The following is a 57671-nucleotide window of genomic DNA, read 5'->3' on the forward strand; positions in this document are numbered from 1 at the left end:
CGCACTCCTGGAGGGTCACGTCGGGCAGGGCGCGGGCCCGTTCGGCGAAGAAGCGCGCGATGGGTTCGGCGCCTTCGACCGGGTGGAGTGCGGCCGGGACGAGCCCGCCGCCGTCACCGGTCGCCGTGGCGTCGGGCGCCAGCAGGCCGATCAGGCCCTCGATGTCCTTGGCCTGCCAAGCCTGCCGGAACGCCCGGACGAGGCCCGCGCGCTCGGCCGCCGGAGTCGCGGGCGGCCGGGCCGCGCGGACGCGGCGTCTGGCCGAGGAGGCCAACTGGCGGCAGGCCGCCGGGGTGCGGCCGACGACGTCGGCCACCTCGGCGAAGGAGTAGCGGAACACGTCGTGCAGGACGAACGCGACCCGCTCGGCCGGGGTCATCGACTCGAGCACGACGAGGAAGGCCATGGTGACCGACTCGTCGAGGGTGACGCGGTCGGCGGGGTCGGCCGGTTCGGCCGCGGTGTCGTCCCACCGTCCGCCCACCCACTCCGTGCGGCCGGGCAGCGGCTCCGGGATCCACTCACCCACGTACCGCTCCCGCCTGGCCCGCGCCGAGCCCAGCAGGTCGAGGCAGATACGGCCCGCGACGGTCGTCAGCCAGCCGCCGGGGGACTCGATGCCGTCCCGCTGCCGCGGAGACATGGCGTACCAGCGGGCGTACGTCTCCTGCACGACGTCCTCGGCCTCGGCCAGCGAGCCGAGCAGCCGGTACGCGAGATTGATCAGCTGCCGCCGCTCGCGGGTGATCGCGCTCAGGCCGTCTTCCGGCCCGGACGGTGTGCTCATGGTGCGGATGACTCCCTCGGTCGCGATGGCCCCCACTCCTCCGACGAGACAGCGTCCCGGAATGTCAGGCCGCCGCACCTCGCCTCACATTCCGCAGGGCTGCGTCGTCGTACTGCTGAGACCGCCACCAGGCCCCGCACCCTCCAGGAGAACACCACCATGACCACCACGACCACACTCGGCGAACTGACCGGCGACTACGTCCTGGACACCGCCCGCACGCGCATCGGCTTCACCGCGCGGGCCCTGGGGATCACCAGGGTCCGCGGGCGGTTCGAGGCGTTCGAGGGCGGCGCGCGGCTGGGCGGCGCCGACCCGTCGAAGTCCACCGCCCGGCTCACGATCCGCGCCCGGAGCGTCCAGACCCGCAACCGCAGGCGCGACGACCACCCTGCGCGGCGGCGACTTCCTGGACGCGGGGACCCACCCCGTCCTCACCTTCACCTCGACCCGGGTCGAGCAGGCCGGCGAGACCGGCTTCCGGGTCACCGGCGGTCTGACCGTCCGCGGCGTGACCAGGCCGGTCACCGTGGACCTCCGGCTGACCGACGCCGGGAACGACCCGCACGGCGCCTTCGGGGTCGGCTTCACGGGCCGGGCGGCCATCGACCGCGGCCACTGGGGCGTCAGCGGCGGCCGGGGCATGGTCGGCCGGAAGGTGACGCTGGAGTTCGACATCAGGGCGATACGGCAGACCTGACCGCCGGCCGTAGGGTCATCGGTGGAGACCCGTGTGGGAACAGTGGAAGGAGCCCGCCGTGACGGACGGCCAGCGCATCCCGGTGATCATCGACTGCGACACAGGCGTCGACGACGCCCTCGCCCTGCTGTTCGCGGTACGGCACCCGGCGCTCGACGTGCGGGCGATCACCTGCGTGGCCGGGAACACGGACGTCGACGGTGTCGTCCGCAACACCCTGACCGTGCTGGAGCAGGCCGGTGCCGGTGACATCCCGGTGGCCCGGGGAGCCGAGCGCCCCCTGATCGAGCCCGTGCGCACGGCGCGGCACGTGCACGGACAGGACGGGATGGGGGACCTGGGGCTGCCCGCGCCGACCCGTGTGCCCGTCGACGTGGACGCGGTGACGCTGCTGCGCCGCGAGATCCTCGCCTCGCCGCGGCCGGTCACCCTCATCCCGACCGCGCCGCTGACGAACATCGCGCTGCTCCTGCGCACGCACCCCGAGGTGGTGCGCAACATCGAGCGGATCGTGTTCATGGGCGGTGCGGTGGCGACCGGGAACGCCACACCGGTCGCGGAGTTCAACGTGTGGCACGACCCGGAGGCGGCCGCGATCCTGCTCACGGCCGGGGTGCCGATCACCATGTACGGCCTGGACGTGTTCAAGCAGGTCCTGGTCCCGGCGGCCGATGTCCAACGCCTGCGCGCGGCCACGGACCCCGTCCTCCGTTTGGCCGGTGAACTCCTCGCCCACCGCGACCCGGCCACCTCCGGGGACCCCACCCCGACGGGCGGTCTCGGCGACGCGGGCGCTGTGTGCGCGGTGATCGACCCGGGCGGTCTGACCCTCGAGCGCCTGCCGGTCGAGGTCGCCCTGGCTCCCGGGCCCGCCCGCGGCCAGACGCTCGTCGACCGCCGCCCGCGGCCCGGCGAGTCCGAGATCCACGAGGGAACCCGCGCTCAGCCCCTGGTGGACGTGGCGCTGGGCGTCGACGCGGAGCGGTACGTGAAGCTGTGGCTGACGGTGGTGGAAGGGGCCTGAGGAGGCCCGGCCGACCGAAGGGCCCGGGGCTGCGGCGCCCCGGGCCCTTCATGTCGTCAGGAACGCGCCGCGCGCTTCCTGCGGGTGGTGATCACGAGGGCCGCGCCGCCCGCCAGGAGCACTCCCGCGCCGATGGCGAGGGGACCCGTGCTGCTGCTGGCGCCGGTCTCCGCGAGGTCGCCGCCACCGCCGTTCGGCTTGGGAGCCGGGGCCGTGGTCGACTCGGAGGCGCTCGGGGTGGGCGTGTCGGTGTCCTTCGACGGCGGGGCCGACGGCTCGCCGGGCTCCGAAGGAGTGGCCGGCGGCGTGGTCTCCTCGGCCGGCTCCGACGGGGTGGCCGGGGGCGTCGAGCTCGCCGGAGGCTCCGCGGGCGGCGGCGTCTGCGTGCAGTCCTTCGTGCCGCCGTTCCACGCCGCGATCAGCTTGTCCTTGATGACCGGGCGGTCCGGGCCCACGGGCAGCTCGCCGTGCTCGAAGCCGTCCTTCGCGTCGAGCTGGCCGTCGAACTTCACCGCGCCCCGGTACAGGTCGATCTGCCCGAAGCAGCCCTGGTCGGGGATGGCGATGTCGAGCGACTCGGTGCCGCCCGGCTTGACCGTCACCGTGTCGAAGTCGACGAACACCTGCTCGCCGGAGGTCGCGAAGGTCGCGCCGTGGGCGAGGTAGGACGCGAGGGAGGCCGTGCAGGTCGACGCGTCACCGGCGGTGCGGACCTTGATGTGGACCTTGCCGTCCTCGGTCGGCTTCAGGTTCTGGTCGTCGACCTTGACCGAGTCGTAGAAGTTCGTGCCGTCGAGCGAGAACTGGCAGCGGTCGGTCCCGGTCTCCGTGCCCGCGCCCGTCCCGGGCTTGTAGCTGCCGCCGGACGACCAGCCGTCACCACCGGGCGTACCGGTGGCGAAGGCGGTGGTGGCGGAGGCGGCGCAGAGGGCGAGGGCCGCGGCGCCCGTCCCCAGCAGGCGGCGCGCGGTGACACGTCTCGCTATGGACATGCGGATCCCATTTCTTGGCTGTGCCGGAACCCGGGTGGCGGCATGCGGGCAGCGCGCGGCGCGCGGCTGCCGGGGCCGCACCGGAGGGTGAGTGGTCGGAGGACACTGGGCTCATTGGTCACATGCGCCTCAGTGCGCCCCATCGTGGCCGCGCCGCAGCACGCTGTCAACCTGCGGCGATACAAAGGAAGTTACCGCTTCATCACGCTTCCGTCACAGCAGGAATGGATGCCTCCGACCAACACGATGGTTCCTTTTTCCGGCATTCTGGACAGATTTAATGCTGTCGCCCGTATGCCCTGCCAAGGAGACCGCGTGACCGATCGCTCCACCCTCGACCTGTCGTCCAAAGACCCCGACTGGTGGCGTCAGGCCGTCGTCTACCAGATCTATCCCCGCAGCTTCGCCGACGCCGACGGTGACGGACTCGGCGACCTGCGCGGCATCACCCGCCGCCTCGGTCATCTCGCCGCCCTGGGCGTGGACGCCCTGTGGCTGAGCCCGTTCTACCCGTCCGAGCTGGCCGACGGCGGCTACGACGTCGCCGACCCCCGGGACGTCGACCCGCGGCTGGGCACCCTCGAGGACTTCGACGCGCTGGTCGCCGAGGCCCACCGGCTGGGCCTGAAGGTCATCGTCGACATCGTGCCCAACCACTCCTCGCACCAGCACGTGTGGTTCCAGGAGGCCCTGCACTCCGGTCCGGGGTCGGCGGCCCGCGACCGGTACGTCTTCCGCGACGGCCGCGGCGAGCACGGCGAACTCCCGCCCACCGACTGGCAGTCCGTCTTCGGCGGCAGCGCCTGGAAGCGAGTGCCCGACGGCCAGTGGTACCTGCACCTGTTCGCCCCCGAACAGCCCGACCTCAACTGGGAGAACCAGGAGGTCCGCGCCGACTACCGCACCACCCTGCGCTTCTGGTCCGACCGCGGGGTCGACGGCTTCCGGGTCGACGTCGCCCACGCCCTCGTCAAGGACCTGAGCGAACCGCTGCGCGACCTCGGCCGGCCCGAGCTGAGCCGTGAGGAGGCGCTCACCGCGCTGCCGCCCGGCACGCACCCCTTCTACGACCGCGACGACGTGCACGAGATCTACCGCGACTGGCGCAAGATCCTCGACGCCTACCGCCCGCCGCGCATGGCCGTCGCCGAGGCATGGGTGCCGGGGGCCCGCCGCGCGTTGTACGCCCGCCCGGACGAGCTCGGCCAGGCCTTCAACTTCGAGTATCTTCAGGCGAGTTGGGAAGCGGATGAGCTGAGGCAGGTCATCGCCGACTCGCTCGCCACCGCCCGGGCCGCCGGAGCCTCGGCCACCTGGGTGCTGTCCAACCACGACGTGATCCGCCACGCCTCCCGCCTCATGCTGCCGCCCGGCACCGACCTCAACGCCTGGCTGCTCTCCGGCGGCCACGCCCCGGCCGTCGACGAGGGGGCCGGGCTGCGCCGGGCCCGGGCGGCCACGCTGCTGATGCTGGCGCTGCCCGGCTCCGCCTACGTCTACCAGGGCGAGGAACTCGGCCTGCCCGAGGTCGCCGACCTGCCCACCGAGGTGCTCCAGGACCCCATCTGGGAGCAGACGGGCCACGTCCGCAAGGGCCGCGACGGCTGCCGGGTGCCGCTGCCGTGGACCACGACCGGACCGTCGTACGGCTTCGGGCCGGGCGGCGCCTGGCTGCCGCAGCCGCCCGGTTTCGCCGCCCGTGCCGTCGAGGCCCAGGACGGCGTCGAGGGTTCCACCCTGGAGCTGTACCGCACGGCCCTCCGGCTGCGCCGCAAACTCCTCGACGGCGAGGACCTGACCTGGGCGGCGGACGCCCCGGACGGTGTCCTGCAGTTCGACCGCTGCGTGGGCTGGCGCTGCGTCACGAACCTGTCCGCGTCGGCGGTCCCGCTGCCGGCCGGTGAGGTCCTGCTGAGCAGCACCCCCCTGGAGGACGGCCGGCTCGGGCCGGACACAACGGTGTGGCTCGGGCGCTAGCCCGAAACCGAACCCGGGTCCGCCCCGCCGGCACCGGGGCGGGCGGGCCCGGCGTCCGCCACCCGCACGGCCCAGCGGCACGCGCCGCCCGCGGGGCACCCGCGAGAATCACCGGCGGAGCGCCGTCGGCGTCCGCACAGGGAGCCCCGCCCGCGAACAGGTCCTGGAAGACAGCAGCCGTGGCCGGTCCCGTCGTCGCCGGGGTGCTCGCGCTCCCTTCTACGCCCGCGACGGCCCGGAGCGGCGACCTGTGGGGTGCCGCGACCATCGCACCCGGCCGGAGGGCGGCGTCGAGGTCACCGGCGTCCGGGCGGCGACCCCGGGAGCCACGCTGACCCTGGCCGCGCCCCGCGGCACCCGGGTGACGGGCACCCCGCTCGACACTTCCGGCTACCGCGGCTCGGTCGCCGCCGACGGCCGCACCAGGACGTACACCGTCACCGGCGACGCGGCCGGGCAGCCCTGGCCGGACCGTACGTTCCCCTTCGTGCTGTCCCTCCCCGCGGACGCCGTGCCCGGCACGCGGCTGCGCGAGTGCGTCCTGCGGATCACCGACGCGCGGGGAGTTCCGCGGACCGCCGGCCGGCGCGCCGTGACCGTGGGCCCGGCCGGGCCGACGCTGACCCGCCCGCTGTCCGGCGTACCGCTGACCGCCGTACCGGAGATCTCCGGAACGGCGCATCCGGGTGGCCAGGTCATCGTCCGCGACAAGGACGAGCGCGAGGCCTGTGCGGCCACCGCCGCCCCCGACGGTTCCCGGGCGTGCACACCGGGCCCGGCGGCCCTGCCGCAGGGCGCCAACCGCCTCCAGGCGATCGCCACCCTGAACGGGGTGAGCGCGATGAGCGAGCGGATCGACATCTCGGTGGCGGAGGCGGGCGCCGGTCAGTAGCGCACCGGTCAGTAGCGCACCGCCCGGGCGACCTCCGCGCGGACCTCGCCGGACAGGTCGTGGGTGGTGCGGGCGGTGGCCGCGGCGGAATCGCCGGGCTGCACGTTGTTCACGTTCACGAGGACCGTGTCCCGCAACCGGCCCTCGCCGTCGGTGAAGTTGATCTGCACGGCGAAGGAGCGGGCCGTGTCGTCGCTGTTGGTGACCGTTACCTCGGCCCGGGCCCGGCCGTCGGTGCCGACGGCGGGCGTGGCGACCTTCACGTCGCGCTTGACGTCGGTGCCGTCCTGGATGTCGTCGAGCCGGCGTCCGGCCTCCGCCGTCGCCGACTCCACCGCCTCGGAGGCCTGCGAGGCGATCGACCCGACGGCCGACTCCGCCTCGCGGGCGGTCTCCGCGGGGCTGTCGCCGCCACAGCCGGCGAGCACCGCGGCGAGGGCGACTGCCAGGGCCGTCCCTCCCGTCGCCCCGCGGGTCCGGTGGCGGGCAGCCATCTCGCCTCCTTGGGGAGCCGTGGCGGTGCCGGGAGGCCCTGGGCCTCCCGGCACCGCGGCGTCACGTACGTCCGAGGCCGCCGCCGCCGAAGGATCCGCTGGATCCGGGCGACCAGCGGCGCGGTTTCTGGTCCTTGCCGGTCCTGGTGCTCGCGCGGTGCAGCTCGTGGGGCAGGATCCGCTTGCCGTCACGGGCCACGACGGGCACGTCGTCGGGCTCCCGCATCTCCCGCATCTCGCGGACCGGCCCGGTGTCGGGCAGGTGCGGCTGCTCCTCGGGGCCGGGGTGGTGCGTGTCCTTGTCCATGACCTGCATCCCGACCCGCACGCCCCAGATCAGCGCGCAGGCGATGATCGCCCCGCCGATGAAGGCGATGGTCACGGCGACCGCGTGATCGGACGAGGCCGCCAGCAGTTCGTACGTTGCCGTTCTCATAGTCCGATTATCGCCGACGGTATGCGATAAAGCGCCTGGAATGTCCGATGGTGGCGGCCGGGCCGCGAGGGCGGCGCGGGCGCGGATGTCGCCAGCGGTCGCGTCGGCGCGCCCGCGCCCCGCGCCGCCCGAGAAGGCCGGGGTGCGCTCCTCGTCACAGGCCCGGGCCCGTCCCCGTTCGGGCCGTCCCGGGAGGCGGGGCGGGCTTGAGGGTGGCAGATTGCGGCCAGAGGAAGGCCGGACCGGGCCGTCGCGTCCCCGCGTGTGCCGCTCGGGAGCCCGGACCGGCCTTCCCGCTGCCGTGCCCCGCCGGTGACCGGGCCCTGGCGCGACGGCCTCGCGCAGGGTTGCGCACCCTCTCCTCGTCCGGCGCGGGACCGATGCCGCCCTCCGTGCGGCCGCGCCGGATCGTGTCCGGGAAGGGCCGGCCGGCGCCCGTCTTCCCGTCCCGGCCGGACCGGTCAACGAGCTGCGGCGTCTCTCAGGGGTCCTTGCACTGTGCCCGCCCGGGTCGCGCGGCCTGGCACCGCGCCTCGCCGCGTTGCCGAAGCGCCCAGGTAGCTACGCCACCAGGGCCCTCCGGCGCCTTGCGATGCACGGCACCGGACCACGCGACCTGATCGGACGCTCATAGTGCAAGGGCCCCTAACACCAGCGTGAGGCCGTCGCCGCCTCGCCGAGCCGGGCGAGCTCGGCCGCCGCCCCCCTCGAACGTCCCCAGGACATCGGGCCGCCGGCCGCGAGCGGATCCGGTCGCTCGCGCGAAGTCACCGCCCAGAGAAGCTGATTGACGGAACGCCATCGGCCGACGGCTGGATTCCGATCATCCCCCGGAAGGATGTGAGGGCCGTCCACTTCCCATGACGATGATCCCGACCCGTTCGGAGATCGAACTCGAACAGCAGGGAAGGGACGAGCTGTTGCGTATCGCCGGGCTCCTCGGAACCGTCCTGGGCACCACGTTGCTGGCGACCACCGCCGTACTGACCGCGCCAGCGCACGCCGGCACCGACGCCTCCCGGGGCTCCGCGTCTCCGGCCGGACCCGCGCTGCGCGCCTCGCTGGACGCCGTCCACGAGGCCGGGATGTACGGCGTGTTCTCGTCCGTGCGGGACGGCGGCGAACGGTGGACCGGGGCCTCCGGCGTAGCCGACGTGGACACCGGCCGCCCGGTCACGCCCGGCATGCGGCAGCGGGTGGGCAGCATCAGCAAGACCTTCACCGCCGTGGGCCTGCTCCAGCAGGTGGAGCGCGGCCGGATCCGGCTCGACGCTCCCGTCGGCGACTACCTTCCGGACTTGATACCCGGGGAGCGCGGCCGGCGGATCACCGTCCGGATGCTCCTCAACCACACCAGCGGGATCGGCGACTACGTCGCGGGCGCCTTCCCCTCCCTCACCCAGGGCTCGACGGCCAGCCTCGACGAAGAGCGCTTCCGCTCCATCCGCCCGCGGGAACTGGTGCGGCTCGGCCTCGCGGCCCCCGCGACCGGCCGCCCCGGTGCGGTGCCGGGCTCGTACTCCAACACCAACTACGTCATCGCCGGGCTGCTCCTGGAGAAGGTCACCGGCCAACAGGCCTACACTTACCTCACCCGCAACGTCATCGACCGGGCCGGGCTGCGCCACACGTACCTGCCGCGCTCCCCGTACATCAAGGGCCCGCACCCGCGGATGTACGAGTCGTTCTACGGCCTGATCGACCCGCCCCGCGACTACAGCGTCTACGACATGTCGTGGGCGTACACGGCCGGTTCGGTCGTCTCCACCACCGACGACCTCAACCGCTTCTACCGCGCCCTGCTCGGCGGGAAGCTCGTCCGCGCGGCCTCCCTCGACGAGATGACGCGCACGGTCCCGGTCTCCGGCATGGACTACGGCCTGGGCATCTACGCCCTCGAAGTGCCCGGCTGCGGCCGCTTCTGGGGGCACGACGGAGCGGTGTTCGGCGCCGGCACGATCGCGCTGTCCAGCCGGGACGGCATGCGGCAGGTGGCCGTCGCGCAGAACCTGATGAAGTACCAGAGCCTCGACGAGGACGGCGTACCGCAGCCGCACGCGATCGACAACGCCCTCGCCGCACACGTCGTCCGGGCCCTCTGCCCGGCCGCCCCCGAGGCCGGACTCGCCGCCCCGAAGGCCCGTGGGGAGCAACTCGCGCGGCTGCCCCGGATCGACGATTCCCCGTTGACCGACCGCCTCACATTTGATCAGCTGTCTCACTAGTCCTGTTCGATTCTGATCGAGCAGTCATGGCTCCCAGGGGGGGAGCTTGTGACAAGTCGGGGAGTTCTCTTGATGCATCACGATTCCGCCGTGCCGCGCCGCGCCCGGGTCCGGCGGGGCGCGGCCGCCCTGGCCCTGCTGGCGCTGACCGGCGGCACCGCCCTCACGGGCGCGCCTGGCGCGACGGCCGCCGGCGGTGCCGCGCCCGCCGGGAAGGCGTGCGGTCCCACGGAGGGGTTCTCCGGGTGCCGGCTGTTCGTTCCGGCGAAGGGCAAGCAGGAGTTCACGGTGCCGTCCGGGGTGACGAAGCTGGACGTACGGGCCTGGGGAGAGGGCGGCGCCGGCACCTCCAGGGCGAACGGCGGTGCGGGCGGCTTCGTCACCGGCACGCTGAAAGTCAGCCCCGGTGAGGTGCTGAGTCTCGCCGTCGCCGGACCGAACACCGGTGACGCCCTCGGCGGCAAGGGCGGCAGCAGCGGCGCCGCGCGCGGCGGCAACAGCAGCGCCATCCGCACGAGCACCGGCTCGACGCTGGTCGTCGCCGGCGGTGGCGGTGGGGGCGGTGACATGGCCGACGGCCAGGCCGGTGCCGCCGGTGCCGCCGGTGGCGAGTCCGGCCGGGACGGCACCGACAAGGACCGCGGCGGCAAGGGCGCCACCGGTGCCGAGGGCGGTGCGGGCACCGGCAACGGTGCCGCGGGCGCCGACCACGCCAAGGACGGCGCCGGGGGCGCCGGCGGCGCGGGCCGCTACGGCGGTGGCGGAGGCGGCGCCGGCTACGCGGGCGGCGGAGGCGGCACGGGTGCCGAGACCGGCGCGTCCACCGGCAACGCCCCGACCAGCGGCAGCGGTGGCGGCGGCTCCAGCTACGCCGAGCCGGCCCGGGTGGACGACGCCGAGCTCGCCGTCGGCACCGGCCACACGGCGCCGGCGAAGACCGACCCGTTCTGGGCCCCGTCCGACAACCCGATCGACTCCGGTGTGGCCGAGGGCGGCGTCCGCGCGCCCGGCGGCCCCGGCCGGATCGTCCTGCAGTGGCAGGGGTCCCCCGCGGTCGACCGGCTGACCCGGGTCTCCGGCACCGACGTGACCACCCAGCCGGGCCATGACGTCAAGCCGCTGGCCGTGGTGGCCCGCGACAAGGACGGCGAGCCGGTCGCGGACACCTCGGTGACCTTCACCGTCGAGGACCCGGACGGCCTGAAGCCGCTCTTCGACCTCACCGGCGGTCCGGACGACGACGAGACCGTCGTGGCGACCGACGCCCAGGGCCGTGCGCAGACCCCGTGGATCGGCCTGAGCGGCCGCAAGGAGGGCTCCTTCACCGTCCGGGCGAAGACGCTGGGCGCGTCGACGGCCTTCACCGTGCGGGTCAAGGAATCCCCGTACGTCGTGAGCGTCGCCGGAGGCGACGGGCAGAAGGCCGAACAGGGCCGGGACTTCGCCGAGGCGCTGCGCGCCATGGTGGTCAAGTCGGGCCAGGCGGCACCGGCCGGCACGGAGGTCGAGTTCCGCGTCGAGGACGGCAGCGAGGACGCGCCCCGCTTCGAGGGCGAGGAGCGGGCCGTACGCGTGAAGACCGACGCGTCCGGCAAGGCCACGGCCCCGGCCCTGACCGCCGGTGAGGGTACGGGCACCTACACGGTCGCCGCGTCGGTCGGTGACGCCATGACCCAGTTCGCGGTCGAGGTCGTCTCCGGCGACGGCGAGCCCGAGCCCGGCCCCGGCGACGGGTCCGGCTCCCCGTCCCCGTCCCCGAGCCCCACGGCCGACCCGAGCACGAGCCCGTCCGCCGAGCCCAGCCCGTCGACCAGCACCGGCTCGTCCGGCACGATCGGCGGCTCGTCGACCACGGGCGGCACGTCCACCGACCTCAACGGCGGCAGTCTCGCCGCCACGGGCACGGGCGGCATCGGCCTCCTCCTCACGGCCGCCGCGGCCCTGGCCGCCGTGGGCTTCGCGGCCTTCCGCTTCGGGCCCCGCCTGAAGCTCCGCTCACGCGACGACGCCTGACCTGCCCGCAAGGGCCCCTGAGACTGCCCGCCCCGGTCACCGGGTGCGGGCAGTCGGTGCTTCGGCCGGACGAGGGCGCTTTGCGGAACCTTTGCCCGGGGGTCGGACGTTGGAGGGGTGTGCGCGCGTGAGCGTGTGCACCAGGTGAGGCCGACGAATACCGAGGTGGCGGCGATGGCAGTGTGGGACCGGCTCAAGGACCAGGCGAAGGCCCTCCAGCAGGGGCAGGCCGGGCATGGTGCGACGCCCGGCGGGCACAGTGGCGGGACGCGGTCCGGCGGGGGTGGCAAGGCCCAGCTGGTCGGTCTGTTCAAGACGCAGCTCGGGTCGCTGAAGAACGAGTTGAAGAGCGGGGCGTACCGGGACGCGAGCATGGCGATGTGCGCCCTGGTCGCGGCGGCGGACGGGCAGGTGGATCCGGCCGAGCGGCAGCAGGTCGAGTCGATGATCCTGAGCAACGACGTGCTGCAGAACTTCCCGCCGGAGCAGCTGCGCACGCGCTTCAACAAGCATGTGGACCAGCTGACCGCCAACTTCCAGCTCGGCAAGACCGAGGCGATGCAGGAGATCGCCAAGGCCGCCAAGAAGCCCACCGAGGCCAGGGCCGTGATCCAGACCGGCATGGTCATCGCCGGTGCCGACGGTCACTTCTCCCAGGCCGAGGCGACGGTACTGCGCGAGGCCTGCGCGGCGCTGGGGGTGTCTCCGGCCGAGTTCCAGCTCTGACCGGAGAGGGTGGAGACGGCCGGGCGCGGTCCTCTCAAGGAACGCGCAGGGCGTCCACGGTCAGGCGGGCCGCCGCGCCGATGACGGCGTCGGCGGCGGGCAGGAGGCGCGGGTGCGGGCCGTGCGGGTGAAGACGGCGACGGCGTAGCGGCCCCCGTCGGGGACTCGACGACGCCGACCTCGTCGCGCACGGTCGGCAGGTCTGCCCGCCGCATCCGGGCCGGACTCCCCGAACCTCTGAGGGCCCCCGCCGGGGTCTATAACGGGGCCATGATCTATCACGTCGTACCGCGCACCGTCTGGAACACCACCCCCGACCGGCCGTATGCTCCCGCGTCGCTCGCCGAGGAGGGCTTCGTGCACTGCTCCCCGGACGAGGCGACCACGCTGGCCGTCGTCAACGCCTTCTACCGGGACGCGCCCAGGCCCCTGCTGGTGCTCGCCCTGGACGAGACGCGCCTCACCGCGCGGGTGGAGCGGGAGGCGGCGGCCCCCGCACCGCCGCCCGGGGTCACCGGGGGCACCCTGTTCCCGCACGTGTTCGGCCCCCTCGACCGGGACGCCGTCCACCATGTCCTCGAAGTGCGGTGGGACGACGAGGGCCGGGCGGTGGGGCTGAGTACGACCGGATGACCGGGTGACCGATCGAGAAACCCCCCCACCGCCACCGCGCCGACCTCGCCCCGGCCCTGCGCCCGGCCCGGGGAGCGGCCCGCTGTGCCGTGGTGGCGCTCGCCACGCCGATCTCGTCATCGCGTGGCGGCGGCCGCGACCGCAGCCCTGACGATCCGCACGCTCACGGCGGCGCAGCGGGAGCACATGGCCGGCGAGGGCTAGGGGCCGGGCCGCCGCGGCCGGTACACCGACGCGAGGAACGACGCGGTCGCCCGCACCGGCGTCCCCGACTCGGCGACCCTGCGGCCCAGTTCCGCCGTGCCGAGGTGATGCGCGGTCGGGCTCATGGCCACCAGGCTGGTGACGTCCCCGGCCGTGAGGGTCATCGCGTACTCCAGCGGCTCGGCGCGCTCGCGCCGGAAGCTGCTCGCCAGAGTCCGGCGCAGACGCTCCTCCTTCCCGGGGTCGACCGCCAACAGCCCGACACTCTCCCGTAGTTTTCGCAGGTGGCGGCCGGTGGGCGTGACGACCAGCAGCGCGCCGTCCGGGTGCAGGACGCGGTGGAACTCCGGTCCGTTGCGGGGCGCGAAGACGTTGAGGACGAGGTGGGCGCAGCCGGTGCGGACGGGCCAGGGCTGCCAGACGTCCCAGCCGGCGGCCTCCGCGCGGGGGTGGGCGCGGGCCGCGGCGCGCAGGGCGGGGGCGGAGCTGTCCAGGCCCACGCCCAGGGCTTCGGGGAGGGCGTCCAGGACGGCCGCGAGGTAGTGGCCGGTGCCGGCTCCGGCGTCCAGCACGGTGGCGTCGTGCGGGGCCAGTCCGCCGGCGAGCGCGGCGAGGGTGCGGGCGAGCGGGTCGTAGTGGCCGGCGCGCAGGAACGCGGCGCGGCACCGGACCATGTCGGCGGAGTCGGCGCTCGCGGCTCGCCGCCGGCCGGTCAGCAGGTTGACGTAGCCGTGGCGGGCGATGTCGAAGGTGTGCCGGCCGGCGCACCGCAGGGCACCGTCGGCCGGTTCGAGGCCGGAGGGGCACAGGGGGCAGGTCAGGACGGTCAGGAGTCGGTCGGACGGCAGGCGTCGGGCAGGACGCGAAGGCATGGTTGCTCCTCGACGACGCGGCGGCGACGAGGCGCCGGGCCGCGTGCGGGCGGGGGACGGTGAGTCGTCGGCGCCCGCCGGTGGCGGGCACGCCGAGGGCGGCGACGTGACGGACTCACGTCGCCGCCCTCACCGCAGCGTCAGAGGAAGCAGTGCGGCAGACCGGTGCATGCCAATGCCGTACGGCCAGGCTACCGGCCGCCGCCGAACGTCACGACGAGCCGCCCGTCCGAGGCGAACGACCAGCGCAGGGCGCCGGCGTAGGAGGAGCAGCGGGGGCCGTTCGAGCCGGACCAGAACTGGTTGGAGCCGTCGGAGTCGCCGATGATCCGGTCGTTCGACCCGCTGTCGCAGGAGGTGTTGTCGCGGAACACCGACCTGCTGCCGGAGTCGAAGTTGAAGTTGCGCTGCGCGTTGCCGACGCTGACGTTGTCCGAGATCTGCATCGCGCCGGTGTTGCTGTTGTAGGTGAAGCCGTGCTTGCCGTTCTGGTAGGCGATGCTGCGCCGGACGATGTGGTCGACCCCGATGTCGTCACCGCCGAGCTTGTAGCCGTTGCGGTCGCCGTTGCCGGCCTGGGAGCCGTCGCTGAGGGTGCCGTTGTCGTACGCGAGGGAGTCCTCGATGGTCACCGCGCCGATGGGGCCGGTGTCCGGCTTGGTGAAGAGGTCGTAGCCGTCGTCGATGTTGTGGTGGGCCACGGTGTAGCGGAAGACGTTGCCGGGGCCGACGGTCAGCTTGGGGGCGAAGCCGTCGGCGTCCTCGCCGTCGGAGTCGGCGTTGTCGTGCGATTCGGCGCTCAGGATCAGGTTGTGGGACGGCCACTGGTCCTTGGGCGTGCTGGACAGCGTCCGCGACAGCTGCAGGCCCGAGTCGCGGTTGAAGCGGGTCACGGTGCGCTCGACGACGTTGTTGCTGCCGCTGAGGAAGATGCCGTTGTCCCCGGCCCGTTCGACGACGAGGCCCTTGATGTGCCAGTACGACGCGTTGACGGCGAGGCCGCGGTTGGCCGGGTCCTCGCTCTGGGCGGAGAAGTTCAGCACGGGGGTCTCGCCCGGGTGGGCGAAGAGTTCCGTGCGGTCGCCGGAGGTGCCGTTCCGGCCCGCCGGGATGGTGACGGTCTGGGAGTAGCGGTAGGTGCCGCCGCGCAGGTAGATCGTGCCGCCGGCGGAGATGCGGCCGATCGCGGAGGTGAGGGTCGTCGGGTTCGCCTGCGTACCGGCCGCGCTGTCGGTGCCGTTGGGGGACACGTACAGGACCGGGCCGGTGGGTTGCGGGGCGCTGCCGCTCGTCTCGACGTCGATGTAGTCGATGTTGGGCAGTCCGGCGGAGGCGGTCGGGCTGAGCCGGACGGTGTTGCTGCCCGACCGAAGCGGCACGGTGAGTGTCTTGGTCGCCCAGGTGCTCCAGGCGCCGGTGCTCTCGAAGGACGCGGTGCCGGTCGTCGTGCCGTTGACCACGAGGTCGGCGGCGCGGGCGGAGGTCGTGCCGTTGGCGAAGCGGACCTTCAGGGTCGCCGTGCCGGCGGCGGAGGCGTTCACGGTGAACTGCGCGTAGCCGCCGGTGCCGTTGGTGCCGTTGCAGAAGCCGCTGCCGGAGAAGCCGGCCCAGTCCGAGTCGATGGTGCCGGTGCAGACGGCGGGCGAGGCCTCGGCCTCGTAGCGGGTGGCGGCGGCCTGGGCCGGACTGCCGGACAGGACGACGAGGCTGCCGGCCAGGAGGCCGACGGACGCGATCACTGGTCTCAGGTGCATCGGTTCGTCTCCAAAGGTGGTGACGGTGGCGGACCCGGCCGGGGCAAGCGCTTTCTGGGGAACGTAGAAGCTCCCCGTGGACGCGTCAATAGACTGTTACGTGATTCAGATTCACAATCATGAACAGCCTCTTGTGTCCCGTGCTCGTCCCACCCCCGCTGACCACCCTCTGAACTTCGGCGGTTATCGTCCGCTCGTGAGCGAACTGTCGGCTGTGTACCTGCCGGAGCTGACCACCGGGCGGCTGCTCGGCACCTGGCAGCCGGACGTGCCCGCGCTGGTGCTCGTCGTCGTCCTGGGCGGCCTCTACGGCTGGGGTGTGGTCCGGGTCCGGGGCCGGGGCGGGTCCTGGCCGCCGGCCCGCCTCGCCGCCTTCGTCGTGCTCGGCCTCGGCGCGATCGTCGTCGCGACGATGTCCGGGCTGGCCGTCTACGACCATGAACTGTTCTGGCCCGCCGCCGTGCAGAACGTGGGACTCGACCTGCTCGCGCCACTGGGTCTCGCCCTCGGCGACCCGCTGCGGCTCGCGGTGGAGGCACTTCCCCCGGGTGGTGCGGTCCGGGTGCGGCGGATCATGACCGGGCGGCTGGTCAGGACGCTGACGTTCCCGCTCGTCAGCACGGTCCTGGTGCTGGCCACGGAGCTGACCGTCTACTTCACGCCGTACTTCGCCACCGCCCTGCGCGTCGGCTGGCTGCACGAGCTGATGTACCTGCACCTGCTGGCGGCCGGCTGCCTGTTCGTCCTGCCGGTGCTCACCCGCGAACAGGCCCTGCCCGCCTGGTGCACCCACCCCGTGCGGGCGGCCCTGGTCTTCCTGGACGGCGTCGTCGACGCGCTCCCCGGGCTGGTGGTCATGACGCACGGCACCCTGATCGCGGGCGCCTGGTACCTGCACCACGCGCCGCCCTGGTCGCCCGACGTCCACCACGACCAGCAGCTCGGCGGCGGCGCGATGCTGGGCATCGCCGAACTGGCCGCCCTGCCCTTCCTGCTGGTGATCCTCGCCCAGTGGGTCCGTGCCGAGCGCGCGCAGACGGTCGCACTGGACCGCCGCCTCGACAGCGAACTCGCGCCCGCCGCCCGTACGGCGTCCACTCCGAAAGAGCCTTCCCCACTGGTCAGGCCCTGGTGGGAGACCGAGGGGGGCGAGGTGGCCGAGCGGGTGCGGCGGCAGGCGCGGGGCGACTGACCCGGGCCCCGTCGACGCGCGTCACCGGCTGGTGGCCGGCGTCGGACCGGTGCTGGGCCGGGGCGCCGACGGGACGGGCCGGGCCGGGATGGGGCTGGCCGACGGACCGTGTGACAGTCGCACATGCCGAGAATCGCCCCGGACGGGCTTGGCGTCGGGTCGTGAACGGCCTACGGCCGCCGCAGCAACCCCCGCTCCATCGCCACCACCACCGCCCGTGTCCGGTCGTTGACGTCGAGCTTGGCGAACAGGCGGAGCAGATGCGTCTTCACCGTGGCCTCGGTGATGACGAGACGGCGGCCGATCTCGGCGTTGGTGAGGCCGTCCGCGACCGCGTTCAGGACGTCCGACTCGCGGGCCGTGAGCGGGATCTGCGCGGGCTGGCGCATACGGGCGACCAGGCGTTCGGCGACCCTGGGGGCCAGGACGGTCTCGCCGCGCGCCGCCGCGTGGATGGCGTCGGCCAGTTGCTCGCGGGTGGTGTCCTTCAGGAGGTAGCCGATCGCCCCGGCCTCCACCGCGCGCTCGATCTCCGCGTCCGTGTCGTACGTGGTGAGGATCAGCACGCGGGTGCGCGGGAAGCGCGTCACGATCTCGGTCGTCGTCGCCACTCCGTCCAGCACCGGCATACGCAGGTCGACCAGGGCGACATCGGGCCGGTGGCGCTCGACGAGGCCGAGGGCGGCGCGGCCGTCGCCCGCCTCGCCGACGATCTCGATGCCGGACTCGGAGGCGAGGAGCGCCACGACTCCCGCACGCATGACGGTGTGGTCGTCCACGACGACGATGCGAAGCGGCCCTCCGGTCATGCCGGTCCCTCCAGGGGTATCAGCGCCAGCACCCGCGTCCCGTCGCCCACCGAACTCGTCACCGTCAGTCTCCCGCCCAGTTCCGCCAGCCGCTTGCGCATACCGTCCAGGCCGAAGCCCGACGACTCCTCCACCACGAACCCGGTCCCGTCGTCGGTGATCTCCAGCTCCACCCCGTACGGCTGCCGGGCCAGGACCACGCCGACCGTGGAGGCGCGGGCGTGCTTGCGCACGTTGGCCAGGGACTCCTGGGTGCAGCGCAGCAGCGCGATCCGGGTCTGCTGGTCGCACTTCAGGTCCGCCAGATCGGCGTCGACGGTGAGTTGGGTGTCCTCGGCGAACCGGTCCAGGGTGCGGCGGAGGGTCTGGGCCACCGAACCGGCCGCGACCTGGCCCGGACGCTGTGCCGAGCCGACCAGCTCCCGTGCCTCGGCGAGGTTCTCCCGTGCCGTGGACTCGATCGACCGCAACTGCTGCGCGCTCCTGGCGGGTTCGGAGTCGAGCCCAGCCCGGGCCGCCTCGGCCAGCACGATGATGGAGGCGAAGCCCTGCGCGAGGGTGTCATGGATCTCCCGGGCCATCCGCTCCCGCTCGTCCGCCGCGCCCTGCCTCTGGTGCGCCTCGGACAACTCGGCCTGCACCTGCTTCAGTTCGGTGATGAGCCGGGCCCGCTCGGCGCTCTGCCCGACCACCGAGTGCGCCCACAGCCCGATCAGCACCCCCACGGCGACGACGATCAGCGTCGACACGAGCGTCACGGTGAAGAACTCCACCGACCAGCCCTGCCGCAGCAGGCTCCCGGCCACGGTGGCGGTCGTGGCGAGCCCCAGGAACGACATCGCGGCCCTCGGCGTCCTCCCGAACATCCAGTAGTGCGGCAGCGTCACCATGAACAGCGCCGCGTAGTTGCCCCGCAGATACGCCAGTCCGCCCAACGCGATCACCAGCACCGAGAGATACCCGTGCGGCCGGACCACCGGGTTGGACGGAAGCGGTCCAGGACCGCGTACGTCAGCACCACCCCGCCCAGCAGGGCCAGCGCCGCGTACTTGCTCTCGCCGGGCCGGTCGAGGGCGACCAGCCCGACGGCCATCACGGCGAACAGCACCCAGCACACCGCGTTCCAGCGGCGCAGTGACGTGGCCCAGAGGGCGTCGGGGGTGGACCCGGCGAGAGCGGTCATGCCGATCAACGTACGTCGACCGCAGGGCGGGAGGACCGCCTCTTCTCCGGGACGGACGCCGTCCGGCGCCCCGGGCGCGAGGGCCACCAGCTCGCCTCGCCCAGCAGCAGCATCGCCGCAGGCAGGACCATGACCCGGACCACGAACGCGTCGATCAGCACGGCCGCCGCCAGCACGAAACCGATCTGCTTCATCTCGATGATGTGCAGGAAGACGAAACTGGCGAACACGGTCGTCATCACCACCGCCGCGCTGGTCACCACGCTCGCCGAGGAGCGGATCCCGTCGAGCACGGCCTGCCGGGTGGGCAGGCCCGCGCGCACCGCCTCCTGGATCCGGCTCACCACGAACACCTGGTAGTCCATCGACAGCCCGAAGAGGATCACGAAGAGGAACAGCGGCACGCGCGATCCGATCGACCCGGTGGACCGGAAGTCCAGCAGACCCTCGGCCCACGTCCCCTGGAAGACCAGCACGAGCAGTCCGAGCGCCGCCGCCGCGGACAGCAGGTTCAGGGCGACACCGAGCAGCCCGAGCACCACCGAGCGGAAGGCGTACACGGTCATCGCGAACGTCACCAGCAGCAACGCGCCCAGCACCAGGGGAAGTTTGCCGTTCTGGTGGGCGGGATAGTCGGCGTAGCGGGCGACGTCCCCGCTCACGCCGTACTCGGCGCCGCCGATCCGGCCGACGGTCGCGGGCAGGAAGTCGTCCCGCAGCCGGTGCAGGGAGTCGTACGCCTCGTCGGAGTTGCCGAGGTGCGGCACCTTCAGTTCGAGGGTGTGGGTGCGGTCGTCGGGCGAGGTGCGGATCCGCGAGGCGCCGGTGAACAGCGGGTCGGCGTCGGCGCGCTCGGTCACCTCGCGCAGGGCGGCTCCCACCTCCCCCGACCGCGAGGCCTCGGCGCGCACGACGACCTGGTGGGTCACTCGCTGCTCGGGGAACGCCTCGTTGAGCCGGTCGTACACCCGCATCGCGGGGATGTCGCGGGAGTGCGTGTCCCGGCTCATCTCGGTGATGTTCAGCCCGGCCAGCGGGACGACGAGAGCGAGCAGCGCGACGACCGAGACGCACAGGGTCGCCAGGGGATGCCGGGCGGCGGGACGCAGCAGGGCGTTCCAGACCCGGCCGCCACCGCCCTCACGCCGCACCCGGCGCGCCGGCCGGCGCAGTGCCCGGCGTTCCGCCCGCTGCCCCAGCTTGACGAGCAGGGCGGGCAGGGCCGTCAGTGAACTGGCCACCGCGACCAGGACGACCACGATGGTGCCGGTCGCGAGGGCGGAGAAGATCACGTCGGAGGCCAGGTACAGCGTCGCCGTGGAGGCGACCACCGCGAGCCCGGAGACCACGACCGCCCGGCCCGAGGTGGCGGCGGCCAGCTCCACCAGCGCCTCGGAACCCAGCCGTCCGCCTGAGCGGGCGCGTTCCTCGCGCTCGCGCTTGAGGTAGAAGAGCGTGTAGTCGACGCCGACCGCGAGACCGATCATCAGGATGACGTTCGTGCCCACACCGGCGTCGGGGGACAGATGCGAGACGACCATCGACAGGCCCACCGCCGCCGCGATCGACGACAGTGCCAGCAGCAGCGGCACCCCGGCCATGGTCACCGATCCGAACACCACCAGCAGCGTGAGCAGCGTGACCGGCAGGGTGATCGCCTCGGACAGCGCCAGGTCGTCACTGCGCTGCTGGTCGACCCCCTTGCTGACGGACGGGCTTCCGGTCTCCTCCAGCAGCAGCCCGGGATGGCTCTCCTGCACCGCAGAGGTCTGCGCCACGAGCGCGTCGATCTTGTCCTTGGCGTCCCGCTCCTCGCCCTTCAACGACACCTCGACCATGAGGATCCTTCGGTCCTCGGAGAGCAACGGGTCCGCGACGCCCGCCACTTCGGGCAGTCGCCGCATCCGCTCGGTCAGGTCGTCCGCGGCGTCCCGGGCGGCGCCCTCGTCGAGAGCACCGCCCGAACGGGAGGAGATCAGCACCTGCTCGGCGGCCCTGCGCTCCAGATGGGCCTCGGCCGCGAGCGCCTCGGCTCGGCCCGCCTCGCCGACCCGGTAGTCCGCCGTCCTGGCGCTGTTCGTGCCGACGGCACTGCCGGCGCCCAGACACAGTGCCACGAATATCAGCCAGCCGACGATCGCCCGCCAGGGATGCCGCGCGCTCCATCTCGCCACGCGCACAGATAATGAGTCCATGCCCAAAAGCCTGGCTGGGCCGGGCAGTCGCCGGACAGAGGTACTCGGTTGAACCTGCCGTCCACCGGTCGGTGGACCCGGGCCCTGGGGAAAACCCCAGGGCGGCCGGGGGGTCAGATCGGCTTGTCCTCGTCGATGTCGAACGTGAGGCGGTGGACGAGGGTGTAGCCGTTGGCCCGATCGCCGATCGCCGATCGCCGATCGCCGATCGCCGATCGCCGATCGCCGTCGGTACGGGGCCGGCGTCGAGGGGGAGGAACGCCTACTGACGCCGGCAGTCACCCCCGTCCGCCGTCGCCGCCGGAGCGCTGAAGCGTTCCGTCCCCGTCCGCAGGAGGCGCGGGGCGCGTGATCGGTGCCCCGTCGACGAACTGTCCGAAGTGTTTTTCAGTCACGCTCCGTCGGCCGCGGGGGCGGCGGGGGAACGCGCGTGTTCTCGATCTTGGAAGACCCTTGCGGCGCCACCCGGTAGTGCTCTCCGTCGCCCCCGTCCATCCGGGAGCTGGCGTGCACGTGCACGTGGTCGTCGTCGAGGTGGTAGAAGAAGCCGCCCATCATGCCGAACACCTGGAAGAAGATCTTCACGGACAGTCCCTCGGTGAGGGGGGACAGCGGCGGCAGCAGGTATTCGATCTCCTCGAAGCAGCGGCCGGTCGTCTCCCGCAGCAGTGAGTGGAAGTGCTGCTCCAACGCGTCCGCAGGGGCGGGAAGCTGCCGTACCGCGACCGGTTCCAGCAGTTCCAGCAGGTGGGTGTGGCCTCGCTCCCGCGCTACGTCGACGGCGCGCCGTCCGTCCCGGGTGGGCTGCGTCCGCCAGGCCCCGTGCGCGATCAGCCGGGAGACGACGGCGAAGTCCGCGCCGTGCCAGGCCGCCTGATGCAGCGCGGTGAAGCCGCTGCGGCTGCCGGGCCGGGCGAAGTTGACCCACCCGGGATCCTTGCCCAGCACCTGGAAGACACCGCTCCAGTCGGCGTCCCGGGCCATGTCCGCGTACCGGTCCCGCTCGTCCAAATACCAGCCGTTGAAGCGCTCGCGGTCGGTGATGCCGTCCCATTTCATGGTGATCACCTCTGCACGCTAACCGACCCGGCCGGGACCACCCGGGGCGGCCCGGAGAAGACGAGCCGTGGGCCCCGCGGCCGGAGTACCCACTTTTTTGTGCGTACTTGGCAGCGCGCGGGTCCTCGGAGAGCCTTGTGGTGGGCGGCCGGTGAGGCGGCGGAGACGGCAGGGACGGAGGTGACACGTCAGGAGGCCGGCCGGGCGGCCTCGGCCAGCTTCTCCAGACGACGGTGGCCCCAGTCGGACAACGGGGCGAGGGCCTCGGCGAGTTCACGGCCGAACGCGGTCAGGGAGTAGACCGTCTTCAGCGGCAGCACCTCGTACACCTCCCGGTGCACCAGCCCGTCCGCCTCCATCTCCCGCAACGCCTCGGTCAGCACCTTCTCGGTGAGGCCCGGCAGCTTTCGGCGCAGTTCCGCCGGACGATGCCCGCCCGACTCCAGCAGCCAGAGCAGGGTCGTCTTCCACTTGCCGTCGATCGCGGCGATCGCGGCGGTCACTCCGCAGACGTCCGGATCCTGGCGCCGACGCGTCATCCCAGCCCCGTTCTTGTCGATGCCAGTTCATTCTCAGGGAGTTCGATCGTGTCCACGTACAACACATCCGCCTCCCCCGCGCATTCCGGCCGTCCGTCCGCCGGGGGCACCGTCACCGTCCTCGGTCTCGGTCCGATGGGCCGGGCACTGGCCGGGGCGTTCCTGGACGCGGGACTGCGCACCACCGTCTGGAACCGCACACCGGGGCGGGACCGGGACCTCCTCGACCGCGGTGCGGCGGGCGCCGCGTCGGTGGCGGAGGCGGTGGCGGCCAGTGACGTGACCGTCGTCTGCGTGGTGAACTACGACGCCGCCGACGCCGTCCTGCGCCAGGACGAGGCCGCCGCCGCTCTCAAGGGCCGTACGGTCGTCAACCTGACCGCCGACACCCCGGCCCGGGCCCGGGACACCGCCGCCTGGGCCGCCGCGCACGGGGTCCGCTACCTGGACGGGGCGATCATGACTCCGACGGGCACCATCGGCACGTCCGACGCCGTCTTCCTGCACAGCGGACCGTCCGACCTCTACGAGGAACTGGCGCCCGTACGCGAGGCGTTGGGCGGCAGCCACACGCACCTCGGGGAGGAGGTGGGCCGGGCCGCGGCCTACGACATCGCCCTGCTCGACATCTTCTGGACGGCGATGGCGGGCTACGCGCACGCCCTGGCGGTGGCCCGCGCCGAGGGAGTCACCGCGAGCGAACTGGCGCCCTTCGCCCAGGGCATCGGCTCGATCCTCCCGCCGCTGTTCGAGGAGACCGCAGCGGACGCCGACGCCGGCACGTACACCGGCGAGGACAACCCGCTCACCTCGGCCGTGTCGTCGATGGCCCACATCGTCCACGTCTCCGAGGAGCACGGCATCGACGCCGGCGTCATGCGCGCGGCCGAGGGCATGGCCCGCCGTGCCATCGGACTCGGCCACGGGAAGGACGGCTTCATCCGCATCGCGGAGGTCATCGGACGGCGGTGAGGCAGGCCGACTGCCCTCAGGGGTCCTTGCACTATGCCCGCCCGGGTCGCGCGGCCTGGCACCGCGCCTCGCCGCGTTGCCGAAGCACGGCACCAGACCACGCGACCTGATCGGACGCTCATAGTGCAAGGACCCCTTAGGCCGTGGGGCGTTCTCCCGCTGCCGCCGAGTGCGGCTCGGCGAACGCCCGCCGGCTGTGCGCGAGCAGCTCACGCACCGCCGGGGCGTGCGAGCTCCTCCAGACCAGGGCGAGCAGGGCCGGTGCGGTGACGTCGTCGATCGTGCGGGCGACGAGGCGGTCGCCGTGGCCCGCGGCCGTCGACGCGCTCAGGACGGCGACGCCGAGCCCGCGGGCCGCGAGGTCCGCGACGGCGTCCGCGGCGCCGGCCTGCAACGCGATGGCGGGCCGCAGGCCCTGTGCGGCGCAGGCGCGGTCGAAGACGGTGCGCAGCCCGGTGCCCGGGGGCATACACACGAGGGGGTGGGCCACCAGGTCGCGCAGCAGGACGCGGGCTCGCTCCGCCAGAGGATGCTCAGCCGGTACGGCCACGACGAGCCGCTCGCTGACGATCGTCAGCGACTCCAGCCCGTCGGGGGCGCCGGCGGTCCCGACGAGAGCCATGTCGAGGGACCCGGTGCGCACCGCCTCGACGAGCCGGTCGGAGTTGTCCTCCAGAAGCGAGATCTCCACGCCCGGATGCGCCCGGTGGAACGCGGCGAGGGCGTCGAACAGCGGCGTGACGGTGCAGCCGATGACCATTCCGACCACGAGCCTGCCGCGGATCAGGTCGGTCACCTCACCCACCGCCTGCCCGACCGCCCCGGCCGCGGCGAGCGCCGCGCGGGCGTGGTCGAGCGCGGCACGTCCCGCGCCGGTGAGGGTGACGGTACGCGCCGACCGATCGAACAGCTCGGCTCCGAGTTCCCGTTCGAGCTGTCGGATCTGGGCGCTGACCCCGGACTGGCTGATGCGCACCCGCTCGGCGGCCCGGGTGAAGTTCCGCTCCTCGGCGACCGCGACGAAGTACTCCAGCTGCCTCAGTTCCATGACACAGAATTCTAGTTGTCAGCAGAACCATACGTTGGACTTCTGATCGAGACGGGATCACGCTGGATGTACGGAAGAAGCCCGTCCACAGGAGGAGCCCCGTGCACGAGAAGGCCATGCACCCCGAAGACCTCACCCGCTTGTTCGTCGAACGCTCCAACGCCGGCGACGCGGCCGGGGTCGCCGCGCTCTACGAGCAGGACGCGGTCCTGGCCTACCCGCCCGGCGGACGGACGGTGGGCCGGGCGGCGATCCGGGCCCTCTGGGAAAAGGTCCTGGCCGACCGCCCCCGCTTCGAGCCGGAACCACCCCTGCCGACCCTGATCAGTGGCGACATCGCCCTCACGTCGACACCGCCGAAGGACGGGGCCGGGGCCCGGGCGCAGGTGGTGCGGCGGCAGGCGGACGGGAGCTGGCTGCGGGTGCTGGACCAGCCGGAGTTCGTGCCGCCCGCAGGCTGAAACCCGCCTCGAAGGGGGCCGGGAGGAGGCCGGTGTACGGCGAACGGTCCGGCCCACCTCGCACCGGAGCCCGCTACCGCGCCCTGCGCGCCGTACTCTCCCGCAGCACCAACCGCGTGGGCACCAAGGTCGTCCCGTGCTCCACCCCGTCCTGCCGCATCTTGCTCAGCACCCCCTCCACGCACAGCCGCCCCACCTCCGCGAAGTCCTGGTGGATCGTGGTGAGGGGCGGGAGGAAGGACGCGGACTCGGGGATGTCGTCGAAGCCGATGACGCTGACGTCGCCGGGGACGCGGCGGCCGCGTTCGTGCAGGGCGCGGAGCAGGCCCAGGGCCATCTGGTCGTTCGCCGCGAACACCGCTGTGCAGTCCGGCTCGTCGGCGAGGAGGAGGCCGGCCCGGTAGCCGGACTCGGCCGACCAGTCGCCGCGGACCGGGGGCGGCGGGATCCGGCCCGCCTCGGTGAGGGTGGTGCGCCAGGCGTCGGCGCGGCGCTGGGCGGCGAAGGAGCCCTCCGGGCCGGCCAGGTGCCACACCGTGTCGTGGCCGAGGTCCAGGAGGTGGCGTACGGCGTCCCGGGCGCCGCCCGCCTGGTCGGTGTCGACGACGGTGTAGCGGTCGCCGGCGTCGGAGTCGGCCACCACCACCTGCACGCCGGGCGGCAGCGAGACCGTCGCCGCGTCGAGCAGGTGGATCTCCATGATGACGATGACGGCGTCCACGGCGAGTTCGCCGAGGCGGGAGAAGGCGCCGTTCACCTCGTCCTGGGTGGGGACGGCGACCGGCAGCAGGGTGACGGCGTAGCCGTGCTGGGTCGCGGAGGTGGCGATGGCCTCCAGGGTGCGGATGTTGCCCATGGTGGAGAGGGAGAACGTGATCACGCCGAGGGTGCGGAACTCGCCCCGGCGCAGCGCCCGTGCCGCGCTGTTGGGGCGGTAGCCCAGCTCCCGCATGGCGGCCAGGACCTGCCGCCGGGTGTCCTCGGTGACGCCCGGGAAGCCGTTCGAGACCCGGGAGACCGTCTGGGACGAGACGCCTGCGAGCTGGGCGACATCCGCCATGGACGCGCCCTGACGGGGCCGGGCCGCACGCCTTCTCGTACGGCTCGTGCCCCTCGGCTCGCTCGCGCCGTCCACCGCGCCCACCTGCCCCTCGCTGCCCTCGACGCCCGACCGGCGCAGGTTTCGATCCGGAACGACTCCTTGACCCCTGAGATTCGCACAGTGTAGACATCCCGCCAGTAGGCGATGTTTACGTAAACATTGCTTGGTCGAAATCGCATGAAAAGGCATCGAACCCGCACGAGTCGTACCACGTAGGCCCCGATCTCTGCGTCCGCCGGGACGCGCGGCGCGCAGAAGAGCTGGAGTACTCGAGATGGCACACCCCACCCGCAAGAGAAGGCTCCTCGGGGCCATCGGCGTCACCGCCGTGGCGACCGGAACCATCCTGGCCACCACCACCCTGCCCGCCGCGCATGCCGGGACCACCGCCCAGGCGGCCGGGGTCACCGTGCGGCCCGACCCCTCCTACTCGGGGGAGAAGTTCGAGGGCTGGGGCACCAGCCTGGTCTGGTTCGCGAACGCCACCGGCGACTACCCGCCCGCGATACGCGAGAAGCTCTACAAGCTCCTCTTCGGCGACGACGGCCTGGCCCTCAACATCGCCCGCTACAACATCGGCGGCGGCAACGCCCCCGACGTCAAGGACTACCTGCGGGCCGGCGGCGCGGTCGAGGGCTGGTGGAAGGCCCCGGCGGGCACCACCCGCGAGGACGTCGACTGGTGGGACGCCGAGGACCCGGCCGACTGGAACAAGAACGCGGACAAGACGCAGCGCTGGTGGGTCGACCGCATCAAGAAGGACATCACCCACTGGGAGACCTTCAGCAACTCCCCGCCCTGGTTCATGACCGAGAGCGGCTACGTCTCGGGCAACTTCGACGCCGGCAAGGACCAGCTCAAGCCCGGGTCCGTCGACGACTTCGCCAAGTACCTGGTGGGCGCCACCGAGCGGCTGGAGAAGGCGCACGGCATCAAGGTCGACACCCTCGACCCGTTCAACGAGCCGAACACCAACTACTGGGGCACCAAGCTCGGCCCGGACGGCGAGCCCGTCGGCGGCCGTCAGGAGGGCGCCCACATGGGCCCCGAACTCCAGCAGAAGGTGCTGCGCGCGCTGGCCCCGGTGCTGGAGAAGTCCAGGTCGGACGCGGAGATCTCCGCGATGGACGAGACCAACCCGGGCACCTTCGCCACCAACTGGAACTCCTACCCGCAGGACGTCCGCGACCTGGTCGCCCAGATGAACGTCCACACCTACGGCACCGGCCAGCGCACCACGGTCCGCGACCTGGCCAAGGCCGCCGACAAGCCGCTGTGGATGAGCGAGGTCGAGGGCGACTGGGGCGACGGCCAGAGCTTCACCGACATGCGGCCCGGCCTGGGCCTCGCCCAGCGCATTGTCGACGACCTGCGTGAACTGGAGCCCCGTGCCTGGGTGTTCTGGCAGCCCGTCGAGGACTACGACAACATGAAGCCGGGCGGCGAATCCGCCAAGGGCGGCAACTGGGGTGAGATCCAGCTGCCGTTCAGCTGCACGTCGAAGGACACGCTGGAGACCTGCCCGGTCTACACGAACACCAAGTTCGACACGGCCCGGAACTTCACGCACTTCATCAAGCCCGGCGACCGGCTGATCAAGACGAACGACACGTCGAGCACGGCGGCGATCTCCCGCAAGGGCGACGCGGCGACCGTCGTCCACGTCAACAGCGCCACCGAGGCACGCGAGGTCACGATCGACCTGTCGAAGTTCGGCCGGGTCTCCTCCCGCGCCACGGTGACCCCGGTGGTGACGAGCGCCGACGGCAAGTTGGAGAAGCAGAAGTCCGTCCGTATCACCGGCAAGCAGGCCACGCTCACCGTGCCCGGCCAGTCGGTGACGTCCTTCCTCGTCAAGGGCGTGTCCGGCGTCGCGAAGGACGCGGCGGAGCTCCGCAAGGGCCACACCTACCGCCTGACCGGCGTCCAGAGCGGCAAGGACCTGACGATCACAGGCAACGGCACGGGCCTGGTCATCAAGAGCGCCGACGCGGCCGACCCCAGCGGTCAGCAGTGGCGGGTGGAGCAGATCCGCGGCACCGACAACCGCAAGCGCTACGTCCTCACCGAGACGGCTTCGGACAAGCGCCTGGCGGTCCGCGACGGCGCGCTGGTGGCGGAGCCGGACGAGGGGCGCCGTGACCGGGCCACCGAGTGGATCATGTCCACGACCGGCGACGGCACCTGGACCCTCGTCAACGCCGCGACCGGCCAGCTCCCGGACGTCTCGGGCCAGTCCACGAGCGACGGCGCGTCCGTCGGCGTGTGGCAGCCGAACTCCGGCTCGAACCAGCGCTGGAAGCTGACGGATGTGACGGGCGGCTAGCCCCGCGCCCGTTCGAGCTCACCGCGACGCCCCCGACCCGGCACGGGTCGGGAGCGTCGTAGCGGCCGAGCGGTTCAGCGGCGGCGGCCCCGGGAGGGCCTGCCCCGTCGGCTTCCCGGGGCGGAGCCCGTGCGTGCGGGGCGGTTCTCGGTGGCCGGCGGCGCGAGGACGACCGGCACGCCGGACGGCTCCTGCGCACCGGTGATACGGCTCAGTTCGGACTCGTCCGAGCGGACCCGGGTGATCTGCGGCGTGATGCCGGCGTCGGCCATCAGCCGGGTCATGTCGCGGCGCTGGTGGGGCAGAACGAGCGTGACGACGGTGCCGGACTCGCCGGCGCGTGCGGTACGGCCGCCGCGGTGCAGGTAGTCCTTGTGGTCGCCGGGCGGATCGACGTTGACGACCAGGTCGAGGTTGTCGACGTGGATGCCGCGGGCGGCGACGTTGGTCGCCACGAGCACGGTGACGTGGCCGTCCTTGAACCGGGCCAGCGTCCGCGTGCGCTGGGACTGGGACTTCCCGCCGTGCAGGGCCGAGGCACGCACCCCGACCGCCAGAAGCTTCTTCGCCAGCCGGTCCGCGGCGTGCTTGGTGTCCAGGAACATGATCACGCGGCCGTCGCGGGCGGCGATCCGCGTCGTGGTGGCGTGCTTGTCGTCGTCCTCCACGTGCAGCAGGTGATGCTCCATCGTGCTGACCGCGCCCGCGGACGGATCGACCGAGTGGACCACGGGATCGTGGAGGTAGGTGCGGACCAGGCGGTCGACATTGCGGTCCAGCGTGGCCGAGAACAGCATCCGCTGGCCCCCGGGCCGGACCTGGTCGAGCAGGGCGGTGACCTGCGGCATGAAGCCCATGTCGGTCATCTGGTCGGCCTCGTCGAGCACGGTGACGGCGACGCGGTCCAGCCGGCAGTCGCCGCGGTCTATGAGGTCCTTCAGCCGGCCGGGCGTCGCGATGACGACCTCGGCACCGGTGCGCAACGCGTTCGCCTGGCGGCCGATCGGCATGCCGCCGACCACCGTGGTGAGCCGCAGGCCCAGCGCGCGGGCGAAGGGGGTGAGGGCGTCGGTGACCTGCTGGGCCAGTTCCCGCGTGGGTACGAGGACGAGCGCCAGGGGCTGCCGGGCCTCGGCGCGCTGCCCGTCGATCCGGGCCAGCAGGGCCAGGCCGAAGGCGAGTGTCTTGCCCGAGCCGGTGCGGCCGCGGCCCAGGACGTCCCGGCCGGCCAGCGAGTTCGGCAGCGTCGCCGCCTGGATCGGGAACGGCGCGGTCACGCCCTCGGCGCGCAGTGCGGTCAGCAGCGGCGCGGGCAGGTCGAGATCGGCGAACGCCTCGACGGCGGGAAGCGCCGGGGTGAGGGTGGCGGGCGGCGCGAACTCCCGGCTGGGGGCGGGGCGGCGCCCGCCGTGGCCGCCGTTGGCCGGACGGGCGGCCGTGTTCTGGCCTCCCGCCTTGCGGGACCGGAACCCGCCGTTGCGGGCGCGGGGGGAGCCGTTGTTCCTGCGGGCCGTGCGGTCCATGGGGAACCTTCCTCGATGCGGCACGTATCGGGGAATGCGCGGCGGCGCCGGAGAGCCGCAGGATTCGCAAGAGCGAGCCGGGGTGGGGTGAAACGAGCCGAGGCCCGCACCGCAGGGGTGCGGGCCCCGGTCAGGGCATACGCGTCAGCGTCAGGCGGGAACGATGTTCTCGGCCTGCGGGCCCTTCTGGCCCTGCGTGACGTCGAAGGTCACCTTCTGGCCTTCCTGAAGCTCACGGAAGCCGGAGGTGGCGATGTTCGAGTAGTGGGCGAACACGTCGGGACCGCCGCCCTCCTGCTCGATGAAGCCGAAGCCCTTTTCCGAGTTGAACCACTTCACGGTGCCGGTAGCCATATGAATCTCCCTTGAGGGGCAGTACTCAGGGCCCGCACCTTGCGGACCCGTAGTCGCCGTGATGATCACCCTAAGGAGAGATCCGAGATGCCTCGGAAACTAAAAAGAGTGCTCGTCGACAAAGGCCGATAGAGCACTCGAAGTCTCTGGGAACCAAAACTGCAACACCAACGACGGTAGCACAGGGGGCGCCGGATGGCCCGGGAAATCTTGTACCCGGTGTGGAGCCGCCCCCTGGCACGTTCTGCGGTCTCGGTACGGGGACCGTCGGCAGCCGCACGGGAACGGACGAAGCGCTCACGGACACGCTCCGCACACGATCGACGCCGGGGCCCCGGCGCGGCGCCTCACGGGGCGCGAGCCCGAGGTCACGGCCCCGGCCGCGGTCCGTGAGGCGCCCCCGGGCCGAGGGCCCCTGTCAGGGTCTGCCGTACACCGCCACCATGATGCTCTCCGCGACCTTGCTCATGTCCTGGCCCTTGGCGTCCGTGGAATTGACGCTGTAGACGAGGGTGCGGGAGCCGTTCAGGGTGGAGGCGATGGCCGCGTTGTACCCCCAGCGCCCGCCCGTCTTGCCCCACACCTCGCGCCCGCCCAGCACCTTCATGGACAGCCCGACGGAGAACGCGGCGGGCTTGCCGGTCTCGTGGTCGGCCACCCGGGGCAGGGTGAACATCTCCTTCAGCAGCGGGCCGCGCACGATCCGCCCGTGGAAGAGGGCCTCGGTGAACCGCTCCAGGTCCGCGGTGGTCGAGATGATGTCCCCGGCCGCCCAGACGTCCGTGGACCCCCACACGGACACGTCACGAAGCCCGACCGTGCCGTCGTCGAGCCGCATCGTCTGGTAGCCGTGGTTGTGCGGCCCGGTGATGCGCGGGTCCGCCCCCGGGAAGTACGTGTCCCGCAGCCCCAGAGGCGCGAGCACTCGCCGGGCGACCTGGTGCTCATAGGTGTCACCGGTGACGCGCTCGATGAGGAGACCGGCGATGGTGTACCCGATGTTGAGGTAGTGCTGCCGCTCGCCCGGCGCGAATTCGCGCTTCTTCGACGTCGCCGAACGGACCATGTCCCGGGGGTCGTGGACCCGGAAGCGGTTCGCGTACCACTCCTCGACGGTGCTGCCCGCGAAGTCCGCGGCCGGGACGCCGTGCGTGTGGTTCAGGAGCTGCCGGACGGTGACGTCCTCGTACGCCGCCGGAATCAGGTCGGGCAGGTACGAGCGGGCGCTGCGGTCCAGATCCAGCCGGCCCTCGGCGGCCAGCTGCAGGGCGACCGCCGCGGTGAAGACCTTGGTCACGGAACCGGCGCGGAACCGGGCGGCCGGATCGGCCGGGCGGTTGCTCCGCAGATCGTGCACCCCTGAACTGCCGCGCCAGGCACCTTCCTTGCCCCCGACCCGCACGAGTGCCGCTGTCGCGTCGGCGGTGGGGAGACCGGCGAGGGCGGATTCCAGGGCGGGGAAGGGGGCCTGAGGGGAGGCCACGGCGGGTGCGGCGGAGGCGGAGGCGGGCAGCGCGGTCGGTCCCGTCACCACTCCCGCGAGGAGGGCGGCGGCCAGCAGAAAGGTACGGGTCTTCACGGTCAACTCCGTTGCGGCGGTCCGGACTTGCGGATGTCTCCATCCTCCGGAGCGGCGACGGCGCACGGATCGCCCCCGCGGGCGGTCCTGGCCGTTCGGTTCCTCGCCGACGCGGGGGAGGAACCGGGTCGGGACGCTCCCCCGGGCGGGGGGTCCCCGGCCGCCACGAGGCCGGACTCGTACGCGCAGATCACCGCCTGGATCCGGTCCCGCAGGCCCAGCTTCGCGAGCACGTTGCCGACATGCGTCTTGACCGTGTGGTCGCTGACCACCAGCTCGGCGGCGATCTCGGCGTTCGACAGCCCCCGCGCGAGCAGCAGCAGCGTCTCGCGTTCCCGCGCGGTCAGCACGTCCAGCCGGGGATCGGGCCGCCGGGGCCGGGCGGCGGCGGGCCGGGTGTACTGCTCCACCAGCCGCCGGGCCACCGAGGGCGCGAGCAGCGAATCACCCCGGTTCACGACCCGCACCGCGTGCACGAGGTCGTCCCGTCTGACGTCCTTGAGCAGGAAGCCGCTGGCCCCCGCGTGGAGCGCCTCGTACACGTACTGGTCCGAATCGAAGGTCGTCAGCATGACGGTCCGGCAGCCGCCCGCCGCGGTGATCGCACGGCAGGCCTCGATCCCGTCCACGCGCGGCATCCGGATGTCCAGCAGCGCCACATCGGGCGTACACCGCCGCACCGCGTCGACGGCTTCGGCCCCGTCGCCCGCCTCGGCGACGACCTCGATGTCCGGCTGCGCGTCCAGAATCATCGCGAAGCCGCTGCGCACGAGTTCCTGGTCGTCGGCCACGATCACACGGATGGTCACCGCGTCACCTCCACGGCGGCCGGCACGGGGATCCGCACCCGCACCTCGAAGCCGGGCCCGTCTTCCCGCGGCCCGGCGACAGCGCTGCCGCCGTGGGCCGCCGCCCGCTCACGGATCCCGACGAGCCCGTGCCCGCCGCCACCGGCACCGGGCTGCGGCCCGCGCCCGTCATCCGTGACTCGGACACTCAACTCGCTCTCGGCGTAGTCCAGCCGCACCGCCACGGTCCGGGCGTCCGCGTGCCGGACGGTATTGGTCAGCGCCTCCTGGACGACCCGGAAGACGGTCGCCTCGATCACGTCCGACACCGTCCGGACCACCCCCGTCGTTCCGTAATCGATCTCGAGACCGCCGGCCCGTACCCGGGCGACGAGGCGGGGCAGGTCCGCGAGCCCCGGCTGCGGTGCGCGCGGGGAGCCCCCGGTCGTCTCCTCCCCGTCCGCACGCAGCACGCCCAGCATCCGGCGCAGCTGCGTCATGGCGTCCCGCCCCGTCGCGGAGATCGCGTCGAAGGCGGCCTCCGCCCGCTCCGGCGCGGCCCGCACCGCCACCGGTCCGGCCTCCGCCTGCACGATCATCAGGCTCACCGCGTGGGCGAGGATGTCGTGCATCTCCCGTGCGATGCGGGCCCGCTCACGGGTGGTGGCCCGCTCGGCTTCGACGCGGTGCGCCCGCTGCCGGGCGTCGGTCAGCCGCCCGAAGACGTAGGCGGCCGCGAACACGAAGAGTGAGAAGGTGAGTTCGCGTGCCGACCGGCTGTTGAGCCCCACGCCCACCGGTACGGCGACCAGCAGCACGAGCCCGGCGATCAGCCGTTTTCGCGGCGTGCACAGCGCGGCGATCGTGTACGCGATGACCAGCCCGGTGTACGGCAGCGGCTGCCCGGGCCCGTCCACGGTCAGCCGGTACAGCACGCTGGTGGCCAGCACCGCGAACAGCACGGCGACCGGTGCGCGCCGCCGCCAGACCAGGGGCACCACGGTGAGCGTGCTCAGCCCGTACGCGGCCCAGGTCGCCGGCGGCAGTCCGGGCGCACGCGGCACCACGAACGGCATGGTCATGGCGCCCTGCACGAGCAGTGCGATACCGATGTCGACCAGGAGCGGATTGCCCGCCGAGAGGGCCCGCGCGCGCTTCCACCACCCTCGTACGGCCCCGCGTATGCCCGTCACCCTCACGTCCCCCGTCCCGTGCCGGCTGCCCGAGCCGTGACCGCGCGGGCTCGCTGCCCGTCCGGAATACTCCCCCAACTCCTCCGCCTACGGCGCGGATTTCGCCGGTCCGGCGTCCCCTCCGGGTGCCGTGATCCGGTCGGTCCCGGTGGGTGCAGCGTCTCTCGCGCGCTCTACGCCATAGAGCGGCGGAAGCCTGGGCCATCGCCCGGAAGCCGCGCGCTTCGGAGAAGGAGTGCACGTACTCGTCGAAGGACTCGGCCACGACGACCTTCTCGACGAACAGGATGGACCGGCCGCCGCGGGTGAGGTCGGGCATGAGGAGGCAGTCCGCCGTGACGGCCACGACGCCGTCGGTATCGGCCCCCACCAGGACGGCCCGCCCCTGCTGAACCGATATCCCTGCCCGGACAGCATCCGCCGATGACCGGGGCGAGGGCGCATCGTCCGGGTTCAACTCGCTGCAGAGGGCCGGGGGTGCGGGCAGATCAGCCTCGGTCGCCGACCGCACGTGATCGTCATGTGGTGAGACCGGGCAGAGCGGGCACACCGGCGAGGCGGTCCGCGTTCAACGTCTAGGCTGAACCCCGTGGAGCTCCTGCACCTGCGCTACTTCCTCGCCGTCGCCCAAGAGCTGAACTTCTCCACCGCCGCCCGCAAACTGCACATGGCGGCATCCCCGTTGAGCCGGCGGATCAAGGATCTCGAGAGTGAGCTCGGGCACCGGCTGTTCGACCGGGACACCCATCACGTGCGGCTCACCCCGGCCGGCAACGCGCTGTTGCCGATCGCCCGGGGAGTGCTGGAGCAGGTCGACTCCATCCGGTGGCGGCTGGACGAGACGGGCCGGCCGCGGCGGACCACCCTGCTGCTCGGTGTGCCCAGCGGTGTCCACCCGGATCTGCGGGAGCGGATGGACGCGCTGGCCGAGCGGGTCCACGACCGGTTCGAGATCAAGCGCTGGCCGGGGGGCACCGACCGCCTCGTGGACGCGGTCTGCGACGGCAGGCTCGCGCTGACCCTGGCCCGCCTCCCGGCCGGCGGCGACCCCGCGCTGGAGCTGCTGCCGGTGATGTCGGAGCGGCTCGGCGCGGTCGTACCGAAGGACCGGTTCGCGGGGCGCGAGTCCGTCGCCCTGGCGGAACTGGCCGAACTCGCCTACGTCGGCTCCCCGACGGCCTCGACGAACGCGTACTTCCGCGGACTCGACCAGCAGCTTTCCGAACTCGGCATCAAGAAACGCATCGAAATAAGCAGCTCCACTTTCGACGGGGTTTCCGAGATAGTGTCCAGTGGGCTGGCCTTCTCCATTTCCATGACGGATTCCAGAAGTCCCGTGCACAATTATCGTCTGGAGAATGTCGCGGTCCTTCCGTTCTCCGATTTCCATCCTCGGCTGGAGACCGGGCTGATCTGGCGCAAGGACCGGGCTCACGGCGGTGACCTGGAGGAGGTCGTGGCCGCAGCCCGCGAGGTGTTCGCCGAACCACTCCGCTCGTAATCCCCAAAAAACCTTCACAAAAGGCGGTATGACCACGGTGGTCATGCCGCCTTTCGTCATTCGGTCATTCCGTTTCCTTTCTTTCTCGCTCCTCTCGTGGGTAACTTAGTTTCCAGATACACGTACAGAGTGAAGCAAGGAGTGAAGGAAAAGCGATGACGGACCTCGCAGACACCGCCGCAGGCCCCCTGGAGGGCGTCCGCGTGATCGACCTCTCGACCGTGGTGATGGGCCCCTACGCCGCCCAGATCCTCGGCGACCTCGGCGCCGACGTGATCAAGATCGAGTCGCCCTCCGACACCGTCCGCGTGGGCCACTACCGCACCACCCCGGGCATGACCCCGTTGAACCTCAACGTCAACCGCAACAAGCGCAGCGTCGCCCTCAACCTCAAGGACGACACCGACCGCGAGCGGGCGTTGAGGCTGATCGACACCGCCGACGTGCTGATCACCAACATGCGGCCCGGTGCCCTGCACCGCCTGGGCCTGTCCTACGACGACATCGCCGCCCGCAACCCCGGCCTCGTCTACGCGCACGCCCAGGGCTTCCGCGGCGACTCGGACCGGGCCGGCAACGCCGCGTACGACGAGACCGTGCAGGCCGCCTCCGGCCTGGTCGACATCGCCGACCGCGCGCTCGGCGAGCCCGTCTACCTGCCGACCATCATCGGCGACAAGGTCTCCTCCCTGACCATCGCCTACAGCGTGCTCGCCGCCCTGCTGCACCGGGACCGGACCGGCCAGGGCCAGCTCGTCGAGATCCCGATGACGGACACCCTGATCGCGTTCAACCTGGTCGAGCACCTGGCGGGCCACACGCACGTGCCCGAGACCGGCCCGACCGGCTTCGCGCTGTCCATGCTGAAGGGCCACAAGGCGGTGCGCACCAAGGACGGCCTGGCCTGCGTCATGCCGTACAACCCGCAGAACTACCGGGACTTCTTCACCGCCGCCGGACGCCCGGACCTCGCCGAGGACCCGCGCGTGATCGGCGACGCCATCGACAGCGCCGACCACGAGGACCTGGCCGCGCTCCTGGAGACCTGCGCCCCGGCGCTGACCACCGACGAGTGGGCGGAGGTGTGCGCCAAGCACAGCATCCCGATGGCACCGGTGCTGGAACTCGACCGCGCTCACGAGGACCCCTACGTCCGTGACGGCCACCTGCTCGACACCGTCGAGCACCCCACCGAGGGCACGGTCCGCACCATCGGCATCCCGCTGCGCTTCTCCGCCACCCCCGGCTCGATCCGCCGCCTGGCACCGGTCGCGGGCCAGGACACCGAGGACGTGTTCGCCGAACTCGACGCCACCGCCCGCTGACCGTCACAGGAGCACAGCCATGAGCACCCCCACACCCGTCGTGCGCACCGAACGCATCGACTCCACCCTGCTGATCACCCTCGACCGCCCCGAGGCCCGCAACGCCGTGAACGCCGCGGTCGCCACCGGCCTGGCCGCCGCACTCGACGCACTGGAGGCCGACCCCACACTGCGGGCCGGCGTCCTGACCGGCGAGGGCGGCACGTTCAGCGCCGGCATGGACCTCAAGGCCGCGCTGCGCGGCGAATCGCCCGAGATCGAGGGCCGCGGATTCGGCGGACTGACCGAGGCCGAGCCCGCCAAGCCCCTGATCGCCGCCGTGGAGGGCTTCGCCATGGGCGGCGGCTTCGAACTCGCCCTGGCCTGCGACCTGATCGTCGCCGCCGAGGACGCCCGGTTCGGCATGCCCGAGGTCAAGCGCGGCCTGATCGCCGCGGGCGGCGGCGTGATCCGGCTGCCCAAGCGCATTCCGCACCACCTCGCGATGGAGCTCCTGCTGACCGGCGAGCCCGTCGACGGCCGCCGCGCCGGCGAACTGGGGCTGGCCAACCGGGTCACCGCCAAGGGACAGGCCGTCGCCGAGGCGCTCCGGCTGGCCGAACGGCTCGCGGAGAACGCCCCGCTCGCGCTGGCTGCCGTCAAGCGCGTCGTCCGCGCCGCCGACGGCACGCCCGACGCCGAGGCCTTCGCCTTCCAGCGCAAGGAGACGGAAACCCTGATGGCCTCGGCCGACGTACGCGAGGGCATGACCGCCTTCGCCGAGCGCCGCCCGCCGCGCTGGACGGGTCGGTGAGGCCGGCATGAGGACCGAGGACGTACGACAGCGCCACACCACACCCCTCACCAGCCCGGCGTACGCGCCGACCGTCCCGCGGTTCACCGACCGCGAGTACCTCAACATCGTCTACCGCACCGACCTCGACGCCCTGCGGGCCGTGGTCCCCGAGCCCCTGCGGATCGACGAGCCGCTGGTCCGGTTCGAGGTCATGAAGATGGGCGACGTCAGCGGCTACGGCCCCTACACGGAGGCCGGACAGGCGATCCCCGTCAGCTTCGAGGGTGAGCAGGGCGAGTACCTGCACGCGATGTACCTCGACAACTTCCCGGCCACCGCGTCCGGCCGTGAGGCCTCCGCCTACCCGAAGGTCATCGGCTCCCCGGCCCTCTACGCCGACTCCGGCGCGATCGTCGGCACCCTCGACCACGGCACCCTGCGGGTCGCCACCGCGACCATGGGCTACAAGCACCACGAGCTGGACCGGCGCGAGGCCGAGGCGCAGATCACCGTGCCGACGTTCATGCTCAAGACCATCCCCGGCTACGACGGTCTGCCGCGTGTGCAGGAACTCGTCCGCACCCGCATCACCGACGTCACCGTCAAGGAGGCGTGGACCGGCCCGGCCCGGCTCCAGCTGTTCCAGCACGTGCTGGCCCCGCTGGCCGACCTGCCGGTGCTGGAGGTCGTCTCCGCCAGCCACGTCCTCACCGACCTGACGCTGGCGGGCGCCGAGCCGGTCCACGACTACCTGAAGACCGACCACACGAAGGGAGCCGCGTCATGACCCGGCCCTTCCGCACGGCCGCCGTCATCGGCGCCGGGACCATCGGACTGTCCTGGACGGCGCTGTTCGCCGCGCACGGCCTGACCGTCCGGGTGAGCGACCCGCGCGAGGACCTCGCCGAGGCCGTCACCGAGGCCCTGGCGCGGTACTCACCGCAGTTGGCCGCCCGCGGTCTGGACGTGAGCGGCCTCGCCGACCGGGTGCGCATCGCGGCCGACGTCACCGAAGCGGTCCGGGACGCGGACGTCGTCCAGGAGAACGGCCCGGAACGCGTGGAGTTCAAGCAGGACCTGTTCGCCACGCTGGCCCGTGAGGCCCCCGCCCACGCGCTGCTGCTCAGCTCCTCGTCGGCGATCCCGTCGACCGCTTTCACGGGGAAGCTGGCGGAAGAGGACGCCGCCCGCGTCCTGATCGGCCACCCCTTCAACCCGCCGCACCTGGTCCCGCTGGTCGAGGTCGTGCCCGGCGAGCGCACCGGCGAGGACGCCGTACAGGCCGCCGTGGACTTCTACACCTCGGTCGGCCGAACCCCCGTCGTCGAGCGCAAGGAGATCCCCGGCTTCGTCGGCAACCGCCTGCAGAACGCGCTCAGCCGCGAGGCGGTCTACCTCGTCGAGCAGGGCGTGGTGAGCCCCGAGGACCTCGACAAGGTCATGACCAACTCACTGGGCCTGCGCTGGGCCACCGTCGGGCCGTTCCTCGGCTCGCACCTGGGCGGCGGACCCGGCGGCTACCGGCACCTCGTCGAGCACATCGGCGCCTCGATGCGGGACATGTGGGACGGCCTCGGCCGCCCCTCGCAGGACCCGGACCAACAGGAACGGCTCATCGAAGCCGTGGAGAAGGCCTACGGCTCCTCCACGTACTCGGAACTCGCCGAGACGCGCGACCGCAGGCAACTGGCGGTCCTGGACGCCCTGTCCGCCACCGCCGGTACGACCACCCCGAAGGAGGAGAACTGAGATGACCACCCCGACCGTCGGCCCCCTCACCGACGAACTGACCGCCGACTTCTACCACTACGAGTCGCTGCTCCCGGACGAGGAGCGCAAGATCCTCCTCAAGGCCCGCTCCCTGATGCGCGACCAGGTCAAGCCGCTGGTCAACGACAACTGGGCCAAGGGAGAGTTCCCGAAGCAGCTCATCACCCTGTTCCGCGACAGCGGCCTCGCCGGCCTCCCCTACGAGGGCTACGGCGAGCACCGCCCCGCCGTCAGCAACCTCCTGTCCGGCATGCTGGCCCTGGAGATGACCCGCACCGACGCCTCGGTGTCGACCTTCTTCGGCGTCCACAACGGCCTCGCGATGTACTCCATCCACTCGGGCGGCGACCAGGAGCAGCGCGACCGCTGGCTGCCGGAGATGGCCGCGATGGACAAGATCGGCGCGTTCGCCATGACCGAGCCCCTCGGCGGCTCCGACGTCGCGGGCGGCATGCGCACCACCGCCCAGCGCGAGGGCGACACCTGGGTCCTGAACGGCGCCAAGAAGTGGATCGGCAACGCCACCTTCGCCGACTACGTCGTGGTGTGGGCCCGGGACGTCGACGACAACCACGTCAAGGGCTTCGTCGTCGAGAAGGGCACGCCCGGCTTCGACCCGGTGAAGATCGAGGGCAAGATCGCCTTCCGGATCGTGGAGAACGCCGAGATCACCCTGACCGACGTCCGTGTGCCGGAGGCCAACCGCCTGCAGAACATCAACTCCTTCCGCGACGTCGCCGAGATCCTGCGCGCCACCCGCAGCGGCGTGGCCTGGCAGGCACTGGGCGTCATGACCGGCGCCTACGAACTCGCCCTGGACTACGCCCGGGAGCGCCGCCAGTTCGGCCGCCCGATCGGCGGTTTCCAGCTCGTGCAGGACCTGCTGGCCAAGAGCCTCGGCGACATCACCGCGTCCTGGGGGATGCTGGTGCAGCTCGCCCGGCTCCAGGACGCCGGCATCTTCCGCGACGAACACTCCGCGCTGGCCAAGGCGTTCGTCACCTCCCGGATGCGGGAGGTCGTGGCCCGGAGCCGCGAGATCTTCGGCGGCAACGGCATCCTGCTGGACCACGACATCGCCCGCTTCTTCGCCGACGCGGAGGCCATCTACTCCTTCGAGGGCACCCGCGAGATGAACACCCTGATCGTCGGCAAGTCGATCACGGGCCAGAGCGCCTTCGTGTGACCACGGCTGCACGTCAGGACGGACAGACCCCAGGTTCCCGCCTGGGGTTTCGTTCTGCCGAGGGGTGGTGAAGGGCCGCCGATAATCGCCTGGCCGGCCGGCCGCGGTGCGCGTACCGTCGGCTCGGTGAGCAGGAGACGCTATGTGGCCAGAGGCGTGCCCGGCGGCTACCGCGTGTGGGACAACCGAGGGCGTCGCTGGTGGGGCGACCTCTACGAGTTGTGCCCCGACGACCTCCTGACCGAGCTCAACGGTGCGGCGGACCAGGCGCGCATCACGGCGCTCATGAAACGCTACCGAGTGCAGAAGCGATAAGAACCTCATGGTTTCTGCCCGATGCCGGGCAGAATCATGGAACTCGCGCGCCTCCCGACCTTAGAGTGCCGGTTCGTGATCGCCTGTTCGGCAACCGCCGAGCGGGCTCCCCGTGCATCCTCGCGAACCAGGAGCAGTGACAGCCAATGCGTGCGCTTCCCACCGGCGTGGAGGCCGTGGTCTTCGACTGCGACGGCCTCCTGGTCGACACCGAGGACTGCTGGACGGTGGCGGAATCGGCGATCTTCGCGGCCCACGGACACCCCTTCGGCCCCGCACAGAAAGCCCTGGTCCTCGGCCGAAGCCTGGACGCGGCCGGGGAAGCCATGGCCGGCCACTTCGGCCGGCCCGGAGCCGGTGCGGAGATCGCCGCCGACCTCCTCGCACGCGTCCGCAAGGAACTGGCCCGGGGCGCCGAGGCCCTCCCCGGGGCGGCGGACCTGGTGCGCGCCTGCCGGGCGAGCGTCCCCGTGGCGGTCGCCAGCAACAGCCCGCGAGAACTGCTCGACACGGCACTGGAGTCGGCGGGCCTCCTCGACTGCTTCAGCCACTCCTTCGCGGCCGACGAGGTCCGCTCCCCGAAGCCGGCACCGGACCTCTACCGCACGGCCTGCGCGGCCCTCGGTGCCGCCCCCGAGCGCTCCGTCGCCTTCGAGGACTCGGCCACCGGCATCGCTTCCGCCCGCGCCGCCGGGCTGCACGTGGCGGTCGTACCGTCGCTCCCCGGCACCGACCTCGACCACGACTGGCTCGGCGCCAGCCTGGCGGAACCCGAACTGGTCGCCTGGGCGCACGGGTTGGGGCCAAGGAGCGCTCGCTGATCAGCGGCGGGCGCGGGCCTCGGCGGTCGGCACAGCGGTTCCTGTTGCAGCAGGACGGCATCGTGGGCTTCACCCAGGAGGTGCTCTCGGGCGCGCCGCGCGCCACCGATAGAACTCGCGTGCGATCGCCGTCGGTCGGCGTGCGCTAGGATCCGTACCGAGCTCTTGTGCTCTGTTGAGCGCCGCCGCGCACAGTCGCCCGGCCGCTCGTTCGCCGAGGAGTGTCGCCCGGTTCCGGGCCGACGTGATGGGGGGCGTGACATGGGTCGTGTGGTGCGCGTACGCGTCCACAACGCCGCCCGTGACGGCGTTCCTGATACCGACCGAACCGTGTGAGCGGTCTCCTCTCGTTCTGACGCGTGCCCCGGCCCGATGACGGCCGGGGGCGGAACGCGCGGCCCACGCCGCAGCACCGCGTGAACCGGCCTCCCAGGGTCCTTCCCCACCGGCCCGGCACGAGGCCCACGACGCCGTCCCTCCGCTCACCGGCCGCCGCCTCCGAGCACCCGCACCAGATCCGTGTCCGATCCGCGGCGCCCTAGCTCCGCGTCCGCCGCGGCGGCTCGGCGACCGGACACCGCCCGACGACCGGACACCCCGTCCATCCGCGACCGCACCCACGGCCGGCCCGGCCGCGACCGCACCCGCGACGCACCCCGCCCACCACGCCCTCCCCGAGGGCACCACGACATGCCCGGCGCCCCCCGCGCCCGGCCCCGGCACAGACGCCGCAGACCCGATCACGGAGGTCAGACGCCCGTGCACGACACCACCGCCCTGCTCATCGAACTCGGGGCGATCATCCTCGCCCTGGGGCTGCTCGGACGCCTCGCCGGACGCGTGGGCTTCTCGCCCATCCCCCTGTACCTGCTGGCCGGACTCGCCTTCGGCCAGGGCGGCATCCTGCCGTTGCAGGCCAGCGAGGAGTTCGTCGCCACCGGCGCCGAGATCGGCGTCATCCTCCTGCTGCTCCTGCTCGGCCTGGAGTACAGCGCCTCCGAACTCGTCACCACCCTCAAGACCCAATACCCCTCCGGAGCCGTGGACTTCGTCCTCAACGCCGCACCGGGCGCCGCGATGGCGTTCCTGCTGGGCTGGGGACCGGTGGCCGCCGTCGCCCTGGCCGGGGTCACCTGGATCTCCTCCTCCGGGGTCATCGCCAAGGTGCTGGGCGACCTGCGCCGGCTCGGCAACCGCGAGACACCGGTCGTCCTCGGCGTGCTGGTCCTGGAGGACCTGGCCATGGCGGTCTACCTGCCGATCCTCACCGCCCTGCTGGCCGGTGTGAGCCTCGCGGGCGGTGCGGTCACCCTGCTGATCTCGCTGGGCACCGTGGGCGCGGTCCTCTACGTCGCGCTGCGCCACGGCCGCCTGGTCAGCCGCGCGGTCTCCTCGGACAGTGCCGAGATGCTCCTCTTGGCCGTCCTCGGCCTGACCCTCCTCGTGGCGGGCCTCGCCCAGCAGTTGCAGGTCTCCGCGGCCGTCGGCGCGTTCCTGGTCGGCATCGCCCTGTCCGGCGAGGTCGCCGAGGGCGCCAGCAGTCTCCTCACGCCGCTGCGGGACCTGTTCGCCGCGGTGTTCTTCGTCTTCTTCGGCCTGCACACCGACCCGGCCGCCATCCCGCCGGTGCTGGCGCCCGCGCTCGCCCTGGCCGCCGTCACCACCCTGACGAAGATCGGCACCGGCTACTGGGCCGCCCGCCGCGCCGGGATCTCGGCCAAGGGCCGCTGGCGGGCCGGCGGCGCGCTGGTCGCGCGCGGCGAGTTCTCCATCGTCATCGCCGGGCTCGCCGTCGGCGTCGAACCGCGCATCGGCCCGCTGGCCACCGCCTACGTCCTCATCATGGTCGTCCTCGGACCGCTCGCCGCCCGCTGGACCGAACCCCTCGCCCGGCGCCTCGGCCGCCGCTCCGCCCGCCAGGTGACGGCCGCCATGACCGTCGAGCCCGCCAAGGAGGCCGCCCACGCGCACCGCTGACACCGGGCGCGTGGGCTTTTCGGCCACGGCCGAGGTGTTCTTCGACGCCCCGGGCCGCCTGCCGCCGCCTCACCCCCGGAGGCACCCGGCCCGACACCGCGTTCACGGACGGCCCACGCGGCCCGCCGACCCCGTCCGGCCCGCCGGCCCCGGCCGGTGGCGGAACGGGCCGCCGGTGAGGTGCACCCGAGCGGAGGAGCGCAGGCCACCGCCCCGTAAAGTGCCTCGGTGTCGTCCCCCGAGCCTTGAGGTACCGAGCCGTGACCCGCGTACGCCCCGCCGACCCCGCCGCGCCGGCCGCCGTGACCGTCGTCGGGATCGGCGCCGACGGCTGGGCGGGGATACCGGACAGCTCCCGCGCCGTGCTGCTCGACGCCGAGGTCCTCCTCGGCGGCCCGCGCCAGCTGGAACTGCTGCCGCCCGACTGCGCGGGGGAACGGGTCGCCTGGCCCTCGCCGCTGCGCCCTGCGGTCCCCGGCCTGCTCGCGGCGCACGCCGGCCGCCGGATCGCCGTACTGGCCAGCGGGGACCCCATGTTCTACGGCATCGGCCGCACCCTGAACGAGGTGTTCGGCCCCGTGCGTGTCCTGCCGCACCCCTCCTCGGTCTCCCACGCCTGCGCCCGGCTCGGCTGGCCGGTCGAGGACACGGAGGTCGTCACGCTGGTCGGCCGCCCGGCCGCCCGGCTGGCCGCGGCCCTGCACGACAAACGGCGACTCCTCGTGCTCAGTGCCGGCGCTGCCACTCCCGCCGACGTCGCCGCCCTGCTCCGGGACCGCGGCTTCGGGCCGAGCCGGATGCGGGTCCTGGAGCAACTCGGCGGCCCCGGCGAGCACATGAGCGACGCCGTCACCGCCGACGACTGGTCGCGCCCGCCCGGCGACCCCCTCAACCTCGTCGCCGTGGAGTGCCGCCGGGCCCCGGACGCCCGGCGCCTCGGCGCCGTACCAGGGCTGCCGGACGAGGCGTACGAGCACGACGGGCAGCTGACCAAGCGGCATGTCCGGGCCGTCACCCTGAGCGTGCTCGCGCCCGCCCCCGGTGAGCTGCTGTGGGACGTCGGCGGCGGGTCGGGCTCGATCGCCGTCGAGTGGATGCGGACGCATCCCTCCTGCCGGGCGGTGAGCGTGGAGCGTGACCCGGTCCGCGCCGAGCGGATCGCGCGCAACGCCGAACGGCTGGGCGTGCCGGGACTGCGGGTCGTCACCGGTGCCGCGCCGGACGCCCTGGCCGAACTACCGTCCCCGGACGCGGTGTTCATCGGCGGCGGACTCACCGCGCCCGGCCTCCTCGACACCTGCTGGGCGGCGCTGCCCGTCGGCGGGCGCCTCGTCGCCAACACGGTGACGCTGGAGTCGGAGGCGCTGCTCGCCGACGCCTGCCGGCGCCACGGCGGCGAGCTGGTGCGGCTCGCCGTGTCCCACGCGGTGCCCGTGGGCGGCTTCACCGGCTGGCGGCAGGCGATGCCCGTGACGCAGTGGGCCGTGCGCAAGGACGCTTGAGGAACCCTCGACCCTATCCAGGACCTCTTCCAGGATCCCTTCCAGGAGCAGACACATGACCGTGTACTTCATCGGTGCCGGCCCCGGTGCCGCCGACCTCATCACGGTGCGCGGCGCCCGGACGCTCGCCGCCTGCCGGGTCTGCCTGTACGCGGGCAGCCTGGTGCCGCGCGAACTGCTGGCCGAGTGCCCGCCCGACGCGCGCCTGGTGGACACCGCGCAGCTCGACCTGGACCAGATCACCGCCGAGCTGCTCCGGGCCCACGAGGAGGGCCACGACGTGGCCCGGCTGCACTCCGGTGACCCGTCCGTGTTCAGCGCGGTCGCCGAGCAGATGCGGCGGCTGGACGCTGCCGGGGTGCCGTACGAGGTGGTGCCGGGCGTGCCCGCCTTCGCCGCGGCGGCGGCCGCGTTGAAGCGGGAGCTGACGGTGCCGACCGTCGGCCAGACCGTCATCCTCACCCGGATCGCCCACCGCGCCACCGCCATGCCGGAGGGCGAGGACCTGGCCACCCTCGGCCGCAGCGGCGCGCTCATCGTGCTGCACCTGGCCGCCCGGTACGTGGACCGCGTGGTCGAGGAACTGCTCCCGCACTACGGCGCCGACTGCCCCGCGGCCGTCGTCGCCTACGCCTCCCGCCCCGACGAACTGGTCCTGCGCGGCACACTCGACGAGATCGCCGGCAAGGTGAAGGAGGCCGGGGTGCTGCGCACCGCCGTGATCATGGTCGGCCGCACGCTGGGCGCGGAGCAGTTCCGCGACAGCCACCTGTACTCGCCGGAGCGGGACCGGCACGTCTGCTGAGACGAGGTTCAGCGCCGGCTGAGCGGCGGCCCCGCCACCGCGCTGCGCCCCACCACCGCCCCCGCCCGGTCGATGCAGACGACGTCGACCGCGACCGGGGCCCCGCGCAGCACCGCCAGGGCCTCGTCGCGGGCCGTCGTGGCGACCAGGTCGCCCAGCGGGACGCCGGCCGCCCCGCACAGCTGGAGTGCGGCAAGGCCGGTGTTGGCGCCGGCGATCTCGGCGGCCAGCGCCTCGTCCGCTCCGCCCGTGCGGGCGAGCCGGGCGAGGAAGGCCTTGTCGACCTGGGAGCGGGCCGAGTGCAGGTCGAGGTGCCCGGCGGCGAGTTTGGAGAGCTTGGCGAAGCCGCCGCAGAGGGTGAGGCGGTCCACGGGGTGGCGCCGGACGTACTTCAGGACCGCGCCCGCGAAGTCGCCCATGTCGAGCAGGGCGTCCTCGGGCAGCCCGTACTCGGCGACCACCGTCTTCTCGGAAGTGGAGCCGGTGCAGCCGGCCACGTGGGTGCGCCCGGCCGCCCGGGCCACGTCCACCCCGCGCCGGATGGAGTCGATCCAGGCCGAACAGGAGTAGGGGACGACGATGCCGGTCGTGCCCAGGACGGACAGCCCGCCGAGGATGCCGAGGCGGGGGTTCCAGGTGGAGCGGGCGATCTCCTCTCCGTGGTCGACGGACACGGTGATCTCGACGTCGCCGGTGCCGCCGTACCGCCCGGCGACCTCCGCGACGTGCTCGCGCATCATCTGGCGCGGCACGGGGTTGACGGCCGGTTCCCCCACGGGCAGCGGCAGACCCGGACGGGTGACCGTGCCCACGCCGGGGCCCGCCTTGAAGACCACCCCTGACCCGGCGGGCAGCCGCCGCACGGTCGCCCGGACCAGCGCGCCGTGCGTGACGTCCGGGTCGTCACCGGCGTCCTTCACGACCCCCGCCATCGCCCACCCGTCCGTCAGCTCCTCGGCCGCCAGTGCGAACGCCGGCCTCTGCCCCCTCGGCAGCGTGATGGTCACCGGGTCGGGAAACTCCCCGGTCAGCAGCGCGGTGTACGCGGCCGTCGTCGCCGCGGTCGCGCAGGCACCGGTCGTCCAGCCGGGCCGCAGACCGGTGTGCTTGAGTTGGGCGCTGCGACCGCCCCTGGCCTCGCTGGTCATGGCTCACTCTTCGGAAGGGACCGGACTGTCGTGCACGTACTGATCCTCGGCGGGACCACGGAGGCCCGGCGCCTCGCCGAGCTCCTGGCGGTCGGTCCGCTGCCCGGCCTGCGGGTGACGAACTCCCTGGCCGGGCGGGTCGCCGCGCCCCGGCTGCCGCCCGGCCAGGTGCGGGTGGGCGGCTTCGGCGGGGCCGAGGGGCTCGCCGACTGGCTGCGCGAGCATGAGGTGGACGCGCTCATCGACGCCACACACCCTTTCGCCCAGACGATCAGTTTCAACGCGGCGCGGGCCGCCGCCACCGCCCATGTTCCCCTGCTCGCGCTGCGCCGTCCCGGCTGGGTCCCGGTGGCGGGCGACGCGTGGCACGAGGCCGGTTCCCTGGAGGAGGCCGCGCGGCTGCTGCCCGCACTCGGCGGGCGGGTGTTCCTCACCACCGGCCGGATGGGACTGGCCGCGTTCGCCGGCCTCCACGACCTGTGGTTCCTCGTACGGTCCGTCGACCCGCCCGAGCCCCCGCACCCGCCCCGCACGGAGGTGCTGCTCGACCGCGGCCCCTTCACCCTCGGCGGTGAGCGCGAGCTGCTGCGCCGGCACCGGATCGACGTCGTGGTGACGAAGGACAGCGGCGGCACGGCCACCGCGCCGAAGCTGACCGCGGCTCGGGAGGCGGGGCTGCCCGTGGTCGTGGTGCGCCGGCCGCCGGTCCCGCAGGACGTCCCGGTCGTGACCGGGGCGGAGGAGGCCGCGGGCTGGATCGGCCGGCTGGAGCGGGGCCGTGAGGCGGCATCGCCCCGCTGACGCGCCTTTCCGGCAGCGGCGCGGCGGGGGTGAGGCCGCGGGGGACGGCGGGCACCACCTTGCCGGCCCCCTTTCCGGACACCCCTCCGGTCCCCTTTCCGTACCCCCGCCGGCTCAGTCCTCCGGATAGCGGCGCGGTGTCCAGACGATCTCCTGCCCGTCCCCCCGCCGCACCGTCCGTGTCTGGGAGGAGCCGACCAGCAGGATCGTGCGCATGTCGACCTCGGCCGGGTCGAGTTCGGCGAGCCGTACGATCCGCACCCGCTCGCCGGGGCCGCCCACGTCCCGGGCGACGACGACCGGCGTGTCCGCGTCCCGGTACTCCAGCAGCAGGTCGCGGGCCTTGCCCACCTGCCAGGTGCGGCTGCGGGAGCCGGGGTTGTACAGGGCCAGCACCAGATCCGCCGAGGCCGCCGCGCGCAGCCGCTCGGCGATGACCTCCCAGGGCTTGAGCCGGTCGGAGAGGGAGAGGGTGGCGTAGTCGTGGCCGAGCGGCGCTCCGGCCCGGGCGGCCGCGGCGTTCGCGGCGGTCACGCCGGGCAGCACCCGCACCGGGATGTCCGCGTACTCCTTCTCCGAGGCGGCCTCCAGCACGGCCGTGGCCATGGCGAAGACCCCCGGGTCGCCCCCGGACACGACGGCCACCCGCCGCCCCCGCTGCGCGAGCTGCAGCGCGAACTCGGCGCGCTCGGACTCAACCCGGTTGTCGGAGCCGTGGCGGCGCTGCCCGGCCCGGACGGGCACCCGGTCGAGGTAGGTGGTGTAGCCGACGAGGTCGTCGGCGGCGGCGAGCGCCCCCCGCGACTGAGGGGTCAGCCACAGCGGCCCGGCGGGCCCGGTGCCGACCACGACGACCTCGCCCCGCTCCCGTACGGCGGGTTCGGCGTCGACCTGGCTCGGCAGCACGGCGACCGAGAAGTACGGCACCGACTCCGGTTCCACCTCGGCCAGTTCCGCGAGCCGCTCCCCGCTCATGGTGGCCCGCTCGACATAACGCGTCTCGCTCAGCCGTCCCGAACTCTCCAGCGCCCGGCGCACCTTGGGGAAGGTGCGCCCCAGCTTCATCACCACCGCCGCGTCCGTCGCGGCGAGCCGGGCGCTCAGCTCCTCCTCGGGCAGCGTGCCCGGCAGGATCGTCAGCACCTCCTCGCCCTCGGCGAGCGGCGTGCCCAGCCGGGCCGCCGCGGCGGACACCGACGTGACACCGGGGATCACCTCGGTGTCGTAGCGGTCGACGAGCCGCTTGTGCATGTGCATGTACGAGCCGTAGAAGAGCGGGTCGCCCTCCGCGAGGACGGCGACCGTCCGCCCGGCGTCGAGGTGGGCGGCGAGCCGCGCGGACGCCTCGGCGTAGAAGTCGTCCATGGCTCCCTGGTAGCCGCCGGGATGGTCGGTGGTCTCGGTGGTGACCGGGTAGACCAGCTTCTCCTCGATGTGGTCGGCACGGATGTGCTTCGCCGCGATCGAGCGGGCGATGGACCGCCCGTGCCGGGCGCTGTGATACGCGATCACGTCCGCCTCGGCGATGACCTCGACGGCCCGGACGGTCATCAGGGACGGGTCACCGGGGCCGAGCCCCACCCCGTACAGCTTCCCGGTCACTCTTCCTCACTCGCGATCGCGTTGAGCGCGGCGGCGGCGATGGCGCTGCCTCCGCGACGGCCACGGACGACCAGGTGCTCCAAACCGGACGGATGCGCGGCCAGGGCGTCCTTGGACTCGGCGGCCCCGATGAAACCGACCGGGACGCCGATGACGGCGGCGGGCCGGGGCGCGCCCTCCTCGATCATCTCCAGGAGGCGGAAGAGGGCGGTGGGCGCGTTGCCCACGGCGACGACGGAGCCCTCCAGCCGGTCCCGCCACAGCTCCAGCGCGGCGGCGCTGCGCGTGGTGGCGAGCTTCGCCGCCAGTTCGGGGACCGCCGGGTCGGAGAGGGTGCACAGCACGTCGTTGCCGGCGGGCAGCCGCTTGCGCGTCACGCCGCTGGCCACCATCTGCACGTCGCAGAGGATGGGCGCCCCGGCGCGCAGGGCTTCCCGGGCCCGGGCCACCACCGCGGGCGTGTAGGCCAGATCCCGTACCAGGTCGACCATGCCGCAGGCGTGGATCATCCGGACCGCGACCTGGCTGACGTCGGCGGGCAGGCCCGCGAGGTCCGACTCCGCGCGGATGGTGGCGAAGGACCGGCGGTAGATGGCCGCCCCGTCCTTCTCGTAGTCGTACGTGGTCACGGTGGTGTTCTCGCTGCTCTCGGTCGTCGGCATACGGCTCATGGGGTGATCGCCGCCAGGGCGGTGGCGAGGTGGGACGGGTCGTCCAGCGGTGCGGTACGCGGCGGACGCCCCGGGGTGACGGCGGAGAGTTCGTAGCCGCCGCCGGGCACGGCCACCACGTCGATCCGGTCGCCCCGGGGGTGTCCGCAGCGGCGTTCGCACCCCGACCAGTACAGGGGGAGACCGGCGGAGTCCGCCGCGGCCAGCGTGCGCTCCGCGTCGGCGCGTACGTCGGCCCGGGACTTGGCGCACCCGGGGCGGCCGATGCACGCCCCGACGCGCAGCCAGGGGGAGGAGGGGTCGGTGACGAGGCCGGTCGCGGACAGGCGGGACAGCGCGGCGGCGCCGGCGCCCGGTCCGGTGGGCACGACCACGCCGCGCCACGGTGTGAGCCGCAGCTCCCCGGCGGCCACCTCCGTCAACCCCCGCCACTGCACGGGCGTGAGCCGGCCCAGCGGAACATGCACGCAGAGGGCGGACCCGACGGCACCCGGGGACGGCGGCGCCGTGCCCTCGGTGACGTCGAGGGTCCCGCTGCCGCAGCCGACACCCGCGCCGGCCAGCCGGTCGCGGACCGCACGCAGCAGGACGCCCCGCTCGAGCGGCAGTTCGTCCACCCGCCACGCCCGCGCCCCGCTCTCCCGCACGACGTCGACGAACGCCTCCGCCGCCAGCAGCGCGGCCCGCGCCGCGTCGTCCCCGGACACGTACAGGACCTCGTCGCCCGAACCCAGTCCGAGCATCGCGTCACCGTCGGGCGTCGCCCGCACGGTCACGTCGGCGCCGAGCCCGGCGACGTCCCCGCGACCGTCGTCGAGCGCGAACAGGAAACGGCCCGACAGCGCGGGCGTGGACGCGCTCGCGCACAGCGCCGCGTCCAGGGCCGTCAGCCAGGGCCGCACCTCACGGAAACCCCGCCCGTCGAGACCCGACAGCGGCGAGGCGACGACGTTGCGGACCCGCTCGTGCGTGTACGACGGCAGCAGCCCGGCGGCGTCCAACAGCCCGGCCAGCTCGGCACCGCACGCGTCCCGCAGGCCCCGCAGCTGCACATTGCCGCGCGAGGTCAGATGCAGCTCCCCGTCGCCCAGCCGCCCGGCCGCCTCCGCGAGGGCCTCGGCCTGCGCGACGGTGAGCACACCGCCGGGGACGCGGACCCGGGCCAGCGCCCCGTCGTCCGCGCCGTGCAGCCGCAGGGCCCCCGGGCACGCGTCGCCGCGCACCCGTGGGGCCGCTGTGGCCTGGGGCGATGGACGAGGGGCAGCCGTGGACATGGCGGCGAGCATACCGACCATCACACCGGCTGTACGCTCTGCCCTTTTCCCCTGCCCCTTACTATGCTCCTCGGCGGATCAACAGGTCCGTCACCACCGCCACCACGGCGACCAGGGGAGGAAGCCCGGTGAGAATCCGGCGCGGTCCCGCCACTGTGAACCCGGCCACAACCCGGGCAAGTCAGGAACTCCCTTCCCCAGGCTCTCGGTTCCGCGCGAGCCGGGGAGAAACCCAACCCTCCACCACCCGGGGCGCGGACACCCCGAGGAAGGCCGACGCCGCATGATCCTCCTGCTGTCGACGTCCGACACCGACCTGCTCAGCGCCCGTGCGGCGAACGGCCCGGTGCCCTACCGCTTCGCCAACCCCTCCCGCCTGCCGCTCGACGACCTGCCCGGCCTCCTCGACGGTGTGGACCTGGTCGTCGTACGCCTCCTCGGCGGCATCCGCGCCTGGCAGGACGGCCTCGACCTGCTGCTCGCCGACGGCCGCCCGGTCGTCGTCCTCACCGGTGAACAGGCACCGGACGCCCAGCTGATGGCCGCCTCCACGGTCCCGGTCGGCATCGCCGCCGAGGCCCACGCCTACCTGGCCCACGGCGGCCCCGCCAACCTGGAGCAGCTCGCCCGCTTCCTGTCCGACACGGTCCTGCTCACCGGCCACGGCTTCGAGGCCCCGGCGGCCGCGCCGACCTGGGGCCCGCTGGAGCGCGAGGCCCGCGCGAGCGACGGCCCGACCGTCGCCGTGCTCTACTACCGCGCCCACCACATGAGCGGCAACACGGCGTTCGTGGGCTCCCTGTGCGAGGCGATCGAGGACGCGGGCGGCCGTGCGCTCCCGCTGTACGTGGCGTCCCTGCGGGCCCCCGAGCCCGAACTCGTCGAGGAACTGCGCGCCGCCGACGCCATCGTCACCACCGTCCTCGCCGCCGGCGGCACCAGGCCCGCCGCGGCCTCCGCCGGCGGGGACGACGAGTCCTGGGACGCGGGTGCCCTCACCACCCTGGACGTGCCGATCCTCCAGGCCCTGTGCCTGACCGGTTCGCGCGCCGACTGGGAGGAGAACGACGAGGGCGTCTCCCCGCTCGACGCGGCCAGCCAGATCGCCGTCCCCGAGTTCGACGGCCGCCTCATCACCGTCCCGTTCTCCTTCAAGGAGATCGACGCCGACGGCCTCCCGGCCTACGTGGCCGACCCGGAGCGCGCGGCCCGTGTCGCCGGCATCGCCGTACGCCACGCCCGCCTGAAGCACATCCCGGCCGCGGACAAGCGCCTCGCGCTCGTGCTGTCGGCCTACCCGACCAAGCACTCCCGCATCGGCAACGCGGTGGGCCTCGACACCCCCGCCAGCGCTGTCGCGCTGCTCCGCCGGCTGCGGGCGGAAGGCTATGACTTCGGCGACGCCGACATCCCCGGGCTGGTCTCCGGCGACGGCGACGAACTGATCCGCGCGCTCATCGAGGCCGGCGGTCACGACCAGGACTGGCTCACCGAGGAGCAGCTGGCCCGCAACCCGGTCCGCATCCCTGCGGCCGACTACCGCCGCTGGTTCGCCGCGCTCCCCGAGGAGCTGCGCACCTCCGTCGAGGAGCACTGGGGCCCGCCGCCCGGCGAGATGTTCGTCGACCGCAGCCGCAACCAGGAGGGCGACATCGTCCTCGCCGCCCTCCGCTTCGGGAATCTGCTGATCCTCATCCAGCCCCCGCGCGGCTTCGGCGAGAACCCCATCGCGATCTACCACGACCCGGACCTCCCGCCGTCGCACCACTACCTGGCCGCCTACCGCTGGATCGCGGCCCGCGCCGAGGACGGCGGCTTCGGCGCCGACGCGATGATCCACCTCGGCAAGCACGGCAACCTGGAGTGGCTGCCCGGCAAGAACGCCGGCCTGTCCGCCGCCTGCGGCCCCGACGCCGCCCTCGGTGACCTTCCCCTGATCTACCCGTTCCTGGTCAACGACCCGGGCGAGGGCACCCAGGCCAAGCGCCGCGTGCACGCCACCCTCGTCGACCACCTCGTCCCGCCCATGGCCCGCGCCGACTCCTACGGCGACATCGCGCGCCTGGAGCAACTCCTCGACGAGTACGCCCAGATCTCCTCCATGGACCCGGCGAAGCTCCCGGCGATCCGCGCCCAGATCTGGACCCTCATCCAGGCCGCCAGGCTCGACCACGACCTCGGCCTGGAGGACCGCCCCGACGACGACGGCTTCGACGACTTCCTGCTGCACGTCGACGGCTGGCTCTGCGAGGTCAAGGACGCCCAGATCCGTGACGGCCTCCACGTCCTGGGCAACCCGCCGCAGGGCGCCGACCGCGTCAACCTCGTCCTCGCCATCCTGCGCGCCCGCCAGATCTGGGGCGGCACGACGGCCCTGCCCGGCCTGCGTGAGGCCCTCGGCCTGGACGAGTCCGCCGCGACCCGCACCACGGCCGACGCGGCGGAGGAGAAGGCCCGCGCCCTCGTCCAGGCGATGGACGACGCGGGCTGGGACCCGGCCGCCGTCCCCACCGGGCACGGCGAGCAGGTCGCGGCCGTCCTGGAGTTCGCGGCCCGCGAGGTCGTCCCGCGCCTGTCGGCGACCACCGCCGAACTCGACCACGCGGTCCACGCCCTGGCCGGCGGGTTCGTTCCCGCCGGTCCCTCGGGCTCACCCCTGCGCGGCCTGGTGAACGTCCTGCCGACGGGCCGCAACTTCTACTCCGTCGACCCCAAGGCGGTCCCCTCCCGCCTGGCCTGGGAGACCGGGCAGGCCCTCGCGGACTCGCTCCTGGAGCGCTACCGCACGGACAACGGCGAGTGGCCCACGTCCGTGGGGCTGTCGTTGTGGGGCACGAGCGCGATGCGCACGGCCGGCGACGACGTGGCCGAGGCCCTCGCCCTGCTCGGCGTCCGCCCGGTGTGGGACGACGCCTCCCGCCGCGTCACGGGCCTGGAGCCCGTCCCGTACGAGGAGCTGGGCCGCCCGCGCATCGACGTCACCCTGCGCATCTCGGGTTTCTTCCGCGACGCGTTCCCGCACACGATCGGCCTGCTGGACGACGCGGTACGGCTCGCGGCGTCGCTGGACGAACCGGCCGAGGTGAACCACGTACGCGCCCACGTCCGGGCCGACCTGGCGTCCCACGGCGACGAACGCCGCGCCACCACCCGCATCTTCGGCTCCCGCCCCGGCACCTACGGCGCCGGCCTGCTCCAGCTCATCGACTCCCGCGACTGGCGCACCGACGCCGACCTCGCCGAGGTCTACACGGTCTGGGGCGGCTACGCCTACGGCCGTGAACTCGACGGCCGCCCGGCCCGGGACGAGATGGAGACGGCGTACAAGCGGATCGCGGTCGCGGCGAAGAACACCGACACCCGCGAGCACGACATCGCCGACTCCGACGACTACTTCCAGTACCACGGCGGCATGGTGGCGACGGTCCGCGCCCTGCGCGGCACGGCCCCCGAGGCGTACATCGGCGACTCCACCCGGCCCGAGACGGTCCGCACCCGCACCCTGGTCGAGGAGACCTCCCGCGTCTTCCGCGCCCGGGTCGTCAACCCCAAGTGGATCGAGGCGATGCGCCGCCACGGCTACAAGGGCGCCTTCGAACTCGCCGCCACGGTCGACTACCTCTTCGGCTACGACGCCACGACCGGCGTGGTCGCCGACTGGATGTACGACAAGCTGACGGAGGCGTACGTCCTGGACCCGGCCAACCGCGAGTTCCTCCAGGAGGCCAACCCCTGGGCCCTGCACGGCATCGCCGAGCGACTGCTGGAGGCGGAGTCGCGCGGGATGTGGGAGAAGCCGGACCCGGCGGTGCTGGACGCGCTGCGTCAGGTGTACCTGGAGACCGAGGGGAACCTGGAGGGCGACGACTGACATCGCCGCGGTGACCCGCTCGTGAGGATCGCGGGGCGGCGGACGCGTCGGGCGTTCCGCCGCCCCGCACCCGTGCGCCGGACCAGGCACCCGGGCGCTCGTCGGCGAAGCGTCCGCACCGCGTGGAGCGCGCCTACGGCGGCGGGGGTGCCCGGCAGAAGGCGGAGGAACCGTTCGAGGCAGGCGGGGCAGCGGCCACCGTCGTCCTTCTCGCCACAGACCGCCTGTTCGACAGGTGACGTACCGAGGTCATGGGGGAAACCCGTCCGCCTCGCCGTCGCCCGGGGCCTCTGATCCGCCGCCTTGCCGAGGGTAGGCTCACCGGTCAGGATGGTGATGTGAACCTCGACCACGTCTTCGTCTGTGGCAACCCGGCTCTCGACTTCGCGGCCACGCTCCGGGCACGCCGTACGGTGCGTTTCGAGATGTTCGCGACGCCGGACAGGCTGAACGCGTGGTACGTGGAGTCCGGCATCGTCGACGCGGTCTCCCCGTGCCGGCAGGCGGACGTCGGCGAGGCGACGGCCGTACGGGAAGCCGTCCACCGGCTGGTCACCGCCCGTCGGCTCGGGGAGGAGTACGACGGGACGGCGCTGACCGTCCTGAACAACGCGGCGCGCAGGCCGCCCGCCGTGCCGCAGCTCACCCCGGCGGGGCGCTGGACGCAGGCGACGCCGGAAGAAGCCCTCTCCACGGTGGCCCGCCTCGCAGTCGAGCTCCTGAGCGGCGAGGACGTGCCCCTGCTCAAGGAGTGCGGCAACCCCGAGTGCACCCGCGTCTACATCGACCGCTCGCGCGGCATGCGCCGGCAGTGGTGCGGGATGGACTCCTGCGGCAACAAGATCAAGGCGGCGGCGTACCGCGCCCGCAAGAAGACCGCGGCGGCCCACTGACGGAACCTCGGTTCCGGCTGCCGCCGCGGCTCCCGGGTGGTGCGGGGGGCGGCCGGCCCTCGACCGGCGCCCACCCGCGTACCCGGCGTCCGCGCGGTTGTGCGCTAGCCGCCCACGTACCAGCTGAATCCGCCGTTGTTGGCGGCGACGGCCAGGAGCACGAGCCACAGGACCACGTCGACGATGCCGAGGATGATGCCCGCCTTCGCCATGCCGGCACCGTTCTTGACCGCCGCCTGACGGCGGGCGACGGCACCGAGGACGATGGCCAGCGGGCCCAGGACGATGTTCAGGAAGAACAGGCCGACGATGCCGCAGCACAGGCTCGCGATCGCCAGGCCATTGGTGCGCGATCCGGAGGACGCGGCAGAGGAACTGCCGTAACTCGCCATTGAATTCTCCCAGTTGTCGGTTGCACGGACCGAACGGGCCGCACTCTCCTCACTTTTGACTCTGTTCGAATGCCCCTTTGTGACGGTCCCATGTCCATGGATCCTCAGCTGTGAAGGTCGTGCGCGGATGTGGGCCGACCCGGGCGCAGTCACGGGGGGCGTGCGCTCGTGGCGGCGAGGTGGAGGTGGCGAACGGGGTGACCGGCATCGCGGCCGGCCGGCGCACCCCGCAGGCGGCCGTGAGGATCCTCCGCCTCACCGGGGGCGCGTGGTGCCCTCCGTGGCTCTGAAGAGGTAAGCGATGGGCAAGAGTCGTGGATCAGCCGAGGCCGTTCCGGCGCACGGCCGCGCCTGCCTCCGAAGCTTCCGCCGGGAAGCGGCGGAACGCGTAACCAGCCTGCTCAGCGGACGAGTCGGGGCCACGGGCGGCTGTACCGCGCGCATCCTCGATCAGGAGGGCGGGCATGTGTTCCGGCCGTTCCCGCGCCTCGCGGCGCCCCGCGGCCGCGCGGCGGTCTCAATCAGTGGTCGTAGCATCGCGGCCGTGAACCCGGTGAACGGTCGTGTGCTGGTCGTCGACGACGACGCCGCCATCCGGCGCTCGCTGGAGCGGGGCCTGCGGCTGAACGGCTTCTCCGTCGTACTGGCCGACAGCGGCCGCGCGGCCCTGGAGGCGGTCGGTGCCGGGGCGCCGGACGTGGTGGTGCTGGACATCTCCATGCCCGGCCTGAGCGGCATCGACGTGTGCCGCACGCTGCGGGGAGACGACAACGACGTGCCCGTGCTGATGCTCTCCGCCCTCGACGAGGTCTCCGACCGGGTCGCCGGACTCCAGGCGGGCGGCGACGACTATCTCGTCAAACCCTTCGCCCTCCAGGAGCTGGTGCTGCGGCTGGGTGCGCTGCTGCGCCGCCGGCCGCCCGCCGCCGACGACCGGGTGCGTGTCGGACCGCTGGTCCTGGCACCGGCCGCGCGCGAGGCGCACATCGA

At 73.0% G+C, this 57671-nt stretch carries 49 protein-coding genes, 2 pseudogenes and 1 riboswitch (2 of these 52 only partly in view); of the genes and pseudogenes, 28 read left to right on the plus strand and 23 right to left on the minus strand.

Going from position 1 to position 57671, the window contains the following annotated elements:
* Positions 1–787, minus strand: partial view of an RNA polymerase sigma factor SigJ gene (gene sigJ, locus ACWD1U_RS08705; protein WP_451105687.1) — the 5' portion only. Its footprint begins 143 nt before the window's first position; the window shows 787 of its 930 coding nt (coding positions 1–787); the start codon lies at positions 785–787; its stop codon lies off the left edge, out of view.
* Positions 788–946: 159 nt separating this feature from the next.
* On the opposite strand from sigJ, the pseudogene ACWD1U_RS08710 reads away from it, so the two are divergent.
* The 3 genes and pseudogenes from ACWD1U_RS08710 to ACWD1U_RS08720 form a co-directional block, all read left to right on the plus strand.
* Positions 947–1105: pseudogene (locus ACWD1U_RS08710) on the plus strand (YceI family protein); the annotation flags it as partial.
* A gap of 91 nt (positions 1106–1196) precedes the next feature.
* Complete coding sequence (locus ACWD1U_RS08715; RefSeq protein ID WP_451105791.1) at positions 1197–1487, plus strand: YceI family protein; 291 nt, start codon at positions 1197–1199, stop codon at positions 1485–1487.
* Positions 1488–1545: 58 nt separating this feature from the next.
* A complete protein-coding gene (locus ACWD1U_RS08720) occupies positions 1546–2511 on the plus strand; it encodes a nucleoside hydrolase (protein ID WP_451105689.1) in 966 nt (321 codons plus the stop codon).
* A gap of 56 nt (positions 2512–2567) precedes the next feature.
* On the opposite strand, the gene ACWD1U_RS08725 is transcribed toward ACWD1U_RS08720, so the two are convergent.
* The gene (locus ACWD1U_RS08725; RefSeq protein ID WP_451105691.1) at positions 2568–3503 is read right to left on the minus strand and encodes an LAETG motif-containing sortase-dependent surface protein; all 936 of its coding nucleotides are present in this window, start codon (positions 3501–3503) and stop codon (positions 2568–2570) included.
* Positions 3504–3797: 294 nt separating this feature from the next.
* On the opposite strand from ACWD1U_RS08725, the gene ACWD1U_RS08730 reads away from it, so the two are divergent.
* On the plus strand, positions 3798–5480 hold the full coding sequence (locus ACWD1U_RS08730) for a glycoside hydrolase family 13 protein (protein WP_451105693.1): 1683 nt from the start codon (positions 3798–3800) through the stop codon (positions 5478–5480).
* A 250-nt stretch (positions 5481–5730) separates the two neighbouring features.
* A complete protein-coding gene (locus ACWD1U_RS08735) occupies positions 5731–6372 on the plus strand; it encodes a carboxypeptidase regulatory-like domain-containing protein (RefSeq protein WP_451105695.1) in 642 nt (213 codons plus the stop codon).
* Between the two features lie 8 nt (positions 6373–6380).
* Here the strand turns inward: ACWD1U_RS08735 and ACWD1U_RS08740 are convergent, their stop codons facing one another.
* Entirely contained in the window at positions 6381–6866 is a 486-nt protein-coding gene (locus ACWD1U_RS08740) for an FxLYD domain-containing protein (RefSeq protein WP_451105697.1), read from the minus strand.
* 61 nt (positions 6867–6927) lie between these two features.
* Complete coding sequence (locus tag ACWD1U_RS08745; RefSeq protein WP_451105699.1) at positions 6928–7302, minus strand: DUF6479 family protein; 375 nt, start codon at positions 7300–7302, stop codon at positions 6928–6930.
* Positions 7303–8222: 920 nt separating this feature from the next.
* Between ACWD1U_RS08745 and ACWD1U_RS08750 the strand changes: the two genes are divergently transcribed.
* From ACWD1U_RS08750 to ACWD1U_RS08765, 4 genes are all read left to right on the plus strand, one after another.
* The gene (locus tag ACWD1U_RS08750; RefSeq protein WP_451105793.1) at positions 8223–9527 is read left to right on the plus strand and encodes a serine hydrolase domain-containing protein; all 1305 of its coding nucleotides are present in this window, start codon (positions 8223–8225) and stop codon (positions 9525–9527) included.
* Between the two features lie 72 nt (positions 9528–9599).
* A complete protein-coding gene (locus ACWD1U_RS08755) occupies positions 9600–11540 on the plus strand; it encodes a glycine-rich protein (RefSeq protein WP_451105701.1) in 1941 nt (646 codons plus the stop codon).
* A gap of 174 nt (positions 11541–11714) precedes the next feature.
* Positions 11715–12266, plus strand: a complete 552-nt coding sequence (locus ACWD1U_RS08760; protein WP_451105702.1) for a tellurite resistance TerB family protein — start codon at positions 11715–11717, stop codon at positions 12264–12266.
* Positions 12267–12536: 270 nt separating this feature from the next.
* Positions 12537–12899 carry a DUF952 domain-containing protein gene (locus ACWD1U_RS08765; RefSeq protein ID WP_451105704.1) on the plus strand — a complete coding sequence of 121 codons (363 nt, stop codon included), beginning with the start codon at positions 12537–12539 and terminating at the stop codon, positions 12897–12899.
* Between the two features lie 200 nt (positions 12900–13099).
* Here the strand turns inward: ACWD1U_RS08765 and ACWD1U_RS08770 are convergent, their stop codons facing one another.
* Complete coding sequence (locus ACWD1U_RS08770; RefSeq protein ID WP_451105705.1) at positions 13100–13975, minus strand: putative RNA methyltransferase; 876 nt, start codon at positions 13973–13975, stop codon at positions 13100–13102.
* 191 nt (positions 13976–14166) lie between these two features.
* Positions 14167–15729 carry a carbohydrate-binding protein gene (locus ACWD1U_RS08775; protein ID WP_451105707.1) on the minus strand — a complete coding sequence of 521 codons (1563 nt, stop codon included), beginning with the start codon at positions 15727–15729 and terminating at the stop codon, positions 14167–14169.
* Between the two features lie 196 nt (positions 15730–15925).
* Here ACWD1U_RS08775 and ACWD1U_RS08780 point away from each other — a divergent pair, with 196 nt between their 5' ends.
* Complete coding sequence (locus ACWD1U_RS08780) at positions 15926–16921, plus strand: cytochrome c oxidase assembly protein (RefSeq protein WP_451105708.1); 996 nt, start codon at positions 15926–15928, stop codon at positions 16919–16921.
* Positions 16922–17091: 170 nt separating this feature from the next.
* On the opposite strand, the gene ACWD1U_RS08785 is transcribed toward ACWD1U_RS08780, so the two are convergent.
* The 5 genes and pseudogenes from ACWD1U_RS08785 to ACWD1U_RS08805 form a co-directional block, all read right to left on the minus strand.
* Entirely contained in the window at positions 17092–17730 is a 639-nt protein-coding gene (locus ACWD1U_RS08785) for a response regulator (protein WP_451105710.1), read from the minus strand.
* Positions 17727–18913: pseudogene (locus ACWD1U_RS08790) on the minus strand (sensor histidine kinase). The gene ACWD1U_RS08785 and the pseudogene ACWD1U_RS08790 overlap by 4 nt, the downstream one beginning before the upstream one ends.
* A gap of 5 nt (positions 18914–18918) precedes the next feature.
* The gene (locus tag ACWD1U_RS08795; protein WP_451105712.1) at positions 18919–21108 is read right to left on the minus strand and encodes an MMPL family transporter; all 2190 of its coding nucleotides are present in this window, start codon (positions 21106–21108) and stop codon (positions 18919–18921) included.
* Between the two features lie 387 nt (positions 21109–21495).
* Positions 21496–22167: an ankyrin repeat domain-containing protein gene (locus ACWD1U_RS08800; protein ID WP_451105794.1), complete on the minus strand. Its 672-nt coding sequence runs from the start codon at positions 22165–22167 to the stop codon at positions 21496–21498.
* Between the two features lie 188 nt (positions 22168–22355).
* A complete protein-coding gene (locus ACWD1U_RS08805) occupies positions 22356–22706 on the minus strand; it encodes a winged helix-turn-helix transcriptional regulator (protein WP_451105713.1) in 351 nt (116 codons plus the stop codon).
* Between the two features lie 48 nt (positions 22707–22754).
* On the opposite strand from ACWD1U_RS08805, the gene ACWD1U_RS08810 reads away from it, so the two are divergent.
* A complete protein-coding gene (locus ACWD1U_RS08810; RefSeq protein WP_451105715.1) occupies positions 22755–23678 on the plus strand; it encodes an NAD(P)-dependent oxidoreductase in 924 nt (307 codons plus the stop codon).
* A gap of 136 nt (positions 23679–23814) precedes the next feature.
* On the opposite strand, the gene ACWD1U_RS08815 is transcribed toward ACWD1U_RS08810, so the two are convergent.
* The gene (locus tag ACWD1U_RS08815; RefSeq protein ID WP_451105717.1) at positions 23815–24726 is read right to left on the minus strand and encodes a LysR family transcriptional regulator; all 912 of its coding nucleotides are present in this window, start codon (positions 24724–24726) and stop codon (positions 23815–23817) included.
* 116 nt (positions 24727–24842) lie between these two features.
* On the opposite strand from ACWD1U_RS08815, the gene ACWD1U_RS08820 reads away from it, so the two are divergent.
* Positions 24843–25187, plus strand: coding sequence for a YybH family protein (locus ACWD1U_RS08820; protein WP_451105796.1), 345 nt, complete (start codon positions 24843–24845; stop codon positions 25185–25187).
* A 73-nt stretch (positions 25188–25260) separates the two neighbouring features.
* Here ACWD1U_RS08820 and ACWD1U_RS08825 read toward each other — a convergent pair whose 3' ends face one another.
* A complete protein-coding gene (locus ACWD1U_RS08825) occupies positions 25261–26247 on the minus strand; it encodes a LacI family DNA-binding transcriptional regulator (protein ID WP_451105718.1) in 987 nt (328 codons plus the stop codon).
* Between the two features lie 316 nt (positions 26248–26563).
* Between ACWD1U_RS08825 and ACWD1U_RS08830 the strand changes: the two genes are divergently transcribed.
* The gene (locus tag ACWD1U_RS08830) at positions 26564–28615 is read left to right on the plus strand and encodes an RICIN domain-containing protein (protein WP_451105720.1); all 2052 of its coding nucleotides are present in this window, start codon (positions 26564–26566) and stop codon (positions 28613–28615) included.
* Positions 28616–28689: 74 nt separating this feature from the next.
* Here ACWD1U_RS08830 and ACWD1U_RS08835 read toward each other — a convergent pair whose 3' ends face one another.
* The 5 genes from ACWD1U_RS08835 to ACWD1U_RS08855 form a co-directional block, all read right to left on the minus strand.
* Positions 28690–30138 (minus strand): DEAD/DEAH box helicase, encoded by a 1449-nt coding sequence (locus ACWD1U_RS08835; RefSeq protein WP_451105722.1) that lies wholly within the window; start codon positions 30136–30138, stop codon positions 28690–28692.
* Positions 30139–30288: 150 nt separating this feature from the next.
* On the minus strand, positions 30289–30492 hold the full coding sequence (locus tag ACWD1U_RS08840) for a cold-shock protein (RefSeq protein WP_003991681.1): 204 nt from the start codon (positions 30490–30492) through the stop codon (positions 30289–30291).
* Between the two features lie 418 nt (positions 30493–30910).
* A complete protein-coding gene (locus tag ACWD1U_RS08845; RefSeq protein ID WP_451105723.1) occupies positions 30911–32077 on the minus strand; it encodes a serine hydrolase domain-containing protein in 1167 nt (388 codons plus the stop codon).
* Positions 32074–32880 carry a response regulator transcription factor gene (locus ACWD1U_RS08850; protein WP_451105725.1) on the minus strand — a complete coding sequence of 269 codons (807 nt, stop codon included), beginning with the start codon at positions 32878–32880 and terminating at the stop codon, positions 32074–32076. Before ACWD1U_RS08850 ends, ACWD1U_RS08845 begins: the two co-directional genes overlap by 4 nt.
* Positions 32877–34052 carry a sensor histidine kinase gene (locus tag ACWD1U_RS08855; RefSeq protein ID WP_451105726.1) on the minus strand — a complete coding sequence of 392 codons (1176 nt, stop codon included), beginning with the start codon at positions 34050–34052 and terminating at the stop codon, positions 32877–32879. The genes ACWD1U_RS08850 and ACWD1U_RS08855 overlap by 4 nt, the downstream gene beginning before the upstream one ends.
* Positions 34053–34641: 589 nt before the next feature.
* Between ACWD1U_RS08855 and ACWD1U_RS08860 the strand changes: the two genes are divergently transcribed.
* The 11 genes from ACWD1U_RS08860 (at position 34642) to cobM (ending at position 46029) form a co-directional block, all read left to right on the plus strand.
* Positions 34642–35553: a LysR family transcriptional regulator gene (locus ACWD1U_RS08860; RefSeq protein WP_451105727.1), complete on the plus strand. Its 912-nt coding sequence runs from the start codon at positions 34642–34644 to the stop codon at positions 35551–35553.
* A gap of 155 nt (positions 35554–35708) precedes the next feature.
* Positions 35709–36878, plus strand: a complete 1170-nt coding sequence (locus ACWD1U_RS08865) for a CaiB/BaiF CoA transferase family protein (RefSeq protein ID WP_451105728.1) — start codon at positions 35709–35711, stop codon at positions 36876–36878.
* A 19-nt stretch (positions 36879–36897) separates the two neighbouring features.
* On the plus strand, positions 36898–37671 hold the full coding sequence (locus tag ACWD1U_RS08870; RefSeq protein ID WP_451105729.1) for a crotonase/enoyl-CoA hydratase family protein: 774 nt from the start codon (positions 36898–36900) through the stop codon (positions 37669–37671).
* 7 nt (positions 37672–37678) lie between these two features.
* The gene (locus ACWD1U_RS08875; protein ID WP_451105730.1) at positions 37679–38440 is read left to right on the plus strand and encodes an acetoacetate decarboxylase; all 762 of its coding nucleotides are present in this window, start codon (positions 37679–37681) and stop codon (positions 38438–38440) included.
* Complete coding sequence (locus tag ACWD1U_RS08880) at positions 38437–39402, plus strand: 3-hydroxyacyl-CoA dehydrogenase NAD-binding domain-containing protein (protein WP_451105731.1); 966 nt, start codon at positions 38437–38439, stop codon at positions 39400–39402. The genes ACWD1U_RS08875 and ACWD1U_RS08880 overlap by 4 nt, the downstream gene beginning before the upstream one ends.
* Position 39403: 1 nt before the next feature.
* A complete protein-coding gene (locus ACWD1U_RS08885) occupies positions 39404–40609 on the plus strand; it encodes an acyl-CoA dehydrogenase family protein (protein WP_451105732.1) in 1206 nt (401 codons plus the stop codon).
* Between the two features lie 126 nt (positions 40610–40735).
* Positions 40736–40924: a hypothetical protein gene (locus ACWD1U_RS08890; protein WP_451105733.1), complete on the plus strand. Its 189-nt coding sequence runs from the start codon at positions 40736–40738 to the stop codon at positions 40922–40924.
* Between the two features lie 146 nt (positions 40925–41070).
* Complete coding sequence (locus ACWD1U_RS08895) at positions 41071–41745, plus strand: HAD family hydrolase (protein ID WP_451105734.1); 675 nt, start codon at positions 41071–41073, stop codon at positions 41743–41745.
* A gap of 759 nt (positions 41746–42504) precedes the next feature.
* On the plus strand, positions 42505–43722 hold the full coding sequence (locus tag ACWD1U_RS08900) for a cation:proton antiporter (RefSeq protein ID WP_451105735.1): 1218 nt from the start codon (positions 42505–42507) through the stop codon (positions 43720–43722).
* Between the two features lie 302 nt (positions 43723–44024).
* The gene (gene cbiE / locus ACWD1U_RS08905; RefSeq protein ID WP_451105797.1) at positions 44025–45224 is read left to right on the plus strand and encodes a precorrin-6y C5,15-methyltransferase (decarboxylating) subunit CbiE; all 1200 of its coding nucleotides are present in this window, start codon (positions 44025–44027) and stop codon (positions 45222–45224) included.
* Between the two features lie 55 nt (positions 45225–45279).
* Positions 45280–46029, plus strand: coding sequence for a precorrin-4 C(11)-methyltransferase (gene cobM, locus ACWD1U_RS08910; RefSeq protein ID WP_451105736.1), 750 nt, complete (start codon positions 45280–45282; stop codon positions 46027–46029).
* A gap of 8 nt (positions 46030–46037) precedes the next feature.
* Here the strand turns inward: cobM and ACWD1U_RS08915 are convergent, their stop codons facing one another.
* A complete protein-coding gene (locus ACWD1U_RS08915) occupies positions 46038–47177 on the minus strand; it encodes a cobalt-precorrin-5B (C(1))-methyltransferase (protein WP_451105737.1) in 1140 nt (379 codons plus the stop codon).
* A gap of 30 nt (positions 47178–47207) precedes the next feature.
* On the opposite strand from ACWD1U_RS08915, the gene ACWD1U_RS08920 reads away from it, so the two are divergent.
* Positions 47208–47978, plus strand: coding sequence for a cobalt-precorrin-6A reductase (locus ACWD1U_RS08920; protein WP_451105738.1), 771 nt, complete (start codon positions 47208–47210; stop codon positions 47976–47978).
* A gap of 114 nt (positions 47979–48092) precedes the next feature.
* Here the strand turns inward: ACWD1U_RS08920 and ACWD1U_RS08925 are convergent, their stop codons facing one another.
* Genes ACWD1U_RS08925 through cobG form a run of 3 tightly spaced genes read right to left on the minus strand, consistent with a single transcriptional unit; the run spans position 48093 to position 51537 of the window.
* On the minus strand, positions 48093–49580 hold the full coding sequence (locus tag ACWD1U_RS08925) for a precorrin-2 C(20)-methyltransferase (protein WP_451105739.1): 1488 nt from the start codon (positions 49578–49580) through the stop codon (positions 48093–48095).
* Positions 49577–50251 (minus strand): precorrin-8X methylmutase, encoded by a 675-nt coding sequence (locus tag ACWD1U_RS08930; RefSeq protein ID WP_451105740.1) that lies wholly within the window; start codon positions 50249–50251, stop codon positions 49577–49579. Before ACWD1U_RS08930 ends, ACWD1U_RS08925 begins: the two co-directional genes overlap by 4 nt.
* A complete protein-coding gene (gene cobG / locus ACWD1U_RS08935) occupies positions 50248–51537 on the minus strand; it encodes a precorrin-3B synthase (RefSeq protein WP_451105799.1) in 1290 nt (429 codons plus the stop codon). The genes ACWD1U_RS08930 and cobG overlap by 4 nt, the downstream gene beginning before the upstream one ends.
* A 105-nt stretch (positions 51538–51642) precedes the next feature.
* Positions 51643–51716: riboswitch (cobalamin riboswitch) on the plus strand.
* A 92-nt stretch (positions 51717–51808) separates the two neighbouring features.
* On the opposite strand from cobG, the gene cobN reads away from it, so the two are divergent.
* Positions 51809–55396 (plus strand): cobaltochelatase subunit CobN, encoded by a 3588-nt coding sequence (cobN, locus tag ACWD1U_RS08940; RefSeq protein WP_451105741.1) that lies wholly within the window; start codon positions 51809–51811, stop codon positions 55394–55396.
* Between the two features lie 338 nt (positions 55397–55734).
* Complete coding sequence (locus tag ACWD1U_RS08945; RefSeq protein WP_451105742.1) at positions 55735–56289, plus strand: CGNR zinc finger domain-containing protein; 555 nt, start codon at positions 55735–55737, stop codon at positions 56287–56289.
* Positions 56290–56393: 104 nt separating this feature from the next.
* On the opposite strand, the gene ACWD1U_RS08950 is transcribed toward ACWD1U_RS08945, so the two are convergent.
* Positions 56394–56681 (minus strand): DUF4190 domain-containing protein, encoded by a 288-nt coding sequence (locus ACWD1U_RS08950; RefSeq protein WP_451105743.1) that lies wholly within the window; start codon positions 56679–56681, stop codon positions 56394–56396.
* 553 nt (positions 56682–57234) lie between these two features.
* Between ACWD1U_RS08950 and ACWD1U_RS08955 the strand changes: the two genes are divergently transcribed.
* On the plus strand, positions 57235–57671 hold the 5' portion of the coding sequence (locus ACWD1U_RS08955) for a response regulator transcription factor (RefSeq protein ID WP_451105801.1). It continues 256 nt past the right edge of the window; only the first 437 of its 693 coding nucleotides appear in the window; the start codon lies at positions 57235–57237; the stop codon falls past the right edge of the window.

The sequence above is a fragment of the Streptomyces sp. NPDC002788 genome (genome assembly GCF_053592115.1).

Excerpts from the sequence above, each read along its gene's own strand:
- ACWD1U_RS08725 (WP_451105691.1), bottom strand. The coding sequence starts at position 3,503 with ATGTCCATAGCGAGACGTGTCACCGCGCGCCGCCTGCTGGGGACGGGC.
- ACWD1U_RS08730 (WP_451105693.1), top strand. The coding sequence starts at position 3,798 with ATGCCCTGCCAAGGAGACCGCGTGACCGATCGCTCCACCCTCGACCTG.
- ACWD1U_RS08740 (WP_451105697.1), bottom strand. The coding sequence starts at position 6,866 with ATGGCTGCCCGCCACCGGACCCGCGGGGCGACGGGAGGGACGGCCCTG.
- ACWD1U_RS08745 (WP_451105699.1), bottom strand. The coding sequence starts at position 7,302 with ATGAGAACGGCAACGTACGAACTGCTGGCGGCCTCGTCCGATCACGCG.
- ACWD1U_RS08755 (WP_451105701.1), top strand. The coding sequence starts at position 9,600 with ATGCATCACGATTCCGCCGTGCCGCGCCGCGCCCGGGTCCGGCGGGGC.
- ACWD1U_RS08760 (WP_451105702.1), top strand. The coding sequence starts at position 11,715 with ATGGCAGTGTGGGACCGGCTCAAGGACCAGGCGAAGGCCCTCCAGCAG.
- ACWD1U_RS08765 (WP_451105704.1), top strand. The coding sequence starts at position 12,537 with ATGATCTATCACGTCGTACCGCGCACCGTCTGGAACACCACCCCCGAC.
- ACWD1U_RS08770 (WP_451105705.1), bottom strand. The coding sequence starts at position 13,975 with ATGCCTTCGCGTCCTGCCCGACGCCTGCCGTCCGACCGACTCCTGACC.
- ACWD1U_RS08775 (WP_451105707.1), bottom strand. The coding sequence starts at position 15,729 with ATGCACCTGAGACCAGTGATCGCGTCCGTCGGCCTCCTGGCCGGCAGC.
- ACWD1U_RS08785 (WP_451105710.1), bottom strand. The coding sequence starts at position 17,730 with ATGACCGGAGGGCCGCTTCGCATCGTCGTCGTGGACGACCACACCGTC.
- ACWD1U_RS08795 (WP_451105712.1), bottom strand. The coding sequence starts at position 21,108 with ATGGACTCATTATCTGTGCGCGTGGCGAGATGGAGCGCGCGGCATCCC.
- ACWD1U_RS08800 (WP_451105794.1), bottom strand. The coding sequence starts at position 22,167 with ATGAAATGGGACGGCATCACCGACCGCGAGCGCTTCAACGGCTGGTAT.
- ACWD1U_RS08805 (WP_451105713.1), bottom strand. The coding sequence starts at position 22,706 with ATGACGCGTCGGCGCCAGGATCCGGACGTCTGCGGAGTGACCGCCGCG.
- ACWD1U_RS08815 (WP_451105717.1), bottom strand. The coding sequence starts at position 24,726 with ATGGAACTGAGGCAGCTGGAGTACTTCGTCGCGGTCGCCGAGGAGCGG.
- ACWD1U_RS08820 (WP_451105796.1), top strand. The coding sequence starts at position 24,843 with ATGCACCCCGAAGACCTCACCCGCTTGTTCGTCGAACGCTCCAACGCC.
- ACWD1U_RS08825 (WP_451105718.1), bottom strand. The coding sequence starts at position 26,247 with ATGGCGGATGTCGCCCAGCTCGCAGGCGTCTCGTCCCAGACGGTCTCC.
- ACWD1U_RS08830 (WP_451105720.1), top strand. The coding sequence starts at position 26,564 with ATGGCACACCCCACCCGCAAGAGAAGGCTCCTCGGGGCCATCGGCGTC.
- ACWD1U_RS08835 (WP_451105722.1), bottom strand. The coding sequence starts at position 30,138 with ATGGACCGCACGGCCCGCAGGAACAACGGCTCCCCCCGCGCCCGCAAC.
- ACWD1U_RS08840 (WP_003991681.1), bottom strand. The coding sequence starts at position 30,492 with ATGGCTACCGGCACCGTGAAGTGGTTCAACTCGGAAAAGGGCTTCGGC.
- ACWD1U_RS08865 (WP_451105728.1), top strand. The coding sequence starts at position 35,709 with ATGACGGACCTCGCAGACACCGCCGCAGGCCCCCTGGAGGGCGTCCGC.
- ACWD1U_RS08870 (WP_451105729.1), top strand. The coding sequence starts at position 36,898 with ATGAGCACCCCCACACCCGTCGTGCGCACCGAACGCATCGACTCCACC.
- ACWD1U_RS08875 (WP_451105730.1), top strand. The coding sequence starts at position 37,679 with ATGAGGACCGAGGACGTACGACAGCGCCACACCACACCCCTCACCAGC.
- ACWD1U_RS08880 (WP_451105731.1), top strand. The coding sequence starts at position 38,437 with ATGACCCGGCCCTTCCGCACGGCCGCCGTCATCGGCGCCGGGACCATC.
- ACWD1U_RS08885 (WP_451105732.1), top strand. The coding sequence starts at position 39,404 with ATGACCACCCCGACCGTCGGCCCCCTCACCGACGAACTGACCGCCGAC.
- ACWD1U_RS08895 (WP_451105734.1), top strand. The coding sequence starts at position 41,071 with ATGCGTGCGCTTCCCACCGGCGTGGAGGCCGTGGTCTTCGACTGCGAC.
- cobM (WP_451105736.1), top strand. The coding sequence starts at position 45,280 with ATGACCGTGTACTTCATCGGTGCCGGCCCCGGTGCCGCCGACCTCATC.
- ACWD1U_RS08915 (WP_451105737.1), bottom strand. The coding sequence starts at position 47,177 with ATGACCAGCGAGGCCAGGGGCGGTCGCAGCGCCCAACTCAAGCACACC.
- ACWD1U_RS08930 (WP_451105740.1), bottom strand. The coding sequence starts at position 50,251 with ATGAGCCGTATGCCGACGACCGAGAGCAGCGAGAACACCACCGTGACC.
- cobG (WP_451105799.1), bottom strand. The coding sequence starts at position 51,537 with ATGCTCGCCGCCATGTCCACGGCTGCCCCTCGTCCATCGCCCCAGGCC.
- cobN (WP_451105741.1), top strand. The coding sequence starts at position 51,809 with ATGATCCTCCTGCTGTCGACGTCCGACACCGACCTGCTCAGCGCCCGT.
- ACWD1U_RS08950 (WP_451105743.1), bottom strand. The coding sequence starts at position 56,681 with ATGGCGAGTTACGGCAGTTCCTCTGCCGCGTCCTCCGGATCGCGCACC.